The organism is Myxococcus qinghaiensis, from assembly GCF_024198215.1.
GTDB classification, from domain to species: Bacteria; Myxococcota; Myxococcia; order Myxococcales; family Myxococcaceae; genus Myxococcus; species Myxococcus qinghaiensis.
In genome coordinates, this window is record NZ_JAKCFA010000032.1 from 57,672 (window position 1) to 108,453 (window position 50,782).

General features: G+C 69.3%; 38 protein-coding genes (1 of these 38 running past the window's edge). 9 read left to right on the plus strand and 29 right to left on the minus strand.

The features are described 5' to 3' along the window. From LZ199_RS40615 to LZ199_RS40645, 7 genes are all read left to right on the plus strand, one after another. Positions 1–2,090, plus strand: partial view of a lantibiotic dehydratase gene (locus LZ199_RS40615; protein ID WP_253999179.1) — the 3' portion only. 247 nt of this gene lie to the left of the window's left edge; the window shows 2,090 of its 2,337 coding nt (coding positions 248–2,337); its start codon lies off the left edge, out of view; the stop codon is at positions 2,088–2,090. Next, positions 2,087–3,754: a hypothetical protein gene (locus LZ199_RS40620; RefSeq protein ID WP_253999180.1), complete on the plus strand. Its 1,668-nt coding sequence runs from the start codon at positions 2,087–2,089 to the stop codon at positions 3,752–3,754. Before LZ199_RS40615 ends, LZ199_RS40620 begins: the two co-directional genes overlap by 4 nt. Continuing rightward, a complete protein-coding gene (locus LZ199_RS40625; protein ID WP_253999181.1) occupies positions 3,751–6,054 on the plus strand; it encodes a lantibiotic dehydratase in 2,304 nt (767 codons plus the stop codon). Before LZ199_RS40620 ends, LZ199_RS40625 begins: the two co-directional genes overlap by 4 nt. Before the next feature lie 62 nt (positions 6,055–6,116). Continuing rightward, the gene (locus LZ199_RS40630) at positions 6,117–6,551 is read left to right on the plus strand and encodes a hypothetical protein (protein WP_253999182.1); all 435 of its coding nucleotides are present in this window, start codon (positions 6,117–6,119) and stop codon (positions 6,549–6,551) included. A gap of 197 nt (positions 6,552–6,748) precedes the next feature. Continuing rightward, a complete protein-coding gene (locus LZ199_RS40635) occupies positions 6,749–7,150 on the plus strand; it encodes a hypothetical protein (protein ID WP_253999183.1) in 402 nt (133 codons plus the stop codon). Between the two features lie 108 nt (positions 7,151–7,258). After that, positions 7,259–8,338 (plus strand): NAD(P)/FAD-dependent oxidoreductase, encoded by a 1,080-nt coding sequence (locus tag LZ199_RS40640; protein WP_253999184.1) that lies wholly within the window; start codon positions 7,259–7,261, stop codon positions 8,336–8,338. Positions 8,339–8,391: 53 nt separating this feature from the next. Next, the gene (locus LZ199_RS40645) at positions 8,392–8,943 is read left to right on the plus strand and encodes a hypothetical protein (protein ID WP_253999185.1); all 552 of its coding nucleotides are present in this window, start codon (positions 8,392–8,394) and stop codon (positions 8,941–8,943) included. Here the strand turns inward: LZ199_RS40645 and LZ199_RS40650 are convergent. The 29 genes from LZ199_RS40650 to LZ199_RS40790 all read right to left on the minus strand — a co-directional run bounded on the left by LZ199_RS40650 (position 8,940) and on the right by LZ199_RS40790 (position 49,689). After that, on the minus strand, positions 8,940–10,781 hold the full coding sequence (locus LZ199_RS40650; protein WP_253999186.1) for a tetratricopeptide repeat protein: 1,842 nt from the start codon (positions 10,779–10,781) through the stop codon (positions 8,940–8,942). The genes LZ199_RS40645 and LZ199_RS40650 overlap by 4 nt on opposite strands. A 148-nt stretch (positions 10,782–10,929) precedes the next feature. Beyond that, positions 10,930–11,691 carry a hypothetical protein gene (locus tag LZ199_RS40655; RefSeq protein WP_253999187.1) on the minus strand — a complete coding sequence of 254 codons (762 nt, stop codon included), beginning with the start codon at positions 11,689–11,691 and terminating at the stop codon, positions 10,930–10,932. A gap of 7 nt (positions 11,692–11,698) precedes the next feature. Continuing rightward, positions 11,699–14,197: a glycosyltransferase gene (locus LZ199_RS40660; protein ID WP_253999188.1), complete on the minus strand. Its 2,499-nt coding sequence runs from the start codon at positions 14,195–14,197 to the stop codon at positions 11,699–11,701. Positions 14,198–14,216: 19 nt separating this feature from the next. Continuing rightward, positions 14,217–14,828 (minus strand): hypothetical protein, encoded by a 612-nt coding sequence (locus tag LZ199_RS40665; RefSeq protein ID WP_253999189.1) that lies wholly within the window; start codon positions 14,826–14,828, stop codon positions 14,217–14,219. A gap of 14 nt (positions 14,829–14,842) precedes the next feature. Next, positions 14,843–18,061, minus strand: coding sequence for a phage tail protein (locus LZ199_RS40670; protein ID WP_253999190.1), 3,219 nt, complete (start codon positions 18,059–18,061; stop codon positions 14,843–14,845). Between the two features lie 12 nt (positions 18,062–18,073). Next, positions 18,074–20,137, minus strand: a complete 2,064-nt coding sequence (locus LZ199_RS40675) for an AAA family ATPase (RefSeq protein WP_253999191.1) — start codon at positions 20,135–20,137, stop codon at positions 18,074–18,076. Between the two features lie 14 nt (positions 20,138–20,151). Further along, positions 20,152–22,176: a hypothetical protein gene (locus tag LZ199_RS40680; RefSeq protein ID WP_253999192.1), complete on the minus strand. Its 2,025-nt coding sequence runs from the start codon at positions 22,174–22,176 to the stop codon at positions 20,152–20,154. Between the two features lie 99 nt (positions 22,177–22,275). Beyond that, positions 22,276–24,771 carry a vWA domain-containing protein gene (locus tag LZ199_RS40685; protein WP_253999193.1) on the minus strand — a complete coding sequence of 832 codons (2,496 nt, stop codon included), beginning with the start codon at positions 24,769–24,771 and terminating at the stop codon, positions 22,276–22,278. A 9-nt stretch (positions 24,772–24,780) separates the two neighbouring features. After that, positions 24,781–25,740, minus strand: a complete 960-nt coding sequence (locus LZ199_RS40690) for an IPT/TIG domain-containing protein (protein ID WP_253999194.1) — start codon at positions 25,738–25,740, stop codon at positions 24,781–24,783. A gap of 42 nt (positions 25,741–25,782) precedes the next feature. After that, complete coding sequence (locus LZ199_RS40695) at positions 25,783–27,069, minus strand: hypothetical protein (RefSeq protein WP_253999195.1); 1,287 nt, start codon at positions 27,067–27,069, stop codon at positions 25,783–25,785. Positions 27,070–27,072: 3 nt separating this feature from the next. Then, complete coding sequence (locus tag LZ199_RS40700) at positions 27,073–28,509, minus strand: hypothetical protein (protein ID WP_253999196.1); 1,437 nt, start codon at positions 28,507–28,509, stop codon at positions 27,073–27,075. After that, the gene (locus LZ199_RS40705) at positions 28,506–31,271 is read right to left on the minus strand and encodes a phage tail protein (RefSeq protein ID WP_253999197.1); all 2,766 of its coding nucleotides are present in this window, start codon (positions 31,269–31,271) and stop codon (positions 28,506–28,508) included. Before LZ199_RS40705 ends, LZ199_RS40700 begins: the two co-directional genes overlap by 4 nt. Continuing rightward, positions 31,272–33,575 carry a baseplate J/gp47 family protein gene (locus LZ199_RS46865; protein WP_253999198.1) on the minus strand — a complete coding sequence of 768 codons (2,304 nt, stop codon included), beginning with the start codon at positions 33,573–33,575 and terminating at the stop codon, positions 31,272–31,274. Between the two features lie 7 nt (positions 33,576–33,582). Then, positions 33,583–33,909 carry a GPW/gp25 family protein gene (locus tag LZ199_RS40715; protein WP_253999199.1) on the minus strand — a complete coding sequence of 109 codons (327 nt, stop codon included), beginning with the start codon at positions 33,907–33,909 and terminating at the stop codon, positions 33,583–33,585. A 70-nt stretch (positions 33,910–33,979) separates the two neighbouring features. Continuing rightward, the gene (locus tag LZ199_RS40720; protein WP_253999200.1) at positions 33,980–35,551 is read right to left on the minus strand and encodes a hypothetical protein; all 1,572 of its coding nucleotides are present in this window, start codon (positions 35,549–35,551) and stop codon (positions 33,980–33,982) included. Further along, complete coding sequence (locus LZ199_RS40725; RefSeq protein ID WP_253999201.1) at positions 35,551–36,270, minus strand: phage baseplate assembly protein V; 720 nt, start codon at positions 36,268–36,270, stop codon at positions 35,551–35,553. Before LZ199_RS40725 ends, LZ199_RS40720 begins: the two co-directional genes overlap by 1 nt. Next, the gene (locus LZ199_RS40730) at positions 36,267–37,352 is read right to left on the minus strand and encodes a phage late control D family protein (protein WP_253999202.1); all 1,086 of its coding nucleotides are present in this window, start codon (positions 37,350–37,352) and stop codon (positions 36,267–36,269) included. The genes LZ199_RS40725 and LZ199_RS40730 overlap by 4 nt, the downstream gene beginning before the upstream one ends. Positions 37,353–37,367: 15 nt before the next feature. Continuing rightward, positions 37,368–37,547 carry a hypothetical protein gene (locus tag LZ199_RS40735; protein WP_253999203.1) on the minus strand — a complete coding sequence of 60 codons (180 nt, stop codon included), beginning with the start codon at positions 37,545–37,547 and terminating at the stop codon, positions 37,368–37,370. A 12-nt stretch (positions 37,548–37,559) separates the two neighbouring features. After that, positions 37,560–38,300 (minus strand): CIS tube protein, encoded by a 741-nt coding sequence (locus LZ199_RS40740; RefSeq protein WP_176435429.1) that lies wholly within the window; start codon positions 38,298–38,300, stop codon positions 37,560–37,562. 3 nt (positions 38,301–38,303) lie between these two features. Continuing rightward, positions 38,304–38,783 (minus strand): phage tail protein, encoded by a 480-nt coding sequence (locus tag LZ199_RS40745; protein ID WP_253999204.1) that lies wholly within the window; start codon positions 38,781–38,783, stop codon positions 38,304–38,306. A 3-nt stretch (positions 38,784–38,786) separates the two neighbouring features. Further along, the gene (locus LZ199_RS40750; RefSeq protein ID WP_253999205.1) at positions 38,787–41,576 is read right to left on the minus strand and encodes a hypothetical protein; all 2,790 of its coding nucleotides are present in this window, start codon (positions 41,574–41,576) and stop codon (positions 38,787–38,789) included. Between the two features lies 1 nt (position 41,577). Then, complete coding sequence (locus LZ199_RS40755; RefSeq protein WP_141643598.1) at positions 41,578–42,033, minus strand: phage tail protein; 456 nt, start codon at positions 42,031–42,033, stop codon at positions 41,578–41,580. An 18-nt stretch (positions 42,034–42,051) separates the two neighbouring features. Continuing rightward, on the minus strand, positions 42,052–44,016 hold the full coding sequence (locus LZ199_RS40760; RefSeq protein ID WP_253999206.1) for a phage tail sheath family protein: 1,965 nt from the start codon (positions 44,014–44,016) through the stop codon (positions 42,052–42,054). Between the two features lie 10 nt (positions 44,017–44,026). Then, positions 44,027–44,923 carry a hypothetical protein gene (locus LZ199_RS40765; protein WP_253999207.1) on the minus strand — a complete coding sequence of 299 codons (897 nt, stop codon included), beginning with the start codon at positions 44,921–44,923 and terminating at the stop codon, positions 44,027–44,029. Next, a complete protein-coding gene (locus LZ199_RS40770) occupies positions 44,920–45,513 on the minus strand; it encodes a DUF4255 domain-containing protein (RefSeq protein WP_163865007.1) in 594 nt (197 codons plus the stop codon). Before LZ199_RS40770 ends, LZ199_RS40765 begins: the two co-directional genes overlap by 4 nt. Before the next feature lie 462 nt (positions 45,514–45,975). Next, positions 45,976–47,151, minus strand: coding sequence for a hypothetical protein (locus LZ199_RS40775; RefSeq protein ID WP_253999209.1), 1,176 nt, complete (start codon positions 47,149–47,151; stop codon positions 45,976–45,978). 104 nt (positions 47,152–47,255) lie between these two features. Further along, entirely contained in the window at positions 47,256–47,990 is a 735-nt protein-coding gene (locus LZ199_RS40780) for a hypothetical protein (RefSeq protein WP_253999210.1), read from the minus strand. A gap of 402 nt (positions 47,991–48,392) precedes the next feature. Next, positions 48,393–49,181, minus strand: a complete 789-nt coding sequence (locus LZ199_RS40785) for an immunity 49 family protein (protein ID WP_253999211.1) — start codon at positions 49,179–49,181, stop codon at positions 48,393–48,395. 19 nt (positions 49,182–49,200) lie between these two features. Then, positions 49,201–49,689 (minus strand): imm11 family protein, encoded by a 489-nt coding sequence (locus LZ199_RS40790; RefSeq protein ID WP_253999212.1) that lies wholly within the window; start codon positions 49,687–49,689, stop codon positions 49,201–49,203. Positions 49,690–49,837: 148 nt separating this feature from the next. Between LZ199_RS40790 and LZ199_RS40795 the strand changes: the two genes are divergently transcribed. Next, positions 49,838–50,179 (plus strand): transposase, encoded by a 342-nt coding sequence (locus LZ199_RS40795; protein ID WP_253999213.1) that lies wholly within the window; start codon positions 49,838–49,840, stop codon positions 50,177–50,179. Next, positions 50,176–50,782: IS3 family transposase (locus tag LZ199_RS40800; protein WP_253999214.1), on the plus strand; the 607-nt coding region annotated here is incomplete at its 3' end. The genes LZ199_RS40795 and LZ199_RS40800, both read left to right, overlap by 4 nt.

Sequence of the window (50,782 nt, forward strand, 5' to 3'; positions counted from 1 at the left end):
CGGAGTGGAATGTCCGCGCCGCGGCGGCCCAGGAGGCGGAGGCCGGCTTCGCCGAGGCGATGGAGCGTGAGCTGGCGGCGGTGGAGTCCCAACTCGCGACGCTGTGCCGAGAGCCGCGCTTGCTGGAGGCGGTCGCCAGCTCCAGCCCGCCCGTGGCGAAGGATCTGCTCGCGGGGCGCGAGGGCTCCCGGCTGCGTCGGCAGCTCGCCAGCTATCTGCAGCGGCTGTGCGCGAAGAACGAGACGATGGGCTTCTTCGGCCCCATCAACTACGGCCGCGTGGACCCGGACGCGCCCACGGGCGTGACGCTGAGCTGGTCCGGCCCCGAGACGCTGGTGGGGCGCAACACCTTCGCGGCCTCGTGGCTGGTGCAGGGGTTGGTGCGGGCCATCGCGTTCGACCCGGATGTGGCCTCGTGGCTGGTGCCGCGCCGCAAGGCCTTCGCGGAGATGCCCGCGCGCAAGGCGGGCCCCACGCCGGAGAGCGCGGAGGAGCTGCTGCCCCGGTTGGTGGAGCTGGCGGATGGGACACGCACGCTGGCGGCCCTGGCGTCGTCGCTGGGCGTGGCGCCTGGCCTGGCCCGCGAGGCGCTGCGGCTGGGCTGTGACAAGTCGCTGCTCACACACCAGCTGGAGGTGCCCTCTGCGGTGCACCACCCCGTGGACGATCTGGCGGAGCGTGTCGCCGCGCTGCCGAGCGCGGGCGCGCGGCGTCATGTCGAGGGCCTGAGCGCGCTGCTGGAGTTGATGGGGCGCTATGGCGCGGCGGACGCGAGCGGGAAGATGGCGCTCCAGGACGCTTTCGCGCGGCGGGCGAAGGAGCAGTGGGGCGTGGCGCCCTCGACGGAGCGCGGCCCCGCGTCCGAGTCGCACAACTTCTACCAGGACCGGCTCGCGCTGCGAGAGGAGTGCGGCGGCGACCTGCGACTCGAGGTGGGGGGCGAGCGGGCCCGGGAGCTGGGGACCCGCATGGAGCCGGCGCTGGCGTGGATGGCCGAGGCGGCCTGGCGCACGCGAGACGCGGCGCGTGCGGCGGTGGCGCAGAAGGTCGGCTCGCGCACCGTGCCCTTCTGGAAGGTGGCCGCCGCCAGCGCGGACCTGCCGGTGCCGCTGGATACTTCGATGGCGGAGCTGCTCGCGCAGGCCATTCCGGACGCGGGTGCGCGCGCTGTCGAGCTGGGTGATGTGGTGCCTCCCGCGTGGGATTCGGCGCGGGCCCTGCCGCTCGTCACGTCGGTGGACCTGCTCGTCGGGGCGAAGGACGTGGAGGCCTGGGGACGGGGCGACTACACGCTGGTGATGGGGGACATCCACGACACCGCGCTGGTGTGGGGCTGGGCGCTCCAGTTTCATCCATCGCGAGGGAAGGTGGAGAGCGCCATGGTGCGTGCGCTCGGCGCCCTGCCGCGCGCGATGCCCCTGGTGACGGTGCTGCCCTCGCGTCGCACGGGGCTGTTGCCCTCGGAGTTTCCCGGGCCGGTGGTGGAGCTGGGCGGTGTCAGCTCCCGCGCCTCCGCGTGGCGGATTCCGCTGGATGACCTGTTCGTCGAGAGCGATGGCAAGAGCGCGCGCCTGGTGTCGAAGCGGCTCGGCTCCGAGGTGTGCCTCTACAACGGCGAGCTGGAGAGCACGGTGCATACGGCGTTCTCCCTGCCGCGCATCCGCCCGCTGCGGGTGTCGCTGGGGGAGCACACGCCTCGAGTCACGCTCGGCGGGGTGGTGGTGCAGCGAGAGCAGTGGCGGCTGGATGCGGCGGCGCGAGAGGCGCTGCTCGCGTGCAAGGACGACCGAGCGAGGCTGCGCGTCGCGGTGGGCCTGTGGGAGGCGCGCGGCCTTCCGACGTGTGTCTTCGCGAAGTTCAAGGGCGAGCGGAAGCCCGTGCTGGTGGACGTGCGCAGTCCGCCGTTGCTGCGTGTCTTCCTCAACCTGCTGGAGCAGAAGGAGGAAGTCCTCCTCTCGGAGATGTTGCCCGGGCCGGAGCAGCTCTGGCTGCGTGGGCCGGGCGGTCGCCACACGGTGGAGCTGCGCTGCACGCTGTTGTGGGGAGGTCCTCGGGCCGGCATGCCCTCTACTACCGAGGAGGAGAGATGAAGTGGCTGGTGCTGCCTCCACACCGGGACATCACGCTCGTACCCGAGGTCCCCGAGGGGTGGCACCTGCTGGACCTGGCGAGGGACTTCGGCCGCCGGGTCTTCTCCTCCGAGTCGGTGGAGGCCGAGGCCATGGCTCGCGAGTCGTCGCCGCTGTCGCCACAGACGATGCGAGAGCTGCTCTTGCTGCGAGTCGCGCAGGGGCTGCGTGACAGGGGGCCGATTCCGGAGCTGCGCGCCCTGGGCGCGGTGCTGACGGCGATTTCTGGCCCGCCCCATGGGGTCCACCTGCGTCTGGACGACGTGGAGCTGGAGTCCGGCACGACGGAGCGGAGCGGGGATGTCCAGCGCGTGGCGGGATTGCCTGCGCCGTACTCGGATGACGTGGCGGGTGTCCTCGCGCGCTTCGAGGAGGCGGAGTGCGTCCGCGTGTGGTTGGAGCGCGACCTTCAGCTTCCCGCCGCCGTGTCACTCGCGCAGGCGTGTCCGGCGCATGTGCCCTTGGAAGTCGCCGGGCCCTTCGCCTGGGGTCATCGCAAGGTGCTGGGGCGGATGCCCGCGTTCCGGCGTGCGACGTTCCCGGAGCAGGTGCCCGCGCTGCGCTGGCGCGTGGCTTCGCTGCACGGTGCCTCGGGTGCGAGTGACCTCGTGTGGGTCTCCGATGGGCTCGGGCTGGAGGTCGTCGCTCCGTACCCGTGGGGTGATGCGCAGGACTGGGTGGAGTTCGATGCGCCGGCTGCCGACGGAACGGAACCGGGGGCGTTGCGACGGGAAGACTGGCTCGGTGCCTGCTCGTTGGATGAAGTGCGCGCGTACACCCGGGGTGCACGCTGGGCGGGCCACGTGTCGCTCGGTTCGCTCCTGGCGGCGGACGTGCTCGTGGAGAGTGGCTGTCACACGGTGGTGGTGGGGTTCTGCGGCATCGAGAACGGCCGGGTGGTGGATCCCGACCGGCGCTTCATTTCGCTGGAATCACTCGTCCAGGGCTATCAACGGTTGAAGGCCGCGGGTGTGCGGGTCGTCGCGGAGTGGTGGGTGGGCGCGCCGGGCATGGATGAGGCATCCCTGGATGTCACGCTGGCCGCGCTGGAGGGCTCGCGCTTCTTCGACCACCTCGCGGGAGTGCGCCCGTTCCACGCGTCGGTGGAGCGCATCGCCCGGGTCCGCAACATGTCTCGTTGGTGGGGACAGCCCGGCGACCCTCCGGCGGACCGCGACTTGTCCCGCAGTCGCCCTATTGAAAAGCCGGGCACGATTGAGGGGGCGCGCCTGCCCTCAGTACTCGCCTCGTTGGCGAGCCGGCTGCTGAGTCGCGCTCCGCTCAGTCCGGGGCGTGTCGCCGCGGCGTTCCTGTACGGGCCCGTGGCTCCAGCGCAATCGACAGAGACCGCGCACGAAGCCGCCGCGCTCGTCCGACTGGACGTGGACTGCGCGGTGGTGAGGCTGCCGGCCTCGCTCGATGGCGCGCCGAAGCCCACGTGGTACGCGGCGAACCTGGCGACAGGTGTCGTTCTCGCGATGGATGCGCGCCTGGCGCCCGTGCTGTCCCAGCTGACCGCGCCTGCTCCGGCGTCGGCGGCGCTGGGCGCGGTGCCGGAAGCGCAGCGCGCGAAGGTGGTGGAGATGCTGGTGACGAAGTCCATCCTGGAGAGGACGCACGGATGAGCGAGCGCTGGACCTTGGGTGAGGTGTTCGTGCTCCGGCACGCTGGCTTCCCCTTCGATTGGTTGGAGTCGCTCGGGTTCTCCGACGAGGCGCTGGGCGAGGCGAACCTGCTGCTCGACGACGAGCGGGCACTCCTGGACGCCGTGCGCGCCGAGGGCGATGAAGCAGGGGCCAAGGCCCTCCAGGACTCCTTCGAGCAGGGCAGGGTGCCCACGCTGAAGTCCCGTCATGGCCAGGCGAGCCGCGATGCCCTGGAGCGCTATCGCGTGAGGCGCGAAGCCCTCCAGGCGCGCCATGCGAAGGAGCGCGCGGACCTGCGCTCGAAGCTGCGCGAGCGCGCTGGGGACCCCGCCATCCAGGAGGCCGTGTTCCTCTCCAGCCCCGCGATGTTCGACAACGTCTGGGCCCGCTACCTGCGTGGCGGCGAGCAGAAGGACACGTCCGACGCGCGGCGCGTGGACCGACAGGTCTACACGTACCTCCAGCGCTTCTGCGCGAAGAACGAGACGACCAGCTTCTTCGGCCCCATCTCCTATGGCGAGCGCACCGACTCGGACGACTTCGACGTGCGCACGGTGGAGAGCGGCGACACCAGCCGCCGCACGTTCTTCTCCTTCTGGGCCGTGACGGAGCTCGCGCGCGCCATCGGGCGTGAGCGGACGCTGCGGCCCCATCTGCCCCTGCGCCTCAACCCTCTCTTCACGGTGTCTCCAGGCCGCGCCTCATGCCAGGCGCTGCAACTGGAGGTGCCGCTGTCCGAGAGCGCCGAGCAGCTCCTGGCCGTGCTGCGCGCGCATCCGACGCCCGCTGCCGCCGCGCAGGTGCTCGGCCTCGCCGTCGAAGAGGTGATGCGCTCGGCCCTGCCCCTGGTGAAGGGCGCGCTGCTCCTGTGGGGCCTGCCGTTCCGACCCAACGACTTCGCCACCTTCGAGAGCGTGCGTGACTCTGTCGCGGCCCTGCCGGAGCTGGAAGCACGCACCCTCTGGCTGGAGCGGCTGGACACGCTCGCGCGCCTGAAGGCCGAGTTCCAGACGGCGGATCTGACGCGGCGTCGCGCGTTGCTGCCGGAGCTGGAGGCCCGCTTCACGGAGGCCACGGGCAAGCCCTCGCGACGCGGTGATGGCCAGGTGTACGCGGACCGGCTCATCATCTACGAGGAGGCCAGCTCTCCCTTCCGGCTGCGCTTCGGCCGTCGCTTCACGGAGGACCTCGAGTCCGCGCTGACCGGTCCCCTGGAGCTGTCGGCGGCCTACGGCGAGCGCGTGCAGCAGGGCTTCCGCGAGCAGGTGCGCGACGCGCTCGGCACGGACGAGCGTCCGTTGGACCTCCTGGACTACGCCGTGCGGCTGCGTCCGGACGACGTGGCGGGCAGCCGCTTCTCCCCAGTGCCACCCGTGCTGTTGGACGAGGATGGCTCGCGAGCACGCGCGCTGCCGGTGGACTTCCTGGGCACCTCCACGCCGGGCGGCCGGTACGCGCTGCCGGACGTCTGCCTCGCGTCTAAGGGTGCCGGCGCCGGCTTCGAGGTGATGCTCGCGCGCGTGCACCACCACCTGATGCTGCGAAGCTGGCTGAGCGCCTTCTTCCCCTCGCGGGAACGGTACTCGGCGGTGGCCTCGCGCTGGCTGGAGGCGGACCCCTCGGCGCGCGGACTCGTGGGCCTGTCCATCCGCCGTCGCAACAAGGGCTTCTACGTGTTCCCCGGCCGCCGCCTCGTGTACGCGGTCTCGGACGTGCTGGACGTCGAGGACGGCGCGATGACGCCGGCCGATGTGAAGGTGCTGCCCACATCCCAAGGACCGGTGCTGGTGGATGGCAAGGGCGAGCGGGTGCACCTGTACCTGCCCCTGGATGACTTCTCCTCCTATCCGCCCTTCGCAGCGCTGGCGCATCCCCAGGTGCTCCACGCGCCGCTGCGCACGAAGGGCAGCCACCTGCCTCGCTTGAGCATCGGCGGCGCCGTTTACCAGCGCGAGCGCTGGGAGCTGTCCTCGGAGAAGCTGGCGCGCCCCACCGGGTTCGACCTCTTCCTCGCCGCGCAGCGCGAGCGACGCGCACGGGGCTGGCCTCGCTTCGTCTTCATGCGCAGCTCGAAGGAGCGCAAGCCGTACCTCATCGACACCGCGAGCCCCTTCGCCCTGGACCTGCTCTCCCACCTGTCGCGCGAGGCCGAGCGGCTGTCGGTGGAGGAGATGTACCCGGCCCCCGAGCAGCTCTGGCTCCAGGACGCCCGGGGCCGCTACACCTGCGAGCTGCGGATGCAGTTCACCCGCTGGAGCGAGGGCACCTCGCATCTTTGACATCCGAGCCGGGTCCGCGAACAGAATGGGGCCAGGTCACTGCCAGTCCCTCTGGAGAGCCCATGTCTGGTGAGAACACCGTCGTCCCTGAGACTCGGAAGCTGAAGCGCCCGGTGGAGGAGATTCGCGCGGAGCTGATGGGCAACGCGGACGTGAAGGAGCAGGCGCGCCTCCTCCAGATTTCCGTCGAGGCCTACGTCGAGAAGATCCTCGACTACGCCCAGCACCCGCAGAAGCAGATGCCGCTGGAAATCACCCTCGACGGGGACCTCAAGGCCAAGGACCCCAGCGCCCCCACCGTGGCGGAGATCCAAGGCCACCTGGACAAGCTCATCAGCGGCGAGGTCGTCATCAGCCGCGCGCAGCAGCGTGACGGCTTCAGCGCGGGGAAGGGGGATGAGCGCTACAAGGCCGCGCTCGCCTCGGACGAGGTGCTCAAGGGCGCCCCCGAATCCCGCGCCACGACCCCTGACCCCAAGGGCCCTCCGAAGGCGTGATCCCCGATTTATCGGCGGGTTTTCTCCACCCCAGCCGACAAGGTGGGATGAAAACCCACGGAATTCCAGGGACTTGGGCCGCCGTTGATTTTTGTTCCAGGGCACACGGAACTTCGGCGGCGTCGGACCGATAACTCCACTGTCAGGCTGGCTCGCGACGGACGCGGAGCGACGCCAGACCTTCGGAGATTACGATCATGGGCCTCTTCAAGAACGTTCTCGGCAAGGCGCTGGACATCCTCAAGCCGGCCCTCACGGCCATCAACCCCGCGCTGGGTATCGCGGCGGGCTTCGTCAGCGGGTTGATGAAGGGCGAGAACCCGCTCAAGGCCGGCCTGAGCGCCGCCATGGACCTGTTCCCTGGCGCCAGTGTCGCGAAGAACCTGCTGAACAACTTCCCCGGCAAGTCCCTCCTGGAGGGCATGGGCGGCAACAGCCTGGTGAGCGGTCTGCTCGACCAGGCCTCCAAGCCGGGTCAGATCACCGACATCGCCCAGGACCTGCTGAAGGCGAACAAGGAGAAGGGCCTGTCCGAGCAGAGCCAGCGGAACGCGCAGGAGCTGTTCGCCAAGCGCATGGCCGAAGTCGCGGTCGCCTGAGACACGCAGTCGACTTCGCTCTTCCCCGGGCGCCGCACCCTGAAGCAGGGGCGGCGCCCTTCGTGTATTCAGGGGACAGCCCTCGCTTCACCTTGGTGAGTCTCACGGATGAGTTCCAGCTCGGATGTCGTCGTCCTTGGCGCAGGCGTGGTGGGGTTGTCCGTGGCGAGGCGGCTGGCGGCCACCGGGGCGCGCGTGACGGTGCTGGATGCGGTGGACCCGGGCGGCCGAGGCTCTCGCGCGGCGGCGGGTGTGGCGATTCCCTCCGTGCGCCTCTACGACGACCCGGCCATGCTCGCCTTCTCACGGGCGGGCAGGGCGACGCTGGCGGAGGACCTGGCCTCGCTGCCAGAGGGCCCCCTGCTGCGCCGGGGCCAGGGCATCCTCCGCATTGCCGCGGACGCGAAGGGACGTGACGCGCTCGCCGAGCGCGCGACAAGGCACCCGGACGAGCTGGGCACGTGGGTGGACGCGGCCCGACTCGTGGAGCTGGAGCCCGCGCTGGAGGGAACGCCGCTGCTGGGCGCGTTCGAGACGGCGCACGGCCACATGGTGGACACGGAGGGCTACGTCAACGCGTTGCTGGGCGCGGCGATGCGCGCGGGCGTGCGGGTGCGGCTCGGTGAGTCCGCGCGCTCCGTGGAGGAGACGGCCGAGGGCGTGTCGCTGCGGACCGACCGCGAGACGCTGCGCGCGGACCAGCTCATCGTCAGCGCGGGCCCGTGGTCCTCGACGTTCCCAGGGCTGCCACCGCTGCCGCTCAAGCCGGTGCGCGGACAGATGCTGGTGGTGCACCAGCCGGGCATGTCCCTCACGCGCGTCATCTCCGGGCCCACGTACCTGGCGCCCTGGCGCGCGGGAGAAATCGTCGTCGGCGCCACGGAGGAGGAGGTCGGCTTCGTGGAGAACGTGACGCCCGCGGGCCTGCTGCACCTGAGCGCCACCGTGGCGAAGCTGGCGCCTCGGCTGCGTGAGGCTCGCTTCGTGCGCGCCTGGGCGGGCCTTCGCGCGGTGACTCCGGATGGCCGTCCGTACATCGGCCGCTATCCGGGCACGCGGCGCACCTTCGTGGCGACGGGCCTGGGAGGGCAGGGCATCCTCACCGGGGCTCACGCGGCCACGGTGCTCGCGGAGCTCGTCACGGGAGGCCGCGCGGAGCTCGCCGCGCCTTTCGAGCCTGGGCGCTGACATTCACCGTTTCACCGCCGTCTCTGGGCCGGAGCAGTCGAGGGGAATCCGACATGAGTGACGTGACTGACAACACCGTGAAGCCATCCGCCGTGAAGCACCTTCGCATCCCGTTGCTGCTGGTGACGGCGGCGCTGTCCATGGGCAGTGGCATGGGCAACCCGGGCTGTGGAGATTCCTCCGACAACAAGTGTCGCGGCGACTGCGCCATCGACGGCACCTACGTCATCCGCTTCGAGGACACGTCGTCGCTCGGCACGAACTGCACCCAGGCGGGCCTGACGTTGCCGGAGGGTGCGCAGCTCCTCATCACCCGCGAGGGTGACACCACGGTCGTCCGTGCCTCCCTGGGAGACATCCAGCTCACCGGCGACTACTACGGTGGTTCCTACACGGGCATGTCCCTGAGCGGCCGCAAGACAGTGCAGTTCAACGCGCAGCCCGATTCGGAGCTGAGCTTCTTCCTCAATGGTTACTTCGAGGAGGCCCCCGCGCGCGGCGACACGCGGGCCGTCTTCTCCGCGACGTACTCCGCCAGCCGGGTGAATGTCCCGGCGGGCGAGCCCGCGTGCGAGGTCTACCGTCGCTTCACCGCGACGCGCTAATACAGGCTGACCGAGTCGAAGGGCCGGTTCAGCTTCGTCCGGGGGCGGGGCAGCAGGGCTTGCACCGCCGCGGCGTCGCCTCGGCCCAGCGCGTCCACCAGGGCCTGCGTCTCCTTGGGCCAGGTGGAGCTGGCGCGAGCGCAGCGCAGGGCCTCGGACCAGTCGGTGCGCCCGGCGGCCAGTGACAGCCCCGCCAGACTCTCCGCGGCCTTGAGCGGCTCGCCGATTTCACGGGCGTGCTGCTCCGCGCGCGCGAACCAGTCCACCGCCGAGTCCATCTTCCCGTCGTCCAGGAACATCCGTCCCAGCTCGGCGGCGATGACCTGTCGGTGGAAGGAGTCCCGCAGGGCCTCCGCGCTGGCATACGCCTGCGTGAAGTGCTCCACGGCTTCGGCGCGCGCGCCCGAGGCGAACTCCAGGCCCGCCAGCCGGTAGCAGTGGTGCTTGGAGAAGTTGACGCCCCATTTCGCGCTGATGCTCTCGAAGCGCCGCCACGTCGCGATGGCGTCCGAGAACTGCCGCGCCGACTCCTGGAGATAGCTGGCGTTGGAGATGAGGTTGATTTTCAGGTGGGTGGCGCTCGCGTCGTGCAGGTCTCCCACGCAGCGCATGGCGAGCTTCTCCTCCACCAGCGCCTTGTCGAGCTTGCGCTCCTGGAACCACGTCAGCGCGCACACGTTGCGCAGCCAGCCCTCCTGGAGCGCGCGGTCCGGCGCGGTGCTCTTCGCCAGCGCGGCCACGCCCGCCTCCACCTCCACGCGAGCGTTGGGGAGCTGCCCGAAGCGCTTGGTCAGCGTCAGCGCGCGGAACATGTGCAGCCGCGCCACCAGCTCCGGAGGGATGCGGCACTCCAGGCCCCGGCCGAAGGACTCCATCGCCGCGTCATGCGCGCCGGTGAAGACATGCACCACGCCCATGCTGCGATGGAGCAACGCCTTCAGCTCATCCACGTCGCCCAGGCTGCTCTTGTCGATTTCGATGGCGGGCGTGGAGAAGCCCGTGTCCAGCACGTCCCAGGCCTGGGCCACGCGCGAGGCGAGCTGCGCGTCCGGGTCGCCGTCCAGCAGCGCCAGGCCCTGCTCAGCGGCCAGCATGGCGCCTTCATAGTTCGTGGTGAAGAAGCACTGGCGGATGGCGAGGATGGACGCCGCCACACGCGACTCGCGCGACTCCGACGCGTCCACCACCAACCGCAAGTAGCGGCCCTCCAGGTCCACCGCGGGCTCATCCCGCCGCGAGGACACCGGCCCCGGGCCCGAGGCGTGGGGGACTCGCAGCCGGTCACTCAGCGCATCCAGGTAGGCCTGTCGTCGCGACTCGAAGACGGCGGCGCAGTGGGGACGACGCATCCTCCAGCCGGTGAGCAGCAACGTCCCATCCAGCCCGTCGAGTCGCGCCCACTCGGCCGCGCGCATCACCGCGCGCAGGCTGACCAGGTCGCACTCTCCGGCGCCATGCAGCACCAGGGGACGCCCGCTGACGCGCAGCGTCTCGACGATGGCGCGCGCGGCGACGGTGAGAATCCAGAAGGCCTGCTCGGATTCGCGGTGGAGCCGTCGCTCGGAGGGCGACAGCGCCAGGTCCCCCAGGTCGGCTGCGCCCTGGATGGAGCCCGGGAACAGCCGGTTCCACTCGGACGGATGCGCGGCGGCCACGGCGCGGACGACCTCCGGGGCGGTCTCCTCACAGGCGCGGAGGACCTTCCTCAGTCCTCCGAAGGCGGTGGGCAGCGCCACGCCCACGTCCACTTCGATGGCGTGGGAGGGCAGCGCGGAGGGGATTCCTTGTTCAACGGACACCGCGAAGGAGACACCAAGCACAGCGGGTGGGGCGCTCACGGTGAGGTCCTCGAGAGGGGGGTCGAGAAGGCGAGCCAGCTGGTTCGTCGACAGCCCCAGTTTCACATCCTCTTAGCAGCCGAGCAATCCACCCCCGATGTATTTACCCACAGTCGCTGTTTCACGAAGTCGCGACGCGTCAAAGGCATCACTCCGCTGGAGCGGGGGTGGTGACGCCCTGGCTGTGATGGAGGATGAGCCGGGGAAGCCAGCCGCCGAGTTTGCGACAATCTCTCAAGGCGGACATGCCCATTTCCTTGTACGGCACGCCGCGCGCGCCCCGGCCGAAGTAGTGGATGACCCAGGCATTCTCCAGGAGCCAGGCCACCTGGTCCTCGGACAGGCGCAGCTCGCCGGTGAAGCCGCTCTCGGAGGGCCAGTTGAGCCGGCCGGTGGGAAGTGACTCCACCAGCTTGCCGTGGAGTCCGATGAGGCGGTTGCACACCGTCTGGTCCGTCCAGTGGTCCCAGTCCGCTTCGGGGACGGCCATCATCGCGGCGAGCCAGTGCTCTGCGAAGGCGTCCCCGGGGGGACTGGCGCAGACCCCGGCGCAGCGGCGGCGAGAGTCCCAGCACTCCTCGCCGATGGTGAAGCGCTCCACGGCGGGCAGCGGGCGCAGCGTCACGGTGTCGAACGCGTCCAGGTACCAGCCGCCGTTCTGGAGGAGCGCGAAGGCCCTCATGCGCCGCGAGGCGACCTCCAGCCGGGTGGTGCCCAGCTGGGAGCAGTGCTCGGCCAGGTCCTCGAAGTGGGCGCCGGGGAGCAGGGGTTGGTAGCGGCGGATGCCAGGCTCGTCGCAGTAGATGAAGGTCCGGGCCTGGGGATTGTGTTTCATCGCCGAGCGGATGGCGGCGACGACGGTGGGGCGGAGCGCGCCGCCGTGGAAGCAGAAGTTGAGAGCGGGAGTCATGTCGCGTTCAGGCCGCGAGGAGGGCGTGGACCGCGTCGAACGCGTCACCCATCAGCGCGCGCACCGTGTCGGTGGGGTGGGGGTGCCAGTAGCGATGATGGACGCGCTTCGGGTCCACGTTCGCGTCGTGGATGCACGCGACGAAGAAGGACGGGTCATCCAGCACGAGGAGCTTGCGGGACGGGTCGCTCCAGAGAAAGCGCGCGTCCTCGCCCACGTTGATATCGGGGAACGGGTTCCGGCCCCAGAACGACTTCGTGTAGCAGAGCGTGTTGCCGGAGACCCAGGGCCGTTGGCCCGGGGGATAGACGTACTGCCAGGAGCGGTCCGTCGCGGGCTGGTGGTAGTAGACGCGCGTGAGGCCGCAGACGGCGGCGCCCGCGTCGAGCAGTGACGTCGCCTGGTAGCGAAGCCGGTGAGGCGCGGACCAGTCGTCGTCATCCCAGTGGACGATGAGCTCGCCGCGCGCGGACTGACAAGCGAGGTTGCGCTTGGCGCCCACGGAGTGCCGCCGCTCCAGTCGCACGTAGCGGATGCGAGGGTCCTCGGGGAGCAGGTCCGCCACGGGCTGGGTGCCATCGTCGACGATGATGAGCTCCCGCTCCGGCCAGTCCTGCGCGAGGAACCAGCGCACCGCCAGCGGGACGAACTGGCGCCGGTTGAACGTGGGCATGATGCAGGACACCGTGGGTTGGGCCCCGTGTGGCAACGGGACGTGCGTGAGCCGAGGCTCCTCGATGCTCGGGGCCACCGGGATGCGAGCGAGGGTGAGCGTGGGCTTCGGCTCCTCGTGGGTCCACGAGGGTGTCGGGCTGGGGGCTGGCTCCTGAGGAGCGGCCATGGCGCGCTTTTCGAGCACGGCCAGGGTGCCGGCGGTGTGGAGCGCGCGGTAGCGGCCCTCGTGGAGCAGCTCGCGGACGAGGCGCTTCACGCCAGGGAAGTAGTCGGCGCAGTCGTGGAAGGCGACCAGCCCTCCGACGACGAGCGAGTGCTCCAGGTGGAGGAAGTCCGCCGACACGCTGGCGTAGTCGTGGAGCCCGTCCACCAGGAGCAGGGAGATGGGTGCGCTCCAGGGGACCTCGGGCGCGTGCTGATGATGGACCTGGATGCGGGAGGCGAGTCCGGTCCGCTGGAGCGTGCGTGCGAGCTTCTCGCGGGTGGAGCCCATGTGCTGCAGGTTGCCGCCGCGCGCGCCGACGACACCGTCACCCGGGTCGATGGCGTGAATCGGAGGGGTGACGCCGAGCGACTGGGCCACGCGCCCGAGGATGACGGTGGCCTTGCCGCAGTAGCTGCCCACTTCGACCACCGCATGTGAGGAGGGCAGCGACGTGAGCGCGCGCGAGGTGGCGGCGATGAGCAGGTCCGCCTCGTCGTCCGTGAGCCAGCCTTCGACTTCGCGCATCTCCGCGAGGAGGGGCCGCGTGAGCAGCAGACCGGGTGACTCCGCGCGTGCCGTGTTCGCCACCGAGTCGACAGCCGAAGCAACGGTGTCCGCCACGTCGCTCCGAGCGCCAGCAGCCAACGAATCAGGTGATGGCGCCGTCTCCCCAGATTGAGCGACGGTGTCCTTCACGATGCTCCGAGCGCCAGCAGCCAACGAATCAGGTGCGGGCGCCCCGCCCTCCTTGGGGAGTGGTGCGAGGCGCGGTAGCACTCCCGCCTCAAGCGCTGAGGTCCGCTCATACCGCCCGAAGTGTTCGCGCACGTGGGCACGCAGCGGGTCATCGAACTGGCGAGGAATGGGATGCGCCCAGAACGCGTTGGGCGAGGCCATGGCGGCGTCGAGCTGCGCGGTGGAGTACCGGACGCGATAGCGGACCACCTCGTAGTCACACGGGCTGACGAGCACGCGGTGGCCGAGCAGGGCCGTGAGCGTGGGGAACAGCACCTCCTCGGTGGCCCAGATGCGCGAGCGGCGGAGGATGTCCTGGAGCTGCGTGTCACGCTCGAACAGCGAGACGAGGTCGCGGGCCGCGTCGGCGCTGAAGACCGTGGACGGCCAGAACGTCCAGTGGACGAACTGCGACTCACCCTGGGGGAACTTGCGGAGGAAGGGACGCCACAGGTCCACTTCACGCCGGGCATGGACGGAGGGAGCCGTGCGAGCCCCCGGGCCATGCGGTGCTTGAACGTTGCCCAGCAGGCCCGCGCCGGGATTCGCGGAGAAGAACGCGAGCAGGTGCTCGGAGTAGCCAGGCCGCAAGCCGAGCTGGTCCGAGTCCACGATGGTCATCGCGTCGAACGGATGGTGCTCCAGCGCGAAGCGGAAGCAGTCGAGCGCGAAGTCATGCAGCCAGCCCCACTTCATCGGACGCGGGGTGGGGTGGATGACCGCGTTGTACTGCTCGAAGGGGAAGCCCTCGAACAGCTTCGAGTCGTGCCCCCCGTTGTAGAGCAGGATGAGCGAGCTGGGGTCCAGGTGATGCAGGTTGCGCACGAGGTCGACGACGCAGTCGGGACGCTCGTGGACGAGGCAGGCGAAGACGTGTCGAAAAGGTGCCATGTCGGGCTCGCGGATGACGTCAGGGCGAGAGGTCTTGCCAGTTCACTTTCCCGCCCCGTTGCTCGAATGCTTCCACCATCGCCTCCAGCGCGGGAGCGGACCGGGCGAAGTCCTCGACACCTACGAGGACACGGACCTGATGGTTCCGGGAGGAGACAGGGCGGAGGCTCACATCCCGGACCGCGCCCTCGAGGGGGCCGCGCAGGACCGCCCGCTTGAGGGGCTCGAGGGACAGAACGCCCCGGGGGAACGCCGCGATGATGAGCGCTGTCGAGCCGTGTGTCGCTTCGTCATAGTCGCCGTCCCAGGTGGAATCTCGTTCATCCACCAGGACCGGCACCTCGGAGGGCACCACCTGCAGGCCCTGGTGCGCCGACAATTCGACCTGAACCGTCCAGGTCGCGGGCCACCTGTCCAGCCAGTCGTCGTGACCGCGATAGTCCGAATAGAAGAGGGCGCGAAGTGGATGCACCGTCCATGAGCGTGCCACGCCGGTGGGGATGTCCAATGAACGCAGACACGCATCCATCCACTCGCGGGAACCCTTGTTCAACCTCGGCATGTTGGCGCACGTGATGTCGAACCACAGGGTTCCGCTCGAATCCAAGTAGGGGCTCCAGAGATTGAACATGAGTGCATCCCTTCTTACTCGCCCGGACCCCGGAAGTTCTTTCCGACGTCGGGGGTGTAGACCAATCCACTGTTTCGAGCATGGGCACCATCGCTGCTGTTGTGCGAGCGCGTGACGACCTGCATCTGCGAGGTCTCATTGTAGAAGATCGCCCGAGTGGACTGGTCGGAGTTGTTGCCTCCGTGTGAGCGCCAGTGCTCCACGACCCGGACCGTGTGGTCGATAGTCGCCTCGGACTTTGGTTCCCAGGTGTTCGAAATTTCATCCCGGAACTGGGTTTTATTCGCTGGATTCTCAAGCGCCTTGAGGCGGGCCGTGAACCAAATCCTGGTCGCGGCGTCATAGCCACTGGGGTAGAATTTCGCCCGCACCTGCTTGTCATAGGGGGGCTTGAGGCGGGTGCCTTCGACGAACTGCGAGGCGTGCCCCATGTTGATGAGGTCATTGAGGTTGAACTCTCCGCCAATCATTCGCAGGTTATTGGCGATATCCTCGATGCTCTTCAGCAGTTTGTACTCGGCGTCCTTGTCGGAGTTGATGACGGCCACGCGAAGGTCGCTCTCCGTCGCGGATAGCTTCGAGTAGACCTTCTCGAGCCGTTTGATGAGCTTGGGTCGGTTGGCTCCGGCGCGTTCCTTGCTGATGGCTCCAGCGGCGAGCACCTTCAAGACCTCCAGCCTGCTGGAGGCCATCTTTATGATGACCTGGTTGCCCTGGAGTTCCGCATAGAGGGTGTGGCCCTCGTGGTGCATCGAAAGCGGGAGCTGGACTCTGACGCGCCGGCCCTCGCGCGCGTTCGCCGATGCGCTTTGTCCGCGCCCTCCGCGCCCGAACAGCCGCTTCGCCAGTGCGACCAGCTTCGCCAGCACCTTGTCGATGGCGCGGTCCACCATCCCCTGTGCCTTCTGGATGGTCTCCTTGATTTTGTTGCTGATTCCGCCCAGGCCGATGAGCCGTGCCAGGAAGCTGATGACCACGGGCACCGCGCGTCCCAGCGCCTGCTCTATCCAGTTGGCCGCGTCGCCAATCGCGCCCGTGGCGATGGAGTGCACCGAATTGATGATGGCCTCGATGAGCGACATGATCTGGCTGGCGCGCTCAATGAAGAACATCACCGTGTTGTAGATGGCGAGGACGGCCTGGATGATGGCGCCCGCCGGGTTGAACATGGAGATGATCTTCGTGATGGCCTGCTTGACGACGGTCTCGATTAGCCACGTCTTCAGCGACTCGATGACCATGGCCTCCAGGTTGCCGAGGTTCTCTTTCATCTGTTCCCACATCGCCTCGGGGCCAGACGTCACCAACGTGCGCACCAACTCGAAGACCTTCTCCATCAGGCCCACGGTGCGCTCGCCCATGAGCTTCACGGCCTTGGCGCGCATGCGCTCGTAGGTGATGCCGAGCACCGCGAGCACCAGCTTGAGGATGCTCGGCAGCGTCAGGTCCGTGGGGATGGGGATGCCTGCCTGCGCCAGCGCTCCAAAGAGCCACTTCATGAAGCCGCGTACCAGGTGCTCCTGGATGTTGCCCAGGAACTGCTGGACGCCCAGCTTGATGGCGGAGATGAGGTTGGACAGGAACCCGATGGGGTCCGCGAGGATGAGCTTGATGGTCTCCCAGCCCTTGCGCAGCAGGGCCATCAGCTTGTCCTTGAACTCGGTGAGGATCTTGATGACCTCGCCGATGGCGTCCGCCAGCTTCTTCAGCGCGCCGGCGTTCTCCTCCTCCAGCTTCTTGAGGGCCGCGTCCGCCTTGTCGAACGCCTCCTTGTATTTCTGGGCCAGCTTCTGGGCCAGGTCGTTCTTCTTCGCGTCGATGCCGCTTCTCAGCTCGTCGAAGCGCTCGCCCACCGCCTTCTGGGCTTCTTGCCCAACGCCCTGCAGGTCTCGCGGGAGGCTGTCGACATACGTCTTGATGGCGGCCTGACCCTTGTCCACGTCCGCCTTGGCCTGCGCCAGCCGGTTGTCCACCGTCGTGGAGATGCGCACCGCGAGCGCATCCATCTTCGAGGCGAAGCGCGTGCGGGCCTGGCCAAGGATGACCTTGATGCCCTCGGGCACGGGACGGAACAGGTCCGCCACCCAGCGCGCCTTGCCCGTCAGGCCGCTGTAGCGGTCGTCCTTGAACTTCTCAATCTCTCGGTCCGCGTAGGACTTCATGTCGGACAGGGCGGCCTCGGCGCCCAGGTCGAACATGCGCATGACGTCCGCTTCCAGCGTGGACAGCCGCGAGTCCACCCGTTGCTTCGTCTGCTGGTACATCCGCTCGATGTTCGCGGTGACTTCCTTGCGGCGGGCCTCGTCCTTCTGCTTCGCCAGGAGCTGGCGCGTCTTCACCTTGCTGTTGCCGGACACTCGGACGCCGGCCATCTGCGCCACGCCGGCACGGGCATCTCCACCGGCCTTCGCCTTGGCCTGACCCAGCGTGCCCGTCTCGCTCGCGCGGTACTTGCCGGGCGCGGCCCCCGCGGTCTTCTCCACCTGGCCCTTCTCCGAGAGCACCTTGGAGAAGCGCGGGTCATTGGCCTTCTTGAGCTGGTCGGGCGTCAGCTCCGCGTCCTTCATCTGCTGGTCCGCGTCCTGCTTGCCCTTCTGCAGCGCCTGCACCTGGGTGTTCGGCTTGGGCGCGGGCATGGCCTCCGCGCCGTTGACCGGAAGCGACTCGGGCGCGGGCTCGGAGGGCATGGCCGAGGCCTGTCGGGCGGGCACGCCACTGGGGTCCGGAGCCGCCGCCGTGGCGGCCTCCGTGGGGCCCGTCGCCGCCTGCTTCGTCTCGCTGACGCCTCCGGCGACGCTGTCCTTCACCTGCGCCGTCTCGTTGCCCTCCATGAAGCTGTCGGCGTCATCCAGCGTCTTCGGCATCACCTTTTCAATCTCCGCGCGCAACATCGCGAGGAAACCGTTGGGCTCTGTCTTGGGCGCTTCCGCCGCCTTCATGGCGTCGACTTGATTGCCCTTCGCGCCCGCGAGCTGCTCGGTGGGCGGGGACACGGCGGCGGCCTGGGCCTCCGCGGCCTTCTGCGACGCGGGGGGATGCTTCTTCGTCTTGTCGGAGCTCTTCTTGAGCTGCTCGATGACCTTGCGGAAGCGCGGGTCCTTCTCCGCGTCGCCACCGACCTTGATGGCCGCGCCTCCCGGTGCCGCCGCGCTCGTGGCCCCGGCGCGTGCGGGCGCCGCTCCTCGCGCGGGTGCGCGGGAGGCGGGGCGGGCGGATGCGCGGGCGGGAGGCATGGGTGTTCTCTCTCAGCCTCGCAGGGACTGCGTGGTGGCCCGGCGCAAGGGGCAGACGTCTCCGGCCTTGCGGTACTCGCGCGTCACCCCGGCCTCCAGGTGCGCGGAGCCGAGCGGCGCCTGCTCCTCCAGCGCGAGCAGGGACGCGTGCAGCACCGCGTTGCGAATCTGTCCGCCACTGAGATGGCAGCGCGCGGCTACTTCGCGAAGCAACTGGCTGTCCACCGTGTGTGCTGGCGGCAGGTGGAGCTGCCACAACGTCCAGCGCTCGGAGGCGTCCGGCGAGCGGAAGTCCACCACCACGTCCATCCGCCGCTGGAAGGCAGTGTCGATGGCGTCGGACGCGTTGGTGGTGACGATGAGGATGCCCTCATAGGACTCGATGCGCTGGAGGAGATAGTTCGTCTCAAGATTGGCGTAGCGGTCCGTGGAGGAGCCCACGCCCGTGCGCCGCGCGAAGAGGGCGTCCCCCTCGTCGAAGAGCAGCACCACGTCCAGTTCCTCGGCGAGCGCGAAGATGCGGGCGAGGTTCTTCTCCGTCTCGCCGATGTACTTGTTCACCACCGAGGACAGCTCCACCCGGTACACGTCCAGCCCGAGCGCCGCCGACACGAGCCGCGCGGCCAGCGTCTTGCCCGTGCCGCTGGGACCCTGGAAGAGCGCCCGCACGCCCGCGGTGAGCTGTCGCGCCAGGGCGACTCCCATCGCCGTGCCCATGCGCTCCCGGTAGCGGCAGCGTGTCTCCAACAGACGCAGCTCGCGCAGCGTCTCGCTCGCGACGGAGAGCTGGCTCCAGTCACCCGGAGTCGTCACGCGCACGGCGAGGGTGTCCAGGGCCTGCCGGTTGAGCGCGCGCGTGGCCTCGCGCACGTCGGGAGGTTCGATGTGCTCCCGGCCCGCGAGCGCCGCGTGGGCCTGGGCCAGACGGGCCGCGCGTCGGAGATGTCCTCGCGTGAGGCGGAATCCCGTGCTCAGCGTCTCCAGGGCGGGACATGCGCGGCCCCCGAGTCCTCGCTCCCAATGCAGCGCGCGCTCATCGGGCCCCGGCATGGCCACGTCCAGCGTGAGCGCGCGGTCGACGCCGTCACCCGTGACGCCACCCAATCGGCCGAGCACGACGCCCAGCGGCCCGTCGAGTCCCTCCAGGGCGGGAATCTCCGCGGCTTCACCCGGAGGCGGATCCGTCACCGCCACGGGCATCGCGTGCAGCAGCGTGGCCAGCGGACCCACGACGCGCCAGCGCGCGTCCTCCACCTTCTGGAGTCCGTCAACCTCCAACACGCCTCGCCCGAGTGAGCGCGCCACCGCGCGCAGCAGCGTGCGCCGTCCATTGTGACGAGGTCCGCGCAGCACCAGCGCCCGCACTTCGTCGGTGCCAAGCAGGGTGGGGAGGCGCTCCAGCGCGTCGCGGAGTGACTCTGGAATGATGAGCGGCTCGTCCTGCTCCAGCCGCGCCAGGGGATGATGCTTCAGCCACGGCGTGGGCTTGTCGGGAGCCTCGCCACGCAGCGCATCCCAGACCGCGCCGGGGACATGGAGTGCCCACTCGGAGCGAGGGGCCTCTCGGTCCGTCACCTCCACGAGCCCCAGCTCCATCAGGCGACGCAGCCGTCCACGCGTCTCACCCCGGTCCTCGTCTCCGCGCCAGCCCGCGTTGAGCAGGCCGAGCGTCGGACGGTGGAGCGTGGGCGTTCCCTGAAGTGACGCGAACAGCGCGCCGAAGCGGGCATCTTCCTCCACCATGCCCACCGCGAGCAGGAGCGTCAGCGTGTCATGGTCCAGCAGCGCGGCCCGGCGCAGCGCGCGCAGGGGGAGGTGCTCGGTGACGTCCTCTTCCCAGGCGGAGATGGCCTCGGCCCACGGGCCCGCTCCGGTCGACACTTCCTGCGGGTCGATGCCCAGCTCGGTGAGCTCCGCCCGGTAGGCTTCGAGGAACGGGAACCGCACGAGCAGGGAGTCCTCGCCACCGCACAGGCTCGCGCCCTGGGCGAGCACGCGCGACACGGCGGCGAAGAAGTAGAGCTTGAAGTGCTCGTGCGCTTCGGACTCGGTGGGTGGAGGCTGGGAGATGGACATGGCGCGCCTCGGGCTCACTCGAAGTGGAAGGTGAGGTGTCGCCCCTCGGAGGGCAGCCACCCGATGTCGCGGTCCAGGCCGGCGATGCGCACCGCCAACGGGAGCTGGGCCAGGAACAGCACCACGTCCACATGCCCCTCCGTCACGTGCAACCTCGCGTCGTGTGCGAGCAGTGTCGCGTCCAGGGCTGACGCCTCATCCGGCGACACCCCGAGCGCGCGGCACAGTCGAGCGCGACAGAACGGCACGAACCACCCGAGCCACCGCTCCAGGGGCTCGGTGTCGAGCGGACCTGTCTCGTCACCTGGGGACAACGTGAACGAAGCCACGGAGGCGTAGGGCGCGAGCTCGCTGTCCATGAGCGCCTCCGCGTCGTGTCCATCGCAGGGAACGTCGAGCACGAGGAAACCCGCCGCGTGGTGCACGCGCAGCCGTCCCTCGACGACGCTCCACGTCCAGTGGGTGTCGCGGAACGTGCGCAGCCAGGTGGGTGGGATTCGCCAGGCCGCGGGAGGTGTGAAGCCCTGACCGGGAAGGACGCCAGGCTTCCGGCCGGCGAGCAGCGCCAGCACCTTCCACACCGGGTCCGAGGGACGTGGGTCCACGCACAGGCGCCGGCCCACGAGCGTGACGAAGTCCCACAGCGACAGCGGCAGGTTCGGATGCGCCGGCATCGAGAAGTCGCCGTACAGCTCCAGGAACAGGCCCAGGTTGACCAGATAGAAGAGGCCGCCGAGGCGGGTGGAAAAGGGCAGTCCCCACGCGCGTCCGGAGGGTGGCTCGAGCTCTCGGAGTGGTGTCGGTGGTGTCGTGGTGTGCACGGGGGACCGCGAAAGGTCTTCAGTGGCGGAGGCGGGTGAGGCCTCGCGGGATAACGGGGCCTCGGCGCTCGGCGAGACCTCGATGGGCCGCGACGCGCCATCGATGTCCGAACGCTCCAGGACGCTTTCACTCGCTGTCGATGCTTCGGCCCGAGTCATCGCGGGCCCCGCTACGTGCTCCGCGAAAGGAGCTGTCTCGAATGGAGGCCGCGCCGTGGGTTCCTCGACGGGGGCCGCGAACGCCGTGTCGTCAGGAGCCGATTCAGTGTGCAACCTCGGAGGAGCGCTGACCGCGAGAGCGTCAGTCGGGGTCTCATGCCGAGCCGCGCGCGGTGCCACGGAGGAGGGGAAAGACAGCGACTCTTCCGTGTTTCGCCAGGTGCCGACGGCGGAGAGGAACTCCGAGCGACGTGCCTCCACTGGAGCGCGACGCAGCGTGAGCGCGACTCCGAGCAGGGCCGCGTGTTCCCGTGAGTCCTTCAGGCTCCGTACTTCGGGAGCCCAGGGCTCCCATGGCGCCATTGCCGCGTGGGACGCTCCACCCGCCTCTCCCGCGACTGATGGCACGACAGGGACCATGGGCTGCTCGTCGTTCGCATGGCGTGCGGGCGCATCGAGCGCGGTGGCGGTCAGGCCATGCACTCGCACCACCCGGATGAGCAGCTCACGCGCCTCAGGAACGGAGAACAGCGACACCACGGCACGCGCCTCCCGTTGCCGGGTGAGGACCTCCAGCGCGCTCGGGACGTACTCGGGCGCGCGCAACCATTCAGTGACGACGGTGCGGGCCAGGTCCGCGTTGGGGAACAGGCCCCTCCACCACCAGTGCGCGTTCGCGAGTCCACGACTCACGTCGCTCGCCAGACAGGCCAGCAGCTCGGAGGGGTCCGCGAACAACACGGCCTCCGCGCCAGGCGGTACGACACCCCGCGCGGGCCTCGCGGCGCGGGCCACCTGCTCTCGCAGCACCGAGGACAGCGCCTCGTTCCACGCCGCGGGCGGACGCAGGGCCTGCTGGCTCACGGAGAGCACGCCGGGCTTCGGGTCCATCAACCGCCGGATGCACACCGTGGCGGAGGGAGGCAGGCCCGGCGGAAGCAGGTCGGCGCCAGCCAGCACGGCTTCCAGCCGCAGTCGCGCCGAGAGCGGCTCCAGCTCCGCCCCGCGCAGCCGCAGCCGCTGGATGACCGTCCTGCCTCGTGCCGCCTGCTCATGCATCGTCGCGACGTCCTCGTGGGTTCGACGTGATGGGAACGTGACGGCTCGGTAGAGAGCCGGGAGCCCCCGTGACGAGGGCTCCCGGACACCGGACGGACCTCAGTCCGCGTCGTGGTGCTTGCGGCGACGGCTCGCGAGGAACCCCAGGGCCACGAGCCCCAGGACGCCAGTGGAGCCGCTCGGACGCGTGTGCTTGCAGGGGCAGCCCTCCGTGGGAGGCACCGGAGGACCCGAGCCGCCATCGTCTCCGCCAGTTCCGCCGTCACGCGCGGAGCCGTTGTCCGGAGGCACCGGCTTCACCGGCTCCAGCTCCGTCACCGGGCCCTTGGCCACGGGCGTGCCGTTCACGAGCACGATGATTTCGGTGCGGTCATCAATCTCGAACAGGCGGACCTCGTAGGTGCCATCAATTCTGGGCGTCGTGGCCGGAGCCTGCCTCCCCTTGCCGTTGATCTGCACGACGACGCGGTCCTCGAAGCCCGGACCCACGTAGTTCCCCAGCTCGTCGCGCGGAGTCAGCACCAGCACGTAGCTGCCGGTGTCGACCTTCGTCACCTTGACCTCGGTATTCGGGCCGAAGGGCAGCACATCCACCTGTGTCTCCAGGACCTCCGTGCGCCGCAGCGGCTCGCCCCTGGGGCCCTTCATCAAGAGCTGGAAGTGGAAGCGGTACGTGCCAGGCGTCTGCGTGTTCTTGAACCCCAGCTTGTAGATGCCGGGCGCGGTCTCCTTCAGCGCCAGCTCGTCCTTGCCGACGGTGGTCCCCATCTTCTTCAGGAACTCGGGGTCCTTCATCAGCGTGTCCAGCTTGCCCTGGTACGGCGACACCGGATCCGGACCCTGCTCGCCCCGGCCTTCGGCGCGCGTCTCATGCATCAGCGTGCCCAGCGCCCCGTTCGGGGTCTCCACCATGACGGTCAGCTCGCCGTTGTTGAGCTTCTCCAGCGGCTTGCCGTCGAACGACACCTGCGCGACGACCTCGAGCGGCAGGCCGGCCGAGTGCCGCACCTTGTCCAGCGAGAGCTGGAAGTCGAGGCTCTTCTCCTGCACATACGCGGAGAGCTGGTACGGAATGGCGGGGCTCGCCGTCCCGGGGATGCGGCTCACCGTGAGCTGCCACTTGCCGACCGGACCCGCCTTGGGGAAGTCATAGCGGTTCAGGACGTGGCTGCGGCCCGTCTTCACCGCCACGGGCTTCGGGTTGCTGCCATCCGGCGCGGTCACCTTGAGCGTCACGGGCTGCCCGCGCGGGCTCGTGGTGAACCAGCCCAGGTTGACGTAGAGGCTCTGCACCGTGCCATCCACGTCGACGGTGCGGCTCGCGGTGTTGGTGCCCGAGGGCAGGGTGGTGGAGCTCTGCAGCAGCGTGGCCAGCGTGTTGCCCTTGAGCGCCGCGACCAACTGCTGCGCGAAGGCCGTGGTGGTGCCGCTGCTCGTCGTCAGGTGGTTCTGTCCGGCAGTCTGCTGGGACACGGCGTTCATCAGGTCCGCGTACGGGACGGCGCCGCTGGCCACCGCCACCGTCAGCATGGGGACGCAGTGGTTGGTGAGGCGCTCCGTCGTGCCGGGAGTGACTTCCAGCACCTTGAAGCCGATGTCCGGGCCCGTGCCGTCCTTCACCATCGGGTTGACGTTCTGCATGCCGTCCGTCATCACCACGAGCGTCAGGTCATTGACCTTGTCCTCCTGCCACGCGGCGAGCGCATCCCGGATGCCGCCGCCCATCGCCGTGGTGCCCGCGGTGATGTTCGCGTTCACATGGCTGACGGCCTGCTCCCATGGGTGCCCGCCATCCATCAGCGCCGGAGCGCGCTCGACGAACAGCTTTCCGTTGAATTTCGTCGGCTCGGAGTCGCTCTCGAAGTAGACGAGCGCCAGCCGGTCCCTGCCCAGCCCCGAGCCGCCCGTCTCGTTCAGCGGGTCCAACCCCTCCACCTCCCAGAAGTGGATGAACTGCTCGGCGGCGCTCTGCAGCGCGAGCCACTTCTGCACGTTCATCGAGTCACCGGGCGTCGCCGAATCCATGCTGCCGGAGCGGTCCAGCACCAGCGCCACGTCCATGGGGATGCGGCCCCGATTCACGCCCGGAGGCGGCAGGGTCCAGTTCGTCAGTCCCTTCACCCGTCGCGAGGAGCAGGTGCACTGGTCCACCGACGGCGCGGCGAACGTCGTCGTGCGATAGCCCGTGAGGTTGTTGAAGTTCGTGGCGTCCGGCGTGAAGCGAATCGTCCCGGAGCCGTCCTGGGCGGGCTTGATGCCGCAGAGGTTGTCCACGGCGGCCAGGACGTCCCGCCGCTTGTAGTCGATGATGATGGCGTTGGTGCCGGCCCCGACGATGAACACGTTGTCGCCGTTGGCCAGGTTGACGGGCCCGCCGCCCACCACCACGTCGGTGTTGCCCATGGGCGTCTCGAAGTTCAGCGTCGCGCCGTTTTGAATCGGCGTGGTCGACTCGAGCATCACCTTCACGCGGGTGATGGGAATGGTCGTCGCGGGCGCGGAGATGGCGAGCTCATGCGTCGCCGCCAGCGAGCCTGTCGCCCCCAGCAGGAAGGGGAGCGCGAGCCAGGAAAGCCTCTTGGAATGTCTTGGCATGTGTGGACCTCAGGGCTTGTAGATTTCGAGTGCCTGCGTGGGAGACATGGCCGTCCCCACGCGCACCTTGATGTTGATGATCTTGCTGTCCCCGGAGAGGTTGATGCCCGTCAGGGACGAGGGGATGGTGACGACGAGCCGGCTCGGCAGTGAGGACGTGCCCAGCGGCTGCACGCCAATGGGCGTCCCCGAGGTGCCATCCCGGGGCTGGTCGTCGAAGAACACGCGGATGTTGGTCAGCGTGGTGCCGAAGTTCTGGCCGTTGATGATGAGCTCGCCGCCCAGCGGAGCGTTGGCGATGCTGAAGGGAGTGATTGCGGGCAGCGGCGTGCCAGTGGGCCCCAGGATGATGAGCTGCGAGGACGTGGCGCCCGCGGGGTTGGTCACCACCACCGTCACTGTCTTCTGCTGGCCCGCGGCGGGCGGGTTGGCGACGGAGGGCACGACGACGAACAGCGAGTAGCGCGTGCTCGCGTTCGAGGGCGGCGCGGCCACCGTCCCGTCGAACGTCACCGTGTTGTTGCCGCGCACCGCGTCGAAGTTCTCGCCGATGATCTGCACCTCCGTGCCGATGTTCGGCGTCAGCGGAGAGAAGCCGCTGACGGTGGGCTTCGCCGGAGGCGTGGGCGTGGAGCCAGCCTGGGTCGCCACCAGCAGGTGGATGCCCGTGCCGTCCTGCACTCGGGTGCCCGGCGTGGGAATCTGCCCGATGACCGGCCGCGCGTTGTTCTTCGGGTCATTGAGGTTCACCACCAGCCCGGATGCATCCATGGACAGGGCGAGCTGGAGGTTGCCGCCGGACTGCGCGATCAGCGCCTTCACGTCGAGCACCGTTCGGCTGAACAGGTTGGGCACCACGTTGGGGCCGCCCGACGAGGTGGCCAGCGCATTGAGCAGCTGGATGATCGCATTGATGAGCTCGGCGCTGATGAGGTCGCCGGGCTTGACGAGGTTGAGTGGGTCGGCCATCGGGGTCTCCTCGCGGCCTGCGAGAGATGGAAGGTGGAAAGGTCAGCGGGGCAGCGCGTAGTTGCCGAAGTGCCAGTGCGCGGCGTCGGACCGCGCGTCGCCCAGGTAGGGCAGGTAGCCACTGGCGAAGACGAGATAGGGCTGGGGCCGAGGAGCGCTCGCGTCGCTCTGCGCGAGCTGGTTCTCGTGGACCAGGTACAGCCACAGGAAGGGCTCCTTGCGAACCAGGTCCACCGGCGGGTACGCCAGCGACATCCTCAAGAGGGCCTGCAGCCGCGAGCCCTCCGCGTGCACCGGCGCCTCGGGCGGATAGGTGAGCCCGTCGAAGAACTTCGTGTACGTGAAGCCCCGCGCGCCCGTCATGCCCTCCAGCGGCAGCAGGCCCACCGCGGGCAGCGCCACGAAGTGGTCCAGCGCGCGCACCGTCTCCGGAGTCCCGGTGCGCAGCGTGTCCAGATGCTCCTGGAACTGGAGGAAGCTCGCCTCACCTTCGGTGGCGCGGCGGTCGTCCAGGCCCAGGCCCCAGCGCTCCGGGGTGGCCACGCGCGCGGGCCGGCGTCGCGCGGCCCAGGCGTCCACCCACCGCAGGCCCACGCCCGCCTTCCAGTGCACCACCGCCAGCGGCACGTCACACGACGTCAGCGCCGTGGGCCGCAGCTTGTCGATGAGGCCATAGGGCGGATTCGCCGGCCCGAAGGGATTCACCATCCACGCGCGGCTCGCCGCGTCCGACGTGCCCAGGCACAGGTGCGCCACCCGGCTGCGCAGGTGCGCTTCGTCGGAGAGCTGGGCCGCCGTCAGCTTCAAGTCCAGCAGCCGGAAGCGCACGCCCTCCACCCGCCGCTTCGCCTCGCAGCCGGAGGAGGGGTTTCCACCCAGGCCACTGACAGGCGCGCGTCCCTCTCTGCCGGATGCGGGCGAGAGGACCAGCAGGTACACGCCCGTGCCGGACACGTAGTCGCTGCTGCCCGGCGAGCAGGTCTCGAAGCCGCCCGTGGCGGTGGCCGTCGCGCCGCTGCCGCTGTTGGAGGGGCCTCGCACCAGGGACACGTCCACCGGCTGGAGGAGTTCGAGCGCGTGGCCCGCGCGACTGAGCGCCAGTCCCGCCGTCACGGTGACGAGCGGTGAGGACACGGTGGTTCCCGGTGAGATGGACACCGCGAGCCCGTGGGCGACACCTTCGCCCATGGCACGCACGTGTCGTCCCAGCGCCGCCTCGTGGGCGGTCTGCTCCTGACTCAGGTCCTCGGCCGACAGCAGCCGGCCGTTGAAGAAGTTCGTCGAGCGGATGCCGTCCTCGAGGAACGCGGTGTCCAGGTCGATGCGCATGGCCTACCTCAGGCTTTCCGTGCGAGGGCTCGGCTTCGTCGAGCCACCGACTGACTTCTTCTTCGAGGCGACGGCGTACTGGCTCACCTCCACGATGAGGCCCAGCTTGCGGAGGGTGAGGATGGGGAGCAGCGCGTCCTTGTCGCGCACCTTCAGCAGCAGGCCGTCCGTGTCCGCGCGCACGAAGGTGATGGAGGGCTGCGTCACCAGGCCGTTCTGCGGCTCCACGAGCGTCGTCTTGAGCACGTAGCGCCACTGGTCCGGCTGATGCGAGTAGCCGGTGAAGCTCACCGTCACGAGCCCCACGTCCACCTTCGTCACCTTCAAGCCGTTGTAGCCGACGTCAGTGGAGGTCTCGTCGATGGGAATCATCCCCGACGCGACGATGGAGTAGGGCGGCAGGTCATCCGGACGGTGCACCGCCGAGGCATCACGGGCGAGCCCCGCCAGCAGCCACTCCTGGAGCATGCGCTGGTGCAGCAGGAAGGGCCGCTGCGCCTCGTCCACCGACTTCGTGCCCGCCGCGTCCACCTTCCAGGGGCCGGTGCCCAGCTCGCGCACCAGCGGCAGGTCCACCGCCGCCAGGAGGACGCCGTCCGCCTCCGACTCCGGCGCGGGAGACACCGGCTGGGTGCAGCCCTGGGCCTCGCCCAGCCAGTTCGTCCGCCAGAGGGGCCGCAGCTCCGTCACCCACACCCGCGAAGCCTCGCGCAGGAAGGACTCCACGTCCGTCTCCAGCACCGGCACCGGCCCGCCGGGCAGGTCGTCCAGCACGTAGTCGTCCACCGGTGACACCGGCGAGGAGGGGACGACGGAGTTTCGCAGCAGCGTGATGAACTGCTCCAGCGTGGTGGGCGTGGGCGAGGAGGCGACGACGTTCATGTTGCGCCGCAGCCAGCGCGCGAAGTCGCGCACCGCGTTCTCCTCCAGCGGAGGCGGGGGCGGCCGAAGCGCCAGCTCCAGGTGGAAGTCATCCGTCACGCGCGACGGGGCGGTGGTGTCGTCCTCGGTGCGGCACGGCTCACCCGGCACGGGCACCGGGTCCGTGAGGCAGTCGCGGTGGCGCAGCACCACGTGCACCGTCAGCCGGTTGCCCGCGCGCAGGTACGCGTCCACCTCGGTGCCGCGCGCGAGGAGCCAGTCGTTGAGCGCCGCGCACTGCGTGGGTGTCACGCGGACCCACTGTCCTCGCGGTGTCAGCGCCGCGCCGGGAGTGACGCGCACCTCCGGGCCCCGTGCGCCAGCGCCATGACTGACGGAGAGGCCCCAGGCGGTGCCGTAGCCGAGCAAGTCTCTCGCGAGCCACCTGTCCCTCTCGGAGAGGTAGGCGAACTCCTGGGTGAAGTCGTCCACGCCCAGCACCATGCCGAGCACGTAGTTGACGTGTTTGGTCGGGTCGGCCGGCGCGCGCTGTACTGACGTGGAAGTGAAGGTGCTCATTGGATGTCGCTCCCGTGGGTCTCACGGCGCCCGAGCAAGTCCCTCCCCAGGATTCGCCGGTCCGCGGCGTCTTGGGGTGGTCTCGGGGCCAGATGGCTTTCCGCCAGGTATTCGCGTCCGAGCCGCATGGCGGGCATCAGCTCGGGGGCACGGCTGCCCAGGTCGACCAGGGTGTCCACGCCCAGGCGGGCTTCGCCGACGCGGAACATGTCCCAGTAGAACTTCACGTCGAACACGGTGTGGGCCGGCTTCTCCACCGCCACCACCCGCATCGCCTGCTCTTGTCGCGCGCGCTGCTCCTGCGCCGCGCTGCCTCGCGGCACGGGCAGCACCACCGTGAAGCGGTGGGCCGCCGCGCGCACGGGCAACACCACCGTCTCGAAGTGGTACCAGTCCGACTGCGCCGGACCGTCCCCGGGCAGCGTCACTGGCAACGTGGCCTGCGTGAAGTCCGTCAGCGTCGTGCCGTGCGCCGCGTTGAGCGCCTGCACCGTGCGGTAGCGGCGCGTGAGGAAGTCGAGCCAGCGCGGCGCGCTCGCAACCGTGGCGGCCGGAATGAAGCCCAGCGCCTCTTGCATGAACGCTCGCCACACCGTGGCGATGGCTTCCTGCGTGGGCTCGCGCAAGGGGAGCGCGTCGACCGGTGCCGTCACGCCCGCGTCCACCAGGGTGGCTTGATAGCGCTCCAGCAGTCGCGCGATTCCCTGCGACGGCTCCCAGCGGCGCGACGTGGCGGCGGGCTGGATGCGGATGCCTCCCGTCTCGGAGGCGTCCGTCGCGAAGAGGAACGGCGTGCGCGCGGAGCGGAAGCGCTCGACGATGCGGTAGCGGGCGCGCGTCGGCTCGGTGTCGTCGGTGAAGATGGAGTCGTCGGGGCAGTCGTCCAGGGCCACGCGCAGGGCCATGCGCAGGCCGCGCGGGGTGCCTCGCCACTGGAAGAAGTCCAGCGTGTGGCGCAGGAAGAGGCGGCGACGCGTCTCGTCCCAGGCGGGGTCCAGCGCCACGCCGAACCAGGAGGCCAGCCACTCGAGCGCCTCGGGTGGTGCGCTCCTCGCGTCGAAGAGGACCTGGGCGGCGGCGATGCGGTCTTCCAGCGGCGTGAGCAGGCCCTCGGGGTTCGCGAGGAAGCGGTCCAGGAAGCTGGCCGACTCCGGGTCCTGTCGGTACAGGCCGGGGAGGTATTGCTCCGCGTAGGAGAAGCGCGGGTACCACGCCCGCATCGCATGGACGCGTGGCGTCGCGGCGCCGCCACCCAGGAGCGTCAATTCCACCTGCGCATAGCGGCCCTTGGCGCGCTGGAAGAGCACCTCGAAGGTGCCTCGGTGCTCGCCCTTCGCCGTCGTGGTGAAGGGGAGCTCGGAGCCATCTCCGCGCTTGTGGAGCGTGGGCTCCTCGCTGAAGGGCAGCGCCTCCAGGTCCGAGCGCTCGTTCGCGGCGCGGCTGCGCACCACGAGGCGCGCTCCGGGCGGGAGGGACGCATCCAGCAGCAGCCGATGCCAGACACAGTCGGGCGTGCGTCCATCGAGCACGGGCGTGCGCAGCGTGCCCTCGGCCACGTAGCGCGGGCGACGCTGCGCGACGAGCGGGATGAACGTGTCGGCGAAGTCGTAGAGGGCCTGGCCGTCCGAGGCGATGAGCGCCTTGCCCCCGAAGAGACGCAGCGGCAGGTACTCCGGCTGGGCCACCGCGACGAGCGGGCCTGCTTCGGTGGCGAGCAGCTCGAAGGCGAAGGCCTGGTTGCCATCCCGACCCACGACGACGACGCGCCCCACGGAGCCGTCGGACTCGGCGGGAAGCAGCGCCATGTCGTGCGCCACCAGGACATACGACGACGAGGGGCTGGTGTCCCCGAGCAGGCCGTCCACCTCCAGCGGCACCGGGGCGCCCTCGAGCACGCCATCGCGGTACACGAGCAGTCGGCTGTCGTTGGTGCCTCGGTCCAGCACCAGCACGCGGCCGTCCGGCAGCACTTCCACGGAGATGGGGTCCTGCGCCGCGACGGGCGTCGACGAATCCAATGTCACCGGGCGAGGGAAGGTGACGGCCGGAATCGTACGCGTCGGCCCTCCGGCCAGCGGCTGGAAGGACTCCACGCGCGACGCGGAGAGCACGTCATCCACTCCCGTGCGCACCACGCGAAAGCCCGCGTCCAGGCGCCACAGGCGACGGTGCTGACGGTCCAGCACCACCACGCCGCCATCCGGAGTGGCCGCCATGTCCCACGGCGCGAAGGGCACTCCCATGGGCCACACGTGTCGCACCGGGGGGCCGCCCGAGTGCAGGTCGAACACGAGCAGCCCAGCGGGAGCGACCGTACCTGCCACCAGGTAGTGATGCCCGCTGATGGCCATGCCCGCGAGCAGCTCGGGCGTGGGAGGCGTGGGCGGAACGAGCGGACCGAAGCCACCCGTGCCTGAAACAGGTGGGGCCTCGGGCGTGACAGGCCAGAAGTCACTCGTCTGCCGTGAGCCGCTGGAGAGGACCTTCAGCGTGCGTCCGTCGCGAGCCGCCCAGTAGACGTTGCCGTAGCGGTCCTTCGCGGCGCCGCGTCGGTCCTCCAGCACAGGAGGCACATCGCGAGGCGCGGCGATGAAGCGGAACAGCTCCGCGCGCAGGGAGACCTCCGCGCGTGTGGAGTCCCACGCCACGTCCGCGCCGGACGCCTCGCTCCATGCCTCGGAGAGCAGTCGGCCCTTCGAGGTGCAGCGGCCCCAGTCGTCGCGACCGAGCAGCAGATGAAAGCGAGCGCCGTTGGCATCCATCTATCGGCACTCCTCGGGGACGATGGGCACGGAGACGAACGGCCGCTGCGTCGTCGTGACGGACGTGCCGCGCAGGTCGTCGAGCGAGGGCGCGTCACCCACGGCGACGGAGAGCCCGGCCAGCCGAGGGAGCTGGAGCCCCGTCATCGGTATCTGGTCCTGCTGGGTGCCCGTGGCCAGGCCCAGCCGCACGCCGCGCACCAGCGCCACGCCCGCCACGCGACTGGCCACCGCCGCCAGCTCCAGCGACACCACCGCCTTGCGCAGCGGCCAGCCACGTCGCGCCACGGTGGCCGGATGCGCTCCCGCCAGCGACACCGTCTGCTCCAGCAGCTCCGCGTCCTCGGGAGGCAGGGGTGACAGGAACTCGGTGAGGGCGGCCTTCACCGCCTCGCGCACCTGGGCCTGGGACACGCCCGCCACCACCTCCAGCCCCACCGTCACCCAGATGGGTCGATACTGGGGACGGCGCACGAAGACCTCGGTCGTCACCAGTCGGCGCGGCGCCAGCCAGCAGGCAATCGCATCCAGGAAGGTGTCCGGTCCCTCCACCTCGCGCGCGTCGGGCTCCGAGCGGGGAATGGCCAGCACCGTCACCGCGCCGGGAGCGTCACCCGGCTCATTGGGCGAGAGGGCGGGATGGAACGCGGGCAGCACATCCACGCGGCCCACCGCCACGCCGGGCGTGCGCAGCGTCACCGCCTCGAAGTCCTGCGCCGTCACCAGCCTGTCGCGGTGCTGGAGGAAGCGCGAGATGTGCCGCTCTCCCTCGCGCACGCCCTCCGCGTCGGAGCCGCCCCACGTAGGCAGCGGGTTCGCCACCTGGATCCCAGGAGGAAGCGCGGGCCCGCTCGCCACCGTGCCCGTGGCCACATTGCCGGCGCGACCCACGCCGTGGTCATAGTCGGCGCGCAGCGTGGCGCCGAGCGGAGGCCGCGCACCGTGGGCACCGTCACCGAAGCGCAGCTCGCCCGCCTCGGCGTCCAGGCGGAACACCTTCACGCGCGTCTGCGCCGGACGCGGCGAACCGGGCGGCAGGCGCGGGTCCGGCACCGACACCTCGGGGCCCGCGCTCGTCAGGTCGTCAATCTCCTCCCACGTCTCGGTGACGCCATTCACCGTGACGCTCAGCCGCACCGAGCCCGGCAGCACCGGCGCGCGCGACAGCTTCAGCGCCTGGTCCGGCTCCCCCGAGCCCGTGGGCAGCAGCTCGCTCGTCACGCGCTCACGTTGGGACACGGGCGCGGCGTTGATGCCGGCCCACAGGAGCTTCGTCGTCACCGGCGCGGAGGCGGTGATGCGCACCCAGGTGATGACGCGCGCCTCCAGGTCCTCGTCGTCGAGCGAGGGAGGGAAGTCGCGCGTGCCCGCCTCCAGCGGGTCCAGGTTCGTCCACAGCTCCAACTCGGCGAGCGTGGAGGGCAGGAGGACGTCCACCACGGACGGCTCCGTGGGCATCTCCGAGGTGACCAGGGTGCGCCAGCTCGCGTTGCGCAGCGCCGGGTCCTCCGGGAGCTTGCCGTCCGCTGGCAGCCGGGGAAGCTGGAACTGGAGCACCGCCGAGCCCACGGGCCGCGCCTGTCCATTGGGGACCAGGTCCCGTCCCTCCGCGCCGCCAGCGGGCGCGAGCCCCACCGTCAGCACCTTGCCCTTCAGCTCCTCCCGAGCCCTCGTCAGCGCATCCGGGAGCTTCCGGTCCGCGGGCCGCAGGAGCAGCGCCACCCACAGCGCCTTGTCCAGCGTCTCGGTGTTGAGGTCCAGCGGCTCCGTGCCGCGCGGAGAGAAGGGCGTCGTCTCGTAGAACTGGAGCTCATTGAGCGGCGCGGGCGGCGGCGCGGTGGCGGTGAAGGAGGCGTACAGCTCCTGGTAGTACTCCTTCACGCGCTCCTCGGGCGCGACGCTCCGCTTGTAGAAGCACGCGGCCTCCACGGGCAGCACGTCCAGTCCGCGCTCGGTGCGGAAGGGCACCTGTCCCGCGCGGACCTCCACTCCCTCCGTCAACGTGAGGGACTGGGGAGGACCGCCGCGCTCGTTGCGGAAGGCGACCAGACCGCGCGCGGACGCGGCGGGCAGCAGCGGCACGCCGAGCAGTTGGAGGAACTTGAGTCGGTTGCGCTCCGGAATCTGGTTGGCGCGGTAGAGCAGGCTCTCCGTCAGGAAGGCGAAGAGCTCCAGTAGCGTGACGCCCGGGTCGGACTTGTTGAAGTTGGTCCACTCGGGGTTGTGGATGGGGATGCGCGCCAGCGCCTCGTCGAGGAGCTGCTGGTACTTGCGGTCATCGATGGGCGGGAGGGTGAGTGGCACGATGTCGTTACCCCGCGAGCGTGACGCTCAGGTTGAGCCGCTCTCGTGCGCCGGTGGCCACGAGCTTGTAGGTGATGGTCGCCGTGGCGGCCCGAGCGTCCTGCGGGTCCGCGTCCACGCTGACCGACTCCACCGCGATGCGGGGCTCCCACTGCGCCAGGGCCCGGTTGATGCGCTCGCCGATTTGATGCCGCGTCGTGACGGTGTTCGGCTCGAACAGGAAGCGCCCGAGCCCCGCGCCGAACTCCGGAAGCATCAGCCGCTCGCGCTGCTCGGTGGCGAGGATGATTTGAATGGTCTCACGCACGTTGCGCTCGCCCTCGGACCACTGCATGCGCCCATCCGGACCCACGCGTGGGGGGAAGCCGAGGCCGCGTCCAATGAGTTTTCCGGCGTCCATGGACTCACCCCACCCTGGGCTTGGGCAGACAGATTTTCAGGAAGGGCATCCACCAGAAGATGATGTTGAGCAGGCTGAAGAAGATCATCAGCACGATGAACGCGCAGAGCGTGATGATGGGGATGGAGAACATGCACAGCTCTCCCAGGTCGAAGCTCAGCCCGTCGTCGAGCTCCCCCTTCATCGTCTTCTCCAGCCCCGCCACCCGAGACATCTGCTTGCGGAGCCCCTTCGACAGCGTGAAGCCGACGTTCTTCTTGAACTTGCGCAGCCCACGAATGCTGGTGTCCAACGGCAGCTCGATGCGCACCGGACGCGCGGGTGCGTCCGAATCAAAGAACGGCGCCAGGGTGAAAGCCTTCGATGGCGCGCTGACGATGGGCGGGCACAGCGCGCCGCACGCGGGCTTCAGATACACGCAGCGCATCACGTAGAGCGCCTTGCCCGGCTCCTCCAGCTTGGACACCGGCTCCGGCTCCGAGGGCAGCGAGTACATCCCCGCCACCACCGCCGCGCCCAGGGACGAGCGCAGCGCCGCCACCGTCACCTCGGTGCACAGCCGCAGGTTGTAGTCGAGCCCGCCCGTGCCGCCATTGAGGATGGCCGTGCGCTGCTGCATCGCCTTGCGCAGCGCCTGCTGCCACGTATCCCCGGCGCTGCCCTCCACGCGGTGGTTGCCCGTCAGCAACAGGAACAGCGTGCGCAGGGGTGAGCCCGCCGCGGGCGTGGGGCCCGGTGACGCCTTGTCGAGCAGCGTCCACAGCGCGGGGATGCGCTCCTCCAGGAAGGTGGCGAAGTCCACGAGCAGGAAGCGCGTCACCTCTTTCTGGACGGCCACCGCCTCGCTCGTCGCCTTCGTGTACGCGAGGAGCTGCTCGAAGGGCGCGGTGACCTTCCCCTCGGCCTCGTCCGCGAGCATCTTCTCCGGGTCCAGGCCCGTGCTCGGGTCGTCGTCCTGGAAGGCCGCCGCGGACTCGAAGGTGTCGCGACTGGACGTCGGAACCAGGCCCACGAGCATCCGGCGTCGCTTCCCCTCGGAGGCGAAGTTCATCGGGAAGAGGGGCAGCAGCTCCTCGCCCTTCGCCAGCGCGCCCGTCTCCGCCGTGCTCAGCTCCTTCCAGATGCGCCGCTTGTCGGCGGGGTTGCCCGGAGCGGCCGGCACCCACGCGCCTTCCTTGCCGCCACCCATCGAGCGACGCAGGACGAACGCGGCCTTCTCCCCGCGCGCCGTGTCCACGACATGGTCGGGCAGGCCCGGCAGGCGACACACGAGGCTGGTGGCGACCAGGTAGAAGCGGCCGTGGGCCGGCTGGTAGAGCTTGGGCGGGGTGTTGATTTCGTCGTCCGGCGGCTCGCCGGGAATGCGCTCGCGGTAGCTCTTGAAGCGCGTCACCAGGAGGTCCGTCAGGTCGGGCCGTTCGGGGGACTGGAGTCGCTCCGCCAGCTCCTCCATGAAGCGGTCCGAGTCGAACTGGAGGATGCCCGGCGCCTGGAGTCGAGCCAGCTTGTCGGGCGCGGGGCCCCACAGCGGCGAGGCCGTCACCCACTGCACCGGATGTGGAAGCGTCGTCGCCATCACCACACGTTCCCCGCGCCCGGCGTGTACGACGCGCTGACGACGCTGTTGGTGATGACCGTGTCCGCCTGCACCACGCCGCTGAACTTGGACATGCCCGCGTTGACGGTGAGCATCCCGGCCGAAATCTCCGCCGTGCTCGCGTTGATGGTGACCTTGGCCGCCGCATTCACGGTGATGCCGCTCGACTCCATCTTCAGCGAGTTGCCGTTGCTGTCCTTCGCCTCGATGGAGCCAGGCCCGTCCTTGAGCGTCACCGTCTGGCCAGCGGGCGTCTCCAGCGTGAGCGTCTCCTGGCCGTCCGTGTCGTCGAGCGTGATGACGATGCCGTTGCGAGAGCGCAGCACCTTCTTCGCGTTGCGGCCCCCTCCGTCCATCGACTCCGGCGGCTTGTCCTTCCCGTTCCACAGCGCGCCCACCACATAGGGCCGCCGTGCGTCGCCCGCCTCGAAGCCCACCAGCACCTCGTCATCCACGTCGGGCACGAACCAGGAGCCGCGGTTGTTGCCGCCCATCAGCGTGGCCAGCCGAGCCCACGCCTCATAGCGTCCGCCGCCCGCCGCGTCGGTGGCCCAGGGCAGCAGCACCTTCACCCGCCCCTGGTTGTCGGGGTCCTTCAGGTCCGTGACGCGCGCCGGGTACAGGCCGTAGAAGCGGCCACCCAGGCCGTCCGCGACGCGCTCGTCCAGCACCTGCTCCCACGCCGCGTCCGCGCTCATGACGCCTTCCCCAGTCCAGCGCGCTCCGCCACCAGCTCCGTGCGAAGGCCGCGCGCGCCGTCGAACAGGTGCTTCACCTCGGCCAGGTGGTACTTGCCGCTGAACAGCGGCCCCAGCCCCGTCAGCTCCACGCGCGCCCCCACGCGCAGCTTCGCGTCCGTCTGCGCGGTGCCACGTCCCACCACGAAGCGCCGCGCCTGCTGCCGGAAGTGCGCGTCCGCGCGCGCCTGGGCCTCCGGGACACTCAGGGGCGCCGCGTGCACCACGGCCTCCTTGCGCTCGGCCAGCTTCGAGGCCAGCAGGCTCGCGCCGCTCTCGTCCTTCTCCAGCTCCGCGCCCAGCACGGACGGGCCCGCCTCGCAGGCAATCGCGTCCTTCTCCGTCACATTCCACCCGCCCACCGTCACCGAGGAGCGCTGGCCCGCCAGGTCCGCCAGCACCGTGAAGGACATCAGCTCGTTGCCGCGTCCCAGCTTCAGCGGCGTCCCGGTGGAGCGACTGCCTCGAGCCTTCGCCTTCAGCGACTTGCCCTCCACCCACAGCTCCGCGTCCACCGCGCGGCAGCGCTCGCGCAGGAAGGCGAGGTCGCTCTGGTTCACCTGGGCCAGTACCGCGTGCTTGGGGCCGGGGACCGCCACGTCCGCCGTCAGGCCATGTTTGCCCGCGAGCTGGCGAAGGACGTCTTCGTCGCTCGCGTTCTCGTACGTCGTCGTCCGCCGCGTCATCCGCAAGTCTTGAAGCCGGTCCTCGGCCAGCACCGTGAGGGTGGGGGAGGCGCTCTCCGGGAAGCCGGCCTCCAGGCCTGTGATTCGCCCCTCGAAGAGGACGTCTTGCTTGCCCAGCCGCACCTCGAAGGGCTTGCCGAAGTCGAGCACCGAGCGGTCGAAGTAGAGGAACCCCGTCTCGCCATCCTTCGGGCCCCAGTTGCCGAACGTGGCCTCGCATCGGTACAGCCCTTGCGCCGTCTCGACGATGCACAGCTCCAGCAGCCCGCTGGCGAGCGTGGGGTGCTCGCGACCGTCCACCCGTAGCGTGGGGCGGGAGGCGCGAAGCTTGGAGTCATTGCCCGTTCCGTCGGCCATGGCGCTCTCTCCGGCTCAGTGCGCGCGCACGCGAGCATGTCGCTCGCGGTGGAGGACCTGGGCGCGCTCGTGCTCGTGCGTCTTCTGCACGGAGGACGCAGCGCCTTCCGCCGAGCCCCCGGAGCCGCCCCCTGACGACGTGGGCGCCGTCGGAGGCGCGCTCACTACTTCCATCTCGTTGATGACCACGGCCATGCACGCCCCCCGCTACCGCCGTACGCCGATGTTGACGCCTGCCTGCAAGTCGATGAGCTGTCCCGGGGCCAGTCGCCTCGGGTTCTCGATTCCGTTGGCGGAGGCGATGCCCTGCCAGCTCGCGCCCTTGCCCTCGTTCGACGCGAGCCCCTGCACCGTCGAGCCCTCCGGCGCGGACTTCATGGGCGCCTCACCCGCTCCCTTGCCGCTGGGATTCGGACTGGTGCCCGCGGGAGGCTGCGTGGGCGCGAAGACGAAGGCGGTGATCTTCTGCTGTGCCAGGCTGAAGCTGACGCTGGCGCGCAGGGGGAGGCCCTCGGCGGAGAACAGCTCCAGCGACTCCTCCATCGACTCCATGATTCCGTCGAACTGGAAGCTGCCCCACAGGAAGCGCACTGCGGGCGGGACGAACTTGTCGCCCTCCTTCTTCGGAGTGATGAAGAAGGCCACCTTCGCGGTGAGCTTGCGCACGTCCTCCACCGCGTCGGATGCGCCCTCCGGCTGCCCCGTCACGTCGAACCAGAGCTGCACGCTCAGCTTGGTGGTGCCGGCGCCGACGAACTGCTGCGCGGGCGTGCCGCGCTGGTCTCCGCCACCGGAGGGCTGCTGCACCTGGTTGGCGTAGGCGACCTTGAGCGTCTCCGGGTTGAACTGCACCACGGTGGACGTGGTCTGCTCGTCAATCGGGTGCTCGAAGTTGGAGTCGAGCTGGAGGAGCTTCGCCTTCGCGAGCGGCGTGGCGTCGTCGGACATGGCTCAGGCGCCTCCGGCCTTGCGGGTGAGGGACTCGTAGGCGATTTGGAGCTCCTCGATGGCGACCATGCCGTCCTTCGCGTTGAGCGGAGGCGCCTTGAGCTTCACGGGCAGGCAGCGCGACAGGATGAAGCGCGCGCGCTCCTTGCGCTCCAGCGCGGGGCCGAACATCACGACCTCCGCGCTGGCGCGCAGCCGGGGACGGGTCCTCAGGATTTCGAACCACCGCCACAAGTCGTCATTGGCCGTCATCCCGCGCTTGAGCGTGAGCTGACCGAAGTTGTACGCGCCGGTGAGGCGAATCTGCCGACCGTTGTTGCCGCCCTCGCGAATCGTCTTCACGTCCATGGTCATCTCCAGGCCGTCGCACTCGGAGAACGCGGCGAAGCACGCCTTGGGCGTGACGTCCGGGATGGAGATCTCCACCGCGAAGGCGAAGGCGATGAAGGGGTCGATGACCGTCTCGTCCTCGGTCGTGGCCATGAGCTAACGCGCCTCCGTGACGAGCCCGCGGTCGCCGCTCTGGACGAGCCGCACGTTGAGGAAGGTGAGGGGTTGAGAGGGCGCCACGCGCAGGTCCACGTAGAAACGCCCCTGCTCGACGAGGGAGGGCGTGTTCAGCTCGGCGCCGGCCACGACCTGGAATGCGCCGTCGCGTGTCTTGCCGGCGAAGGCTCCCCGGACGAAGAGGTCTCCCAGCAGCGATTCGAAGTCGCGCTGCACCCGGCGACGGAAGCTGGCGTCATTGGGCTCGAAGACATACGTGGCACCCAGGCGCAGCGCCGCGCGTCGCAGCAGTGACAGCAGCCTGCGGACGTGGATGGGACGCAGGTCCGGGTCCGTGGCCAGGGTGTCGGCGGACAGGGTGAGGAAGGCGCGCGGCTCCTGGCGCACCACGTTGATCTGCGCCTCCTGCAAGTCCAGCCACCACTCGCGGCCCATGGCGGGGCTCAGCGCCACCACGCCAGTCCAAGGCTCGTTGGCCGGAGCCACCCAGGCCCCGCGCTCCAGTGCGCGCCGTGCGAGCACGCCGCACGCGGTGCCATCCGGAGGCATGCGCCGAGGCTCCGCGGGCTTGTTCTCCTCGGAGACGAAGGTCCACGGATGGTAGAGCGCGCCATGCGACAGCGCCGCGTCCTCCGCGAAGCCGAGCGGCGCAACTCCATCCTCCTCCGAGCCCAGGGGCGACTGCAGGGCGCTGGCATGCGCGAGCGCGTCTTCCTCGCGGTAGTGCTCGGGAAGGGACAGCACGGCCAGCAGGTCCCCGCGAGCACGCGCCATGCGCACGAGCGAACGCTGCACCGCGAACAGGGGCCCCACGTCGTAGGACGACGCAGGCAGCACCTGCCACCGAGCGGGCGGCGACACGCTGACGGCCACGCCAGGAGTCCAGGGCCCGATGATGCCGGCACGCTCCGCGCGGACGCGGTGGTAGCGAGTGCCCGGCGTGCGTCCGTACAGCGTGCGCGTGGTGAGCGGCCCTCGATACAGCACGGCCGCGTCGCTGAAGTCCGGGCGCAGCGCCTCCTCCAGCACGTATTCGATTCCCGTGCCCGGCAGCGTCGCCCAGGTCAGGGTGAAGGGCTGTCCGGACGTGGGCTCCGGAGGTGAGGCGACCAGCGGCGCGGGCGCGGGCGGCGGCTCGTAGGCGCAGTCGAGGAACGTGCCCCAGTCCGGCTCGGGCAGCGGCTCATTCGGCGCGGGCGGTGGAACTGGCGGCCTGCCCGTGCGCACCCAGGCGCGATGGATGGCGTCCGGCGCGGCCACCAGCGTCGCATCCAGCCGGTCCATGACGGCGTGGAGGCCCTTGAGCGCGCGAGGGCGGCTGCTCTGGTAGCGCAGGAAGTCCGCCTGCGCCGGAAGGGCCTCGATGCTCAGGGACTTCAGGTCCGCATCCAGGAAGAGGTCCGCGTCGAAGGCCGCGAGCCCGTCTCTCGTCAGCGAGTCCCCCGCGGGCGGCGTGCAGCCCACGTAGAAAGTGGGCGAGTCCGACAGGCCAAGCGGAATGGAGAACGCCTCGCCCTGCGCCCCGGGGCCCGCGAGCGGGAAGCGGCTGCTCGGGATGCCCTGGCGCCAGTCGCTCGGCAGCCGCTCTTCGGGAAGCCGCGAGGGAAGCGTCTCCGCGTCCTCGAACCGGGCCCGCTCGGTGTCCGTGGGCAGCGCGGCCCAGTGGCGCGGATGACTGGGGCAGAAGCCGAGCCGCTCCAACTGCGCGGGCTGCTCCGCGCTCCGCCGCGTCCACAGGCCCAGTGTCAGTCGCTCACACCAGGCCGGCGCGGAGCTCACGGCCCCGGGTGTGGACGTCCGCACTCGCGAGGCGACACCGGAGACCTGCACCGAGCCCGCGCCCACCTGGCCCAGGACGACGGACTCCACCAGGAGCCAGTGCTCACCGAGGGACGCCTCCACCAATCGCAGCACCGAGCCCGGAGGAGGGGCTGCTTCCGGCGTCACGCTCAACGTGAGCGTGAGGACACGAGGCGCCTCGCCCGGCCCCAAGTCCACCAGTGCCGTGGCCCCGAGCGACACGACGTCCCCCTCTCCTCGGGACCACGACACGGTGGGCAAAGTGGTCGGCGCCACGCTCGACTCCAGCCACCGGGCCTTCGTCGTGCGCAAGCGCACCGTCACACGTCGGGGCGCGGGTCCGGAGAAGGACGCGGTCGCCTCCTGGCCCACGGCCTCCACCGACTCCACGGGCACCAGCAGCGCGCACGCGGTGCCATCGAACCCGACGCGCAGCAAATCGCCCACCGCCACGCCTCCCGAGGCCGTCACCACGAGCGTCGCCTCGCCACTCCCGGTGGCGCTCCAGTCCACCAGGTCCACCAGCTCGCGATGGATGGACGCCGCCACGCGCACCGGGTCCGACCAGCTTCCCTCCGAGCGGGCCCGTGCGAGCGCCGCGCTCACCACGCCACCTTCCGAGCAGCGCAGCAGGCCCGGGACGGGGAAGGTGTTGGACTTCGCGTCGGGCCCCGCCACGCGGACGACCCAGCAGCGCCGTCCTCCGTTGCGGAAGAACGCGCGCACCGCCGAGGCCAGGTGCCCCTGCACGGGCTCTCCGCGCTCGGCGTCCCATGCGAGCAGCGGGGCCTCGCCGAACACCGCCTCGAAGTCCGCCACGTCCTCCACCGCCACCGGCACGTGCAGGGGGCCGGAGGAGGCGAAGCCGACGAATGCGCCCACGTCCATCCGAGGCAGCGCGTCCACGACGGACGGTGCCTGGATTTCGAAGCGCAAGCCGGGGAGGCGTCTGGCGGCGGGGCGGCTCACGTCACTCCATCTCCAGGCGCTCGTACGCGATGGTGAGCTCCTCGATGGCCACGTCCGTTCCCTTCGCGTTGAAGGGGCCGCTGACGTGCTTGATGATGCGCGCGCGCAAGAGCTTCCACGTCTGCACCACCGCGGTGTGGTCCTCGTTCTGGAGCTGGATGGTGACGGTGCGCAGCGCGTTGGACTCGCCGTTGCGCAGCTGGTCCAGCCACTTGTAGAGGCTGAGCGAGCCAATCACCCCGCGCTTCATGGTGACGTCCGTCGCCTTGTTCAGGCCCGTGATTTTCCGGACGCTGTTCTCCTTCTCGTTGCCGTTGCGGTACTCCGCGACGGTGACCTCCATGCCCACGTTGGAGATCTCCTGGAAGCCCGCGTCGGGGCCCTCGGTGCCGTTGCCGGCGCCCAGGTCGACCAGGAAGTTGAACTGCACATAGGGGCGATCACGAAAGACAGCCATGGGTGGTCTCCAGAGGGATTACTTCCGGTCGCCGGTCCACTGACCGATGCGGAAGATGACGAACTCGGCCGGACGCAGCGGCGCCACGCCGATGAGGCAGACCAGCCGACCGTTATCCAGGTCGTTCTGGCTCATGGTGCTGCGGTCGCACTTCACGAAGTACGCCTTCTCCGGCTTCTCTCCGAGCAGCGCGCCCTGCTGCCACTCATTGAGCATGAAGTCTTCGATGGTGCGCCGCACATTGGCCCAGAGCTGCTCGCCGTTCGGCTCGAACACCGCCCACTGCGTCCCCTTGTCGATGGAGCGCTCCAGGTAGGCGAAGTACCGCCGCAGGTTGACGTACTTCCACTCCGGGTCCGACGACGTCGTGCGCGCGCCCCACAGCCGGTTGCCGCGGCCCTCGAAGTAGCGGAACGCGTTGATGCCCTCCGGGTTGAGCACCTCCTGCTGCGCCTTGCTCAGGTTCGTCTCGAAGCCGAGCGCCAGGTTGACGACTTCGTTGGCGGGGGCCTTGTAGACGGCGCGGTTGACGTCGTTGCGCGCGTAGATGCCCGCCACGAAGCCGCTGGGCGGCAGGAAGATGGGCTGGCGCGTGACGGGGTCCAGCACCTTCACCCATGGGTAATAGAGCGCCGCGTAGCTGGTATCGATTTTCGCGCGCAGCGCCCGCACCTGCCCGAGCGTCTGGCCATTGCCGCTGTCCAACACGGCGATGCGGTACTTCATCCGCTGCGCATGGGAGATGAGCAGGTTGATGATGGTGGCGGAGTTGGCGCCGTAGCCGTTCTCGTGGCCGAACGTCGAGCCCGGCGCGGCGACGATGGAGATGTCCTCCAGGTCCTCGAAGTGGAACAGGCCCGTCTTGCGCGTCGTGTTGGGGACCTGCTGGCCCTTGTAGTCGTCGGCGGTGGGGCGCATGCCGTCGCTGCCGCCCTTGAGCAGCACCTCCAGCGAGCGCTGTGACTCGGGCGAGTCCGGGTCCTCCAGCGCCGAGTCCAGCGGCGGGCTCATGATGGGGCTGGCGAGGCTGGCATCCAGGAAGGCGCTCAGCACCTCCACGCCGTCATCCAGGTCCTGCGTGGAGATGATGATGGGGACGTCGCGGTTCTTCGATGGCTCGTCCGCGTCGTAGCCGAAGCGCGCGGACAGCGAGTCCGCCGCGCCGCTGCGCGTGTGCGCCGGGTCCAGGGCCAGGCCGTCCCACGTCTGCGCGGAGGCCGGGTCATCCATGGGGATGGCCGTCACGGCGACGGTGACGACGCGAATCTCGAAGCCCGCGTTTTCCTGCAAGGACGCGAGGAAGAGGGGGCTTCCGGCGCCGCCGGTGAACTTCCAGTCCTGCGCGTCCTCGTCCCACGTGGCCAGGTAGAACTCGCCGGTGCCCACAGGGCTGGAGATGGGGGACTTGATGTCGCGGATGAGCACCACGTCGCGCGCCAGGAGGGCGCCCACGCGCGGCGTGCCTTCCTCGAAGGAGAGGACGTTCTGGCCCACGCGCAGGGAGAAGCGCACGCGCAGGTTGCCGGCAGAGCCCGGGAAGCGCGCCGTCAGTGACAGCGTCTCCGTCTTGGGGTTCGCGCTCGAGTCCAGGAGCGCGCGGGCGTGGCCGTCGTTGTACTCGGTGGAGACGGCGGTGCCCGCGCCCAGGTCGATGGTGGTGTCGAGGCCCGTGTAGAGCGCGTCGTCGGGACGGCGGAAGGCGCGGCTGATGTAGAGCCGTTTGCCACCTTCCTCGAAGAAGGCGCGCGCCCCGTGCCAGGTGTAGTTGTGCAGCGTGACGTCGTCGGTGAAGGTGAGCTGTCGGCGGTTGCCGTAGATGCGCTCGAACTCCACCACGCTGGTGATGAGCTCGGGCTCCAGCTCCACGGGCCCGTAGCGGGTGGGACCGATGAAGCCGGTGGTGGTGGTGCTCACGCCCTCGATGGACTTCGAGCGGAAGCTGGTCTCTTCGACGAATACACCGGGAGCGAGATATTCAGGCATCGGTCATTTCCTAGGGAGGTGAACCCGTGGGGGTGATCCACAGCCGGGAGGCAGGCGCATCCTGGGTGCGCAGGACGAGCTCCTGGCCGTAGCGCAGCGTTGGCTCGAGCAGCGCCTGGGGGCTGCCCGTGTCCGCCCACACCCCCGCCGGGGGTTGGGACAGCGTGGTGCACACGTCCGGCAGCGCCGTCCCAGGTGCGCGGTAGTCATGATGGACGCGGAGCTGAAGCGGCCAGGTCTGCTCCAACAGCGGAGGCCCCGGAGGCAGGCTGGACGCGTCCACGGGCGAGCCGGGAGCGAAGTCCACGGGGGCCGGGTACGGGAAGAACAGCGCCAGCCGTCCGCGCTCATCCGTCATGCCGCGCGCGGTGACGCCACCATCGGAGGTGAGCTCCACCAGTGCCCAGGAAGCGGGAGCCTTCGCCTTGGTGTCCCACAGCTCCGCGCGCACCACGGCCATGGGCACGGCGCTCTGTCGCGTGGGCGCGGAGAAGAGCGGCACGGAGGGCGCTGGCGGCGACAGGGGCGAAGGCGGGGAGGCGACGCAGTCGAGCGAGAAGAGTCCTCGATGCGGAAGCTCCGCGCGGAAGGAGCACGAGAGGAAGCGGTCCAGGCTGTCGTGCACTTCGATGGTGTACGGGCGGCGCGAGGGGAGGGCGGCCCACCACGCGTCGTCTCCGGCGTGCTCGCCGCCGAACTCCAGGTCTCGCAGTCCGGGCAGGTTCATCAGCAGATGGATGCCCGAGCGGTTGACCACGGACTCGCGGCGCAACGAGGGCTGTCCCACGGGGAACGCGCTGACGCGCAGTCCTTCGCTCACCCATGCCCCGGTGGCTTCGTCGCGGAAGCGGATGCCGAGCGGGGCCACGCGCGACACGTGCTCGAGGACGTGGATGGCGGGCCTCATCGCTCTGTCACCTTTCCGGGCGACAGCACGCGCGTCTGGACGGGGCCGGCTTCCTCATCGGCGATGGCGGACTCGATGCCGACCATGCGCGCGACGTAAGAGGCGGAGACCTGGATGTTCGGCTTGCCGGGCTCCCAGACGTTGAGCATGTCCTGGATGCTCAGCGGCTCGTAGACGACGGTGACTGTTTCATCCGGGAGGAAGGTGTCTGTCTCGGGTGTGCCGTAGTGATTGAGGAAGCTGGCGGTGAGGGTGGGCGTGTCCTCGAGCTGGCGCATGGCCCAGCCGAGGAGCCGGTGTTGCTTGGCGGCGGACTTCGCCCAGGGGGTGAGCAGGTAGTAGAGGTCGACGGGGAGGGGCCGGCGGGTGCGGCGTCCCTGCGAGTCGAGTCGACCGGGAAGGTTGCGGCGCGTGGTGCTGGGGGTGACGCGGAAGAGGAAGAGGGAGATGCCCTCGTCCATGGGGGCCTTGAAGTCGGAGGCCTGGTAGAGGCGGAACTTCGCGCCCTCGAACTCAGGCTTCGGGCAGGACTGCTCCAGCAAGGCCAGGAGGGCTTGTCCTACCGCTGGTATCGCCGCGTACGTCGCCACCGACCTGTGCCCCCAGCGCTGACATCAGCCCTCCACCCACACCCCCATGGTGCGGCGGGAAGGTCAGGGGCTGGACAGCAACGGGCGTGCCCACGCGGTGAAGTGCGCGCGCTTGAGTGATCCCAGCCACTTGAGTGGCGGGGTGAGCACACGCGCCGGGCCAGGGCGGATGAATTGCTCCACGGGGTTGAGCGGAACCTCGCGGAATCGTTGCGAAGTCAGGGGTGGATAAAATGGTCCACCCGATTGGGTCGTCGAAGTCCGACCTCGTGTTCGCCGCGCCGAGCGACACAGGTCGTCACGCCGGATGCCCCACGTTCCTGGGATGGACGAGCCCGCATCGCCGCCGCCATCGTTTGAACCCGCCACAAGCAGGGCTGGATTCACGACACGGGAGGCTCGAATGAAAGCGATTGGAGCGAGGGTGTTGCTGGTGTTGGGAGTGGCCGCGCCTTGGGATGCTCAAGGCATGGTTTCGGCCGAAGCCGGAGTGGCCTGTCCCTGCGGGAGCTTCTTCAGCAGGTCGATGTTCTGGGAGGCGACGGACATCAGCACCCCAGCGATGTGCTTTCCGACATAGCGCCGGGGAAGACCGCGCATCCACTCTGGCTGGTCTGGCATGGCGCCGCCGGAGGGTGGGCGATCCTCGATGGTCACGCCGTGCTGCCACAGCATCGTCAACATCGAGGTGGAGCAGGGCGTGGCCAGCTCCCTCTGAATTTCCGCATAGGCCTCACGGTACACCGGCTCCGCGAGAGGCTGAAGGTACCTCGCCGAGTTGCTGGCCTCGACCAGGCCGTGGCAGCGAGAGATGCCCGACCCACAGCTTCGCGCCTTCCGGGCCACGGCGACGGGGGTGTTGATGTTGGAGAACGCCATGCTCGCCCAGAACACGGCCTTCATGCGGTCGCCTTGCTCCTGGCTCATCGGTCGCCACTGGGCGGGAGGCTCCTTCATCAGCGCATGGGCCTTGCGCTCCGTCCCGAGAATCGCGTTGGCGATCATCGCGCCGAGCAGGGTGTCCGTCCGATACGACAGCCACGCGAGGTGCCGCACGTCCCTGCCCGCCTCCAGCGTCTGCCCGCTCTTCATGCCTTGGAGCATCCGGAACTTGGACCACTCCAGGAGGGCGATGAAGTTCGGCACCGAAGCCGTCATCATGTTGAACGGCTCCTCATGTTTGAACGGAAGGTTCCGCACGAGGTCCCACCGGCCGAAGCCCTGAAGCTCACGCATCCAGGCGAAGTCGAGCGAGGACACGTCAGGGTTCAACGCGAACCATTCCTCCAGCGTTTTCTTCTCCTTCAGATGTGCGGGAAGCTGAAGCGGTGAGTCCGCGGGCATCGGCGGGCCCGGCCGCTCCCACTCCATCCAGCGGTTGAGCAGCGGCCCCGCGTCGTCCTCGGTGCGCGGCTCGTGGAACCAGGGGTCGGCGGCGAGCTTCGTCTGCTCCTGGCAGAAGAGGTCCAGGTGCGCCGTGACGTCCTGTCGCATCGCATCGAGTGTGGGCTCGTACTTCGAGCGCATGAACATATCGAGCCCGACGATGGCGACGACGACGAGGAGGACGATGCCACTGATGAGCCACACCAGGACACGCGCAACGCTTCCTCGGGCCTTACGCAGGTTGAGACGCATGTCGGGACTCTAGCAAACCCGAGCACACTCCCTTCCAGTTGGAGCAGACAATTGGATGAGAGGTCTCGACAAGCGCAGCCTGGGTGGATCACCACCCTGTCGCGTCACGAGCGCGCGACAGTGTGCGAGCGCAGGGCCGCAGGGCGTCGGAGCCGCACGGCTGCAACCTGCCCGGAGTCCGAGATGGAGCAACTCATGGCATCGTCACCTGGCGCTCTCATCCGGAGGAACCCGCCGACGGCGAGGCAGACGGAGGCAGGTCCACTCGCGGCGCCAATCTCTCCCAGTGACTCGCAAGGGAGCACGACGCGCAGCCGTCCCAGGTCGAGGTACTCCGCGAGCAGGACCTGCGCATACCCCCAGACCTGCGCCTTCCAATCTTCCCCATTGAGGTCGAGCAGCAGCTCACCTTCAAAGGACTGCTCGTCCTGGGGCCCGGGCAGGGCATTCTTCACCATCTCCGCCAGCGCGCGTCCCATTGTCGTCGGCGGTGGGCGCTTCCCGTCAGCGCGAACCCCCAGCCCCGTGGCTTCAACGAGACCTCCAATCATCGCGCCCCGGGTCCGTGCGCTGACCTCGGATTCCAGCAACACACAGGCACCGGCTTCACCTGGAACCGTTCCTGTCTGGCGGGTGGGCGTCTTCAGCCGCCTGCGCTGTGCGAGCCAGTCCAGGGAAAGAGGGTCGACGTAGGAATCAGCGCCGAGGACGATGATTCGGTTGAGCCTTCGCGCGGACAGCTCCCGTTCAGCGAGCTTGATGGCCTCCGCCATTCCGCAGTGCCCGCTGGCGAGCGCCCAGACCTGATGAGGGAGAACGGGAAGCTCCAGCAGCCTCACGAGAGGCCGCGCGTAGTGTTCCAGCAATGCGGCAGGCGCCCGGTCGAGTGAAAAGAGGAACCGCTCTTCATCGATGAGGGGCGCCAGGGTGATGATTCCCGTGCCGCGCCAGAACTCGTGTGCGGAGGCTGGTGGAAGAGCGGTGGCCTGAACCAGGTCGTCGAAGCTTCCCGCGGCCAGTCGTACCCATGCACCTGCTTGGAAGAATCCCTCGGCGAAACCCCTGACCGGAAATCCCGTGACCCGGGTAGCTCCTCCCTCCCCGTCGTCAACAACAAGGCCATCCAGGGGCGATGGGCGGGTGATGCCGGCTCGGATGGCCGCATGGCTGCCGACCACTCCGTAGCCGAGGGCACTCACCATTCCCAAGCCAGTCACGCAGACCTTCATCGGAAGTGCTCCTCAGGTGAGCTCGTAATAGGAGCGAACCTGCCGCCAGGCCTCGGGAGCCACTGGCGGGGCCCTGCTCACGTGCCGAGCGATGGAGGGGGCCAGGACATGGTGGTCCTCGACCGACAACCCCGCTGCCTGGGCGAAGCGCAGCAAGGCGAGCAGCTCGACCCAGATCCTGGCCGTGGTGGACACCTCATCGGGTGACAGCCGCTCTCCTTCGATCTTCTTGCGGAGGTCTCTCTCCCGGTCCTCTACAACCTTCGACAGCGCCTGATCGAACGGACCCTGCTCGGTCTTGAGGAGTGCGCGACAAAGGTCGAGCCTGAGGTCCTCCGCCCCTTGCAGGACAGCTGCGTATCGGGTCAGCACTTCTTCGAGCGATTCCCGAGGCGCGTCCAGGGAGAAGCGCCGCATCAGGAACGACATGTAGAGGAAGTCGTCTTCATACTCCTCGCCTGGGTGCCAGGTTTGTCGTGAGTGTCGAGCGATGTTCCTTGCGGTCGTGACGTCATCACACGCGATGGCATCGAAGTAGGGCTCCGACTTGCTGGTCACCTTCGCCCTGTCATCCGCTCCCTCCAGGAAGTAGAGGAACGCGTGGGCGCTCTTCGCGAGGTTCTCGAAGAAGGCCTCGGGGAGGCCGCTCGAGAGCAACCGGGCGACGCCGATTCTTCGGAAGAGGGTGCAGAACCCCCGCACCTGGTCCTGGCTGACACTCCTGGAGGCGACGGCGGGGAGCATCTCCTGCAAGGAGATGCCGCAAGACTTTTCGATCAGGAACAGCGGTGTGCCGTACATGCCAGTGGCTCCACGGGTCCTACGAAGTTTGCTCCAGTCGGGTGAGGTAGACGTTGCTCGGGTCCAGTTGCCGCAGCTCGTCCACGAGCTGGTGGCTGAGCACGTAGGCGTGGGGCTCCTGCTCGACACGGAAGATGTCGGGCGCCGAGCGCAGCTTCTCCGGGGAGAGGACGAGCTTCTCCACCACGACGACTTCATCGCCCTCGTAGATGATTTCGCTTTGCTTCAGGTCGAGGCAGTCGAAGGTGCCCAGCGGGTTGATGATGAAGTGGTCCGTGCTGGCAACGCGCTTCTTGTGGTCGTAGAGCGTGAAGGGCAGGCACTCCATGGGGACACCCGTGCGCTCGATGACTTCCTTCATGCGGCGGTCCGCGACCAGCAGGCTGGTGACGGTGGCGATCAACGAAGGCACCTTGATGCCGGGGGCGTCATCGGTCATGAACCACTTCGCATCGGAGGGGTACTTGTCCCCCATGGCGACACCCATGGACATGCGGTACCTGAGCATGTTTGTACCCATGGGTTCCTTGTAGAGGACGCACCACGCGGGGTCGACTGCTGGGCTGGTATTGAGCTGGAAGTAGTCCATGATCCTCCGCCCCAGGATTTTTTGAGACACCTCTCTGGGGGAATAACCTCCCCCTTGTGAGGTGGATGTGAAGAAGCAGCAGAAGCAGGACAGGACGGCGGAGCGCGGTCGATTCTCGGCGAAGCGGAAGAAGGAGGCCGTACTCCGACTGCTCAAGGGCGAAGAACTCGACGCGCTGTCTCGGGAGCTGGGTGTCACCGCGGCGGTGCTGAGCGAGTGGCGGGAGAAGTTCTTTGCCGGGGCCGAAGCCAACCTCAAGAGCCGTGAGCCGGAGCCCGCGGACGACGAGGTGCTGCGGCTCAAGGCCATGGTGGGCGAGTTGATGATGAAGAACGAGTTGCTCGCCGAGAAGGCGCGGCTGCTGGAGGGCAACGCCCCCGGTTTTCCCTGGAGGAAGTCGAGAGGATGAGCGCCCAACTCTCGCCTTCCAGCGGCAAGCAGTACGGACTGGCGCTCGTGACGACTACCTGGCGCGTGCCTCGCGCCACGGTGTACCGGCATCGCGCCCGTCGGCGGACATCGCTCCCTCCGGCGGCCCGGCGCGGCCCCAAGACGGCGCTGACGGACGAGGCGCTGCTGGAGGCCATCCGTGGAGTGCTGACGGGCTCGCCTTTCCTGGGCGAAGGGCACCGCAAGGTATGGGCTCGGCTGCGCGCGCTGGGCGTGCGCACCTCGAAGGCCCGCTGCTTGCGGCTGATGCGCCAGGCGGGGCTGCTGGCGCCGGGCCGTGCCCGCCGGGTGCTGGGGCCGCGCCACCACGATGGCACAATCATTACCGACAAGCCTGACGTCATGTGGGGCACCGACGCCACCTGCACCGTCACAACGCAGGAGGGCCAGGCCACCGTCTTCATCGCCATCGACCACGGCACCGCCGAGTGCGTCGGCATCCACGCGGCCAAGGTGGGCACCCGTTTCGAGGCCCTCGAGCCCATCCGCCAGGGCGTCAAGTCTCGCTTCGGTGCGTACGGCCAGGGCGTGGCAACGGGGCTGTCCATCCGCCACGACAACG

What these genes read in the sequence shown, in the direction of transcription:
- LZ199_RS40620 (WP_253999180.1), top strand. Translation starts at nt 2,087, where the DNA reads ATGAAGTGGCTGGTGCTGCCTCCACACCGGGACATCACGCTCGTACCC.
- LZ199_RS40625 (WP_253999181.1), top strand. Translation starts at nt 3,751, where the DNA reads ATGAGCGAGCGCTGGACCTTGGGTGAGGTGTTCGTGCTCCGGCACGCT.
- LZ199_RS40630 (WP_253999182.1), top strand. Translation starts at nt 6,117, where the DNA reads ATGTCTGGTGAGAACACCGTCGTCCCTGAGACTCGGAAGCTGAAGCGC.
- LZ199_RS40635 (WP_253999183.1), top strand. Translation starts at nt 6,749, where the DNA reads ATGGGCCTCTTCAAGAACGTTCTCGGCAAGGCGCTGGACATCCTCAAG.
- LZ199_RS40640 (WP_253999184.1), top strand. Translation starts at nt 7,259, where the DNA reads ATGAGTTCCAGCTCGGATGTCGTCGTCCTTGGCGCAGGCGTGGTGGGG.
- LZ199_RS40645 (WP_253999185.1), top strand. Translation starts at nt 8,392, where the DNA reads ATGAGTGACGTGACTGACAACACCGTGAAGCCATCCGCCGTGAAGCAC.
- LZ199_RS40655 (WP_253999187.1), bottom strand. Translation starts at nt 11,691, where the DNA reads ATGACTCCCGCTCTCAACTTCTGCTTCCACGGCGGCGCGCTCCGCCCC.
- LZ199_RS40660 (WP_253999188.1), bottom strand. Translation starts at nt 14,197, where the DNA reads ATGGCACCTTTTCGACACGTCTTCGCCTGCCTCGTCCACGAGCGTCCC.
- LZ199_RS40665 (WP_253999189.1), bottom strand. Translation starts at nt 14,828, where the DNA reads ATGTTCAATCTCTGGAGCCCCTACTTGGATTCGAGCGGAACCCTGTGG.
- LZ199_RS40670 (WP_253999190.1), bottom strand. Translation starts at nt 18,061, where the DNA reads ATGCCTCCCGCCCGCGCATCCGCCCGCCCCGCCTCCCGCGCACCCGCG.
- LZ199_RS40675 (WP_253999191.1), bottom strand. Translation starts at nt 20,137, where the DNA reads ATGTCCATCTCCCAGCCTCCACCCACCGAGTCCGAAGCGCACGAGCAC.
- LZ199_RS40680 (WP_253999192.1), bottom strand. Translation starts at nt 22,176, where the DNA reads ATGCATGAGCAGGCGGCACGAGGCAGGACGGTCATCCAGCGGCTGCGG.
- LZ199_RS40685 (WP_253999193.1), bottom strand. Translation starts at nt 24,771, where the DNA reads ATGCCAAGACATTCCAAGAGGCTTTCCTGGCTCGCGCTCCCCTTCCTG.
- LZ199_RS40690 (WP_253999194.1), bottom strand. Translation starts at nt 25,740, where the DNA reads ATGGCCGACCCACTCAACCTCGTCAAGCCCGGCGACCTCATCAGCGCC.
- LZ199_RS40695 (WP_253999195.1), bottom strand. Translation starts at nt 27,069, where the DNA reads ATGCGCATCGACCTGGACACCGCGTTCCTCGAGGACGGCATCCGCTCG.
- LZ199_RS40700 (WP_253999196.1), bottom strand. Translation starts at nt 28,509, where the DNA reads ATGAGCACCTTCACTTCCACGTCAGTACAGCGCGCGCCGGCCGACCCG.
- LZ199_RS40705 (WP_253999197.1), bottom strand. Translation starts at nt 31,271, where the DNA reads ATGGATGCCAACGGCGCTCGCTTTCATCTGCTGCTCGGTCGCGACGAC.
- LZ199_RS40715 (WP_253999199.1), bottom strand. Translation starts at nt 33,909, where the DNA reads ATGCAGTGGTCCGAGGGCGAGCGCAACGTGCGTGAGACCATTCAAATC.
- LZ199_RS40720 (WP_253999200.1), bottom strand. Translation starts at nt 35,551, where the DNA reads ATGGCGACGACGCTTCCACATCCGGTGCAGTGGGTGACGGCCTCGCCG.
- LZ199_RS40725 (WP_253999201.1), bottom strand. Translation starts at nt 36,270, where the DNA reads ATGAGCGCGGACGCGGCGTGGGAGCAGGTGCTGGACGAGCGCGTCGCG.
- LZ199_RS40730 (WP_253999202.1), bottom strand. Translation starts at nt 37,352, where the DNA reads ATGGCCGACGGAACGGGCAATGACTCCAAGCTTCGCGCCTCCCGCCCC.
- LZ199_RS40735 (WP_253999203.1), bottom strand. Translation starts at nt 37,547, where the DNA reads ATGGCCGTGGTCATCAACGAGATGGAAGTAGTGAGCGCGCCTCCGACG.
- LZ199_RS40740 (WP_176435429.1), bottom strand. Translation starts at nt 38,300, where the DNA reads ATGTCCGACGACGCCACGCCGCTCGCGAAGGCGAAGCTCCTCCAGCTC.
- LZ199_RS40745 (WP_253999204.1), bottom strand. Translation starts at nt 38,783, where the DNA reads ATGGCCACGACCGAGGACGAGACGGTCATCGACCCCTTCATCGCCTTC.
- LZ199_RS40755 (WP_141643598.1), bottom strand. Translation starts at nt 42,033, where the DNA reads ATGGCTGTCTTTCGTGATCGCCCCTATGTGCAGTTCAACTTCCTGGTC.
- LZ199_RS40760 (WP_253999206.1), bottom strand. Translation starts at nt 44,016, where the DNA reads ATGCCTGAATATCTCGCTCCCGGTGTATTCGTCGAAGAGACCAGCTTC.
- LZ199_RS40765 (WP_253999207.1), bottom strand. Translation starts at nt 44,923, where the DNA reads ATGAGGCCCGCCATCCACGTCCTCGAGCACGTGTCGCGCGTGGCCCCG.
- LZ199_RS40775 (WP_253999209.1), bottom strand. Translation starts at nt 47,151, where the DNA reads ATGCGTCTCAACCTGCGTAAGGCCCGAGGAAGCGTTGCGCGTGTCCTG.
- LZ199_RS40785 (WP_253999211.1), bottom strand. Translation starts at nt 49,181, where the DNA reads ATGTACGGCACACCGCTGTTCCTGATCGAAAAGTCTTGCGGCATCTCC.
- LZ199_RS40790 (WP_253999212.1), bottom strand. Translation starts at nt 49,689, where the DNA reads ATGCTCAGGTACCGCATGTCCATGGGTGTCGCCATGGGGGACAAGTAC.